Annotated in this window: 51 protein-coding genes and 3 pseudogenes (2 of these 54 running past the window's edge); 42 read left to right on the top strand and 12 right to left on the bottom strand. The window is 40.3% G+C overall.

From position 1 onward, the window contains the following. The 3 genes and pseudogenes from bglA to AT689_RS01110 form a co-directional block, all read left to right on the top strand. Positions 1-54: the end of a 6-phospho-beta-glucosidase gene (bglA, locus tag AT689_RS01120; protein WP_000943512.1), read on the top strand. It extends 1,326 nt beyond the left edge of the window; the window shows 54 of its 1,380 coding nt (coding positions 1,327-1,380); the start codon falls outside the window, past its left edge; its stop codon occupies positions 52-54. A 191-nt stretch (positions 55-245) separates the two neighbouring features. Continuing rightward, positions 246-2,054, top strand: a complete 1,809-nt coding sequence (gene glmS, locus AT689_RS01115; RefSeq protein WP_000334275.1) for a glutamine--fructose-6-phosphate transaminase (isomerizing) — start codon at positions 246-248, stop codon at positions 2,052-2,054. Between the two features lie 118 nt (positions 2,055-2,172). Beyond that, positions 2,173-3,221, top strand: a pseudogene (locus tag AT689_RS01110) (LLM class flavin-dependent oxidoreductase). Positions 3,222-3,320: 99 nt separating this feature from the next. On the opposite strand, the gene spuA reads toward AT689_RS01110, so the two are convergent. Continuing rightward, positions 3,321-7,091, bottom strand: coding sequence for an LPXTG-anchored pullulanase SpuA (gene spuA, locus AT689_RS01105; RefSeq protein ID WP_001232820.1), 3,771 nt, complete (start codon positions 7,089-7,091; stop codon positions 3,321-3,323). 416 nt (positions 7,092-7,507) lie between these two features. On the opposite strand from spuA, the gene rpsL reads away from it, so the two are divergent. The 11 genes from rpsL (at position 7,508) to pepC (ending at position 20,221) form a co-directional block, all read left to right on the top strand. Continuing rightward, a complete protein-coding gene (gene rpsL, locus AT689_RS01100; RefSeq protein ID WP_001142332.1) occupies positions 7,508-7,921 on the top strand; it encodes a 30S ribosomal protein S12 in 414 nt (137 codons plus the stop codon). Between the two features lie 19 nt (positions 7,922-7,940). After that, a complete protein-coding gene (gene rpsG / locus AT689_RS01095) occupies positions 7,941-8,411 on the top strand; it encodes a 30S ribosomal protein S7 (RefSeq protein ID WP_000087873.1) in 471 nt (156 codons plus the stop codon). 424 nt (positions 8,412-8,835) lie between these two features. After that, positions 8,836-10,917: an elongation factor G gene (gene fusA / locus AT689_RS01090; protein WP_000090347.1), complete on the top strand. Its 2,082-nt coding sequence runs from the start codon at positions 8,836-8,838 to the stop codon at positions 10,915-10,917. Between the two features lie 103 nt (positions 10,918-11,020). Beyond that, the gene (locus AT689_RS01085; RefSeq protein ID WP_000071428.1) at positions 11,021-15,412 is read left to right on the top strand and encodes a PolC-type DNA polymerase III; all 4,392 of its coding nucleotides are present in this window, start codon (positions 11,021-11,023) and stop codon (positions 15,410-15,412) included. Between the two features lie 101 nt (positions 15,413-15,513). Next, positions 15,514-15,777: a type II toxin-antitoxin system RelB/DinJ family antitoxin gene (locus tag AT689_RS01080; protein WP_000041492.1), complete on the top strand. Its 264-nt coding sequence runs from the start codon at positions 15,514-15,516 to the stop codon at positions 15,775-15,777. Beyond that, positions 15,770-16,048, top strand: a complete 279-nt coding sequence (locus tag AT689_RS01075) for a type II toxin-antitoxin system RelE/ParE family toxin (RefSeq protein ID WP_000913054.1) — start codon at positions 15,770-15,772, stop codon at positions 16,046-16,048. The genes AT689_RS01080 and AT689_RS01075 overlap by 8 nt, the downstream gene beginning before the upstream one ends. A gap of 20 nt (positions 16,049-16,068) precedes the next feature. Continuing rightward, on the top strand, positions 16,069-16,221 hold the full coding sequence (locus AT689_RS01070) for a hypothetical protein (protein ID WP_000776635.1): 153 nt from the start codon (positions 16,069-16,071) through the stop codon (positions 16,219-16,221). A 21-nt stretch (positions 16,222-16,242) separates the two neighbouring features. After that, positions 16,243-17,484: an aminopeptidase gene (locus AT689_RS01065; RefSeq protein WP_000243919.1), complete on the top strand. Its 1,242-nt coding sequence runs from the start codon at positions 16,243-16,245 to the stop codon at positions 17,482-17,484. 9 nt (positions 17,485-17,493) lie between these two features. After that, positions 17,494-17,724, top strand: a complete 231-nt coding sequence (locus AT689_RS01060) for a GlsB/YeaQ/YmgE family stress response membrane protein (protein ID WP_000901566.1) — start codon at positions 17,494-17,496, stop codon at positions 17,722-17,724. Between the two features lie 222 nt (positions 17,725-17,946). Then, entirely contained in the window at positions 17,947-18,669 is a 723-nt protein-coding gene (locus AT689_RS01055) for a pseudouridine synthase (RefSeq protein ID WP_001234897.1), read from the top strand. A 217-nt stretch (positions 18,670-18,886) separates the two neighbouring features. Further along, positions 18,887-20,221: an aminopeptidase C gene (gene pepC / locus AT689_RS01045; RefSeq protein ID WP_000991634.1), complete on the top strand. Its 1,335-nt coding sequence runs from the start codon at positions 18,887-18,889 to the stop codon at positions 20,219-20,221. Between the two features lie 55 nt (positions 20,222-20,276). On the opposite strand, the gene AT689_RS01040 is transcribed toward pepC, so the two are convergent. The 5 genes from AT689_RS01040 to AT689_RS01020 all read right to left on the bottom strand — a co-directional run bounded on the left by AT689_RS01040 (position 20,277) and on the right by AT689_RS01020 (position 25,434). Beyond that, a complete protein-coding gene (locus AT689_RS01040; RefSeq protein WP_000136861.1) occupies positions 20,277-21,188 on the bottom strand; it encodes a PTS system mannose/fructose/sorbose family transporter subunit IID in 912 nt (303 codons plus the stop codon). Positions 21,189-21,211: 23 nt separating this feature from the next. After that, positions 21,212-22,015, bottom strand: a complete 804-nt coding sequence (locus tag AT689_RS01035; protein WP_000022715.1) for a PTS mannose/fructose/sorbose transporter subunit IIC — start codon at positions 22,013-22,015, stop codon at positions 21,212-21,214. A 27-nt stretch (positions 22,016-22,042) separates the two neighbouring features. After that, complete coding sequence (locus AT689_RS01030) at positions 22,043-23,032, bottom strand: PTS sugar transporter subunit IIB (protein ID WP_000021969.1); 990 nt, start codon at positions 23,030-23,032, stop codon at positions 22,043-22,045. Positions 23,033-23,263: 231 nt separating this feature from the next. After that, a complete protein-coding gene (gene adhP, locus AT689_RS01025; RefSeq protein ID WP_000649200.1) occupies positions 23,264-24,283 on the bottom strand; it encodes an alcohol dehydrogenase AdhP in 1,020 nt (339 codons plus the stop codon). A gap of 338 nt (positions 24,284-24,621) precedes the next feature. Further along, positions 24,622-25,434 (bottom strand): Cof-type HAD-IIB family hydrolase, encoded by an 813-nt coding sequence (locus AT689_RS01020; protein WP_000162362.1) that lies wholly within the window; start codon positions 25,432-25,434, stop codon positions 24,622-24,624. A gap of 189 nt (positions 25,435-25,623) precedes the next feature. Here AT689_RS01020 and AT689_RS01015 point away from each other — a divergent pair, with 189 nt between their 5' ends. The 6 genes from AT689_RS01015 to folK all read left to right on the top strand — a co-directional run bounded on the left by AT689_RS01015 (position 25,624) and on the right by folK (position 31,585). Next, positions 25,624-27,042: an NCS2 family permease gene (locus AT689_RS01015; protein WP_000359282.1), complete on the top strand. Its 1,419-nt coding sequence runs from the start codon at positions 25,624-25,626 to the stop codon at positions 27,040-27,042. 52 nt (positions 27,043-27,094) lie between these two features. Next, positions 27,095-27,802 carry a CPBP family intramembrane glutamic endopeptidase gene (locus AT689_RS01010; protein ID WP_000660454.1) on the top strand — a complete coding sequence of 236 codons (708 nt, stop codon included), beginning with the start codon at positions 27,095-27,097 and terminating at the stop codon, positions 27,800-27,802. A gap of 94 nt (positions 27,803-27,896) precedes the next feature. Further along, positions 27,897-28,871: a dihydropteroate synthase gene (gene folP, locus AT689_RS01005; RefSeq protein ID WP_000978138.1), complete on the top strand. Its 975-nt coding sequence runs from the start codon at positions 27,897-27,899 to the stop codon at positions 28,869-28,871. Between the two features lies 1 nt (position 28,872). Beyond that, positions 28,873-30,195 (top strand): bifunctional folylpolyglutamate synthase/dihydrofolate synthase, encoded by a 1,323-nt coding sequence (locus tag AT689_RS01000; protein WP_000658405.1) that lies wholly within the window; start codon positions 28,873-28,875, stop codon positions 30,193-30,195. After that, positions 30,176-30,730 (top strand): GTP cyclohydrolase I FolE, encoded by a 555-nt coding sequence (folE, locus tag AT689_RS00995; RefSeq protein WP_000380924.1) that lies wholly within the window; start codon positions 30,176-30,178, stop codon positions 30,728-30,730. The genes AT689_RS01000 and folE overlap by 20 nt, the downstream gene beginning before the upstream one ends. A 42-nt stretch (positions 30,731-30,772) precedes the next feature. Beyond that, complete coding sequence (gene folK / locus AT689_RS00990; protein ID WP_000372544.1) at positions 30,773-31,585, top strand: 2-amino-4-hydroxy-6-hydroxymethyldihydropteridine diphosphokinase; 813 nt, start codon at positions 30,773-30,775, stop codon at positions 31,583-31,585. Positions 31,586-31,735: 150 nt separating this feature from the next. Here folK and AT689_RS00985 read toward each other — a convergent pair whose 3' ends face one another. Beyond that, positions 31,736-32,053 carry a DUF960 domain-containing protein gene (locus AT689_RS00985; protein WP_000886031.1) on the bottom strand — a complete coding sequence of 106 codons (318 nt, stop codon included), beginning with the start codon at positions 32,051-32,053 and terminating at the stop codon, positions 31,736-31,738. A 355-nt stretch (positions 32,054-32,408) separates the two neighbouring features. Between AT689_RS00985 and rplM the strand changes: the two genes are divergently transcribed. The 13 genes and pseudogenes from rplM (at position 32,409) to AT689_RS00920 (ending at position 44,137) form a co-directional block, all read left to right on the top strand. Further along, positions 32,409-32,855 (top strand): 50S ribosomal protein L13, encoded by a 447-nt coding sequence (gene rplM / locus AT689_RS00980; protein ID WP_001044624.1) that lies wholly within the window; start codon positions 32,409-32,411, stop codon positions 32,853-32,855. Positions 32,856-32,873: 18 nt separating this feature from the next. Continuing rightward, positions 32,874-33,266 (top strand): 30S ribosomal protein S9, encoded by a 393-nt coding sequence (gene rpsI, locus AT689_RS00975; RefSeq protein WP_000075973.1) that lies wholly within the window; start codon positions 32,874-32,876, stop codon positions 33,264-33,266. Between the two features lie 309 nt (positions 33,267-33,575). Continuing rightward, positions 33,576-33,728 (top strand): annotated as a pseudogene (locus AT689_RS00970) (transposase); the annotation flags it as partial. A 155-nt stretch (positions 33,729-33,883) separates the two neighbouring features. Next, positions 33,884-34,222 (top strand): antibiotic biosynthesis monooxygenase family protein, encoded by a 339-nt coding sequence (locus AT689_RS00965; RefSeq protein WP_000176410.1) that lies wholly within the window; start codon positions 33,884-33,886, stop codon positions 34,220-34,222. Positions 34,223-34,411: 189 nt separating this feature from the next. Then, the gene (locus tag AT689_RS00960; RefSeq protein WP_000206479.1) at positions 34,412-35,848 is read left to right on the top strand and encodes a 6-phospho-beta-glucosidase; all 1,437 of its coding nucleotides are present in this window, start codon (positions 34,412-34,414) and stop codon (positions 35,846-35,848) included. A 51-nt stretch (positions 35,849-35,899) separates the two neighbouring features. Beyond that, a complete protein-coding gene (locus AT689_RS00955) occupies positions 35,900-36,139 on the top strand; it encodes a SemiSWEET transporter (protein WP_000580382.1) in 240 nt (79 codons plus the stop codon). A gap of 129 nt (positions 36,140-36,268) precedes the next feature. Continuing rightward, a complete protein-coding gene (locus AT689_RS00950) occupies positions 36,269-36,583 on the top strand; it encodes a PTS cellobiose transporter subunit IIB (protein WP_001029637.1) in 315 nt (104 codons plus the stop codon). A 117-nt stretch (positions 36,584-36,700) separates the two neighbouring features. Beyond that, positions 36,701-38,680, top strand: coding sequence for a BglG family transcription antiterminator (locus AT689_RS00945; RefSeq protein ID WP_001101789.1), 1,980 nt, complete (start codon positions 36,701-36,703; stop codon positions 38,678-38,680). 9 nt (positions 38,681-38,689) lie between these two features. Next, on the top strand, positions 38,690-39,004 hold the full coding sequence (locus tag AT689_RS00940) for a PTS cellobiose transporter subunit IIA (protein ID WP_001070943.1): 315 nt from the start codon (positions 38,690-38,692) through the stop codon (positions 39,002-39,004). Positions 39,005-39,034: 30 nt separating this feature from the next. Further along, a complete protein-coding gene (locus tag AT689_RS00935; protein WP_000358304.1) occupies positions 39,035-39,541 on the top strand; it encodes a hypothetical protein in 507 nt (168 codons plus the stop codon). 79 nt (positions 39,542-39,620) lie between these two features. After that, positions 39,621-40,967: a PTS cellobiose transporter subunit IIC gene (gene celB / locus AT689_RS00930; RefSeq protein ID WP_000372720.1), complete on the top strand. Its 1,347-nt coding sequence runs from the start codon at positions 39,621-39,623 to the stop codon at positions 40,965-40,967. A gap of 379 nt (positions 40,968-41,346) precedes the next feature. Further along, positions 41,347-41,523, top strand: coding sequence for a hypothetical protein (locus AT689_RS00925; protein WP_000050751.1), 177 nt, complete (start codon positions 41,347-41,349; stop codon positions 41,521-41,523). Between the two features lie 400 nt (positions 41,524-41,923). Beyond that, positions 41,924-44,137 (top strand): glycoside hydrolase family 31 protein, encoded by a 2,214-nt coding sequence (locus AT689_RS00920; RefSeq protein ID WP_000688760.1) that lies wholly within the window; start codon positions 41,924-41,926, stop codon positions 44,135-44,137. A 221-nt stretch (positions 44,138-44,358) separates the two neighbouring features. Here the strand turns inward: AT689_RS00920 and AT689_RS00915 are convergent, their stop codons facing one another. Beyond that, complete coding sequence (locus AT689_RS00915) at positions 44,359-44,835, bottom strand: glutathione peroxidase (RefSeq protein WP_000203058.1); 477 nt, start codon at positions 44,833-44,835, stop codon at positions 44,359-44,361. Positions 44,836-45,057: 222 nt separating this feature from the next. Between AT689_RS00915 and AT689_RS00910 the strand changes: the two genes are divergently transcribed. Further along, a complete protein-coding gene (locus AT689_RS00910; protein ID WP_001193719.1) occupies positions 45,058-48,261 on the top strand; it encodes an LPXTG-anchored hyaluronate lyase in 3,204 nt (1,067 codons plus the stop codon). 380 nt (positions 48,262-48,641) lie between these two features. Beyond that, positions 48,642-49,018, top strand: a pseudogene (gene tnpA / locus AT689_RS00905) (IS200/IS605 family transposase); the annotation flags it as partial. 387 nt (positions 49,019-49,405) lie between these two features. On the opposite strand, the gene AT689_RS00900 reads toward tnpA, so the two are convergent. The 4 genes from AT689_RS00900 to AT689_RS00885 are packed head-to-tail and all read right to left on the bottom strand — an operon-like array spanning position 49,406 to position 52,552. Next, positions 49,406-50,035, bottom strand: a complete 630-nt coding sequence (locus AT689_RS00900) for a bifunctional 4-hydroxy-2-oxoglutarate aldolase/2-dehydro-3-deoxy-phosphogluconate aldolase (protein WP_000167295.1) — start codon at positions 50,033-50,035, stop codon at positions 49,406-49,408. 9 nt (positions 50,036-50,044) lie between these two features. Further along, positions 50,045-51,046: a sugar kinase gene (locus tag AT689_RS00895; RefSeq protein WP_000161482.1), complete on the bottom strand. Its 1,002-nt coding sequence runs from the start codon at positions 51,044-51,046 to the stop codon at positions 50,045-50,047. Positions 51,047-51,076: 30 nt separating this feature from the next. After that, a complete protein-coding gene (locus tag AT689_RS00890) occupies positions 51,077-51,718 on the bottom strand; it encodes an RpiB/LacA/LacB family sugar-phosphate isomerase (protein WP_000684786.1) in 642 nt (213 codons plus the stop codon). A gap of 18 nt (positions 51,719-51,736) precedes the next feature. Continuing rightward, positions 51,737-52,552, bottom strand: coding sequence for a gluconate 5-dehydrogenase (locus AT689_RS00885; protein ID WP_000185871.1), 816 nt, complete (start codon positions 52,550-52,552; stop codon positions 51,737-51,739). 270 nt (positions 52,553-52,822) lie between these two features. Between AT689_RS00885 and AT689_RS00880 the strand changes: the two genes are divergently transcribed. The 7 genes in view from AT689_RS00880 to AT689_RS00850 are tightly spaced (at most 21 nt apart) and all read left to right on the top strand, a layout consistent with a single transcriptional unit that may run on beyond the window. Next, positions 52,823-53,257 (top strand): PTS sugar transporter subunit IIA, encoded by a 435-nt coding sequence (locus AT689_RS00880; RefSeq protein ID WP_000706828.1) that lies wholly within the window; start codon positions 52,823-52,825, stop codon positions 53,255-53,257. Positions 53,258-53,268: 11 nt separating this feature from the next. Further along, complete coding sequence (locus AT689_RS00875; protein ID WP_000592948.1) at positions 53,269-54,459, top strand: glycoside hydrolase family 88 protein; 1,191 nt, start codon at positions 53,269-53,271, stop codon at positions 54,457-54,459. A gap of 10 nt (positions 54,460-54,469) precedes the next feature. Further along, complete coding sequence (locus AT689_RS00870) at positions 54,470-54,961, top strand: PTS sugar transporter subunit IIB (protein ID WP_000178623.1); 492 nt, start codon at positions 54,470-54,472, stop codon at positions 54,959-54,961. 14 nt (positions 54,962-54,975) lie between these two features. Further along, a complete protein-coding gene (locus AT689_RS00865) occupies positions 54,976-55,755 on the top strand; it encodes a PTS mannose/fructose/sorbose/N-acetylgalactosamine transporter subunit IIC (RefSeq protein WP_000026610.1) in 780 nt (259 codons plus the stop codon). Beyond that, on the top strand, positions 55,742-56,560 hold the full coding sequence (locus AT689_RS00860) for a PTS system mannose/fructose/sorbose family transporter subunit IID (protein WP_000148027.1): 819 nt from the start codon (positions 55,742-55,744) through the stop codon (positions 56,558-56,560). The genes AT689_RS00865 and AT689_RS00860 overlap by 14 nt, the downstream gene beginning before the upstream one ends. After that, positions 56,560-56,853, top strand: coding sequence for a preprotein translocase subunit YajC (locus tag AT689_RS00855; RefSeq protein ID WP_000381737.1), 294 nt, complete (start codon positions 56,560-56,562; stop codon positions 56,851-56,853). Before AT689_RS00860 ends, AT689_RS00855 begins: the two co-directional genes overlap by 1 nt. A 21-nt stretch (positions 56,854-56,874) precedes the next feature. Continuing rightward, positions 56,875-57,671 carry the 5' end (the start) of an alginate lyase family protein gene (locus AT689_RS00850; RefSeq protein WP_000657081.1) on the top strand. It continues 1,105 nt past the right edge of the window, so 797 of the gene's 1,902 nt are visible here — the first part of the coding sequence; the start codon lies at positions 56,875-56,877; its stop codon lies beyond the right edge, outside the window.

The following is a 57,671-nucleotide window of genomic DNA, read 5'->3' as shown; positions in this document are numbered from 1 at the left end:
CTGAAGAAATCAGGCCACTGGTTCAAAGAATTAAGCGATAATAATGGATTTTAAAAAGGACTCTGACTGATTATCCCAATCGGTCAGAGTTTTTTGCTTACAGGAGCTTAATTTGAACTATACCAATTTTTACTCTTGACAAGTGAAAGAAACAAGTATATACTGTTTTTGCTGATTCTATAAAAGATGAATTAGACTATACCAATTTTAAGGAGAAAGCACAGCTTGCCTGTGTCGTATATACTATGTGTGGAATTGTTGGTGTTGTTGGAAACACAAATGCAACTGATATTTTGATTCAAGGGCTTGAAAAGCTTGAATACCGTGGCTATGATTCTGCGGGAATTTTTGTCCTAGATGGTACTGATAACCATTTGGTGAAGGCTGTTGGTCGTATCGCAGAATTGTCTGCTAAGACAGCTGGTGTTGAGGGAACAACTGGTATCGGACATACTCGTTGGGCAACTCATGGGAAACCAACGGAAGACAATGCTCACCCACACCGCTCTGAGACAGAACGTTTTGTCTTGGTTCACAATGGGGTGATTGAAAACTACCTTGAAATTAAAGAAGAATACCTTGCTGGGCACCACTTCAAAGGGCAAACAGATACGGAAATCGCCGTACATTTGATTGGAAAATTTGCGGAAGAAGACGGTCTCTCAGTTCTTGAAGCCTTTAAAAAAGCTCTTCATATTATCCGTGGTTCATATGCCTTTGCCTTGATTGACTCTGAAAATCCAGATGTCATCTATGTAGCGAAAAACAAATCTCCACTTTTGATTGGTCTTGGGGAAGGCTACAATATGGTCTGCTCAGATGCTATGGCTATGATTCGTGAAACCAACCAATACATGGAAATTCATGACCAAGAGTTGGTAATCGTCAAGGCTGATAGCGTGGAAGTTCAAGACTATGATGGTAACAGTCGTGAACGTGCTAGCTATACTGCGGAACTTGACTTGTCAGATATCGGTAAGGGAACTTATCCTTACTACATGCTTAAGGAAATTGATGAGCAACCAACTGTTATGCGTAAACTCATTCAAGCCTACACGGATGATGCTGGTCAAGTAGTGGTTGATCCTGCTATCATTAAGGCTGTTCAAGACGCAGACCGCATCTACATCCTTGCAGCTGGAACATCTTACCATGCAGGATTTGCTTCTAAGAAAATGTTGGAAGAATTGACAGATACACCAGTTGAACTTGGCATCTCATCTGAGTGGGGCTACGGTATGCCACTTCTCAGCAAGAAACCACTCTTCATCTTTATCAGCCAATCTGGTGAAACAGCGGATAGTCGTCAAGTTTTGGTCAAGGCTAATGAAATGGGAATTCCAAGCTTAACAGTGACAAATGTTCCAGGCTCAACCCTCTCACGTGAAGCCAACTATACCATGCTCCTTCACGCAGGTCCTGAAATTGCCGTGGCATCAACTAAAGCCTATACAGCGCAAATCGCAGCCCTTGCCTTCCTTGCAAAAGCAGTCGGAGAAGCAAATGGTAATGCTAAAGCGCAAGCCTTTGACCTGATTCATGAATTGTCAATCGTAGCTCAGTCTATCGAATCAACTCTTTCAGAGAAAGAAACCATTGAAGCCAAGGTTCGTGAACTTCTTGAAACAACTCGTAACGCCTTTTACATCGGACGTGGTCAAGATTACTACGTAGCCATGGAAGCAAGTCTCAAACTCAAAGAGATTTCTTATATCCAGTGTGAAGGCTTTGCTGCAGGAGAACTCAAGCACGGAACCATTGCCTTGATTGAAGAAGGAACGCCTGTTTTGGCTCTCTTGTCAGATCCAGTTCTTGCCAATCATACTCGTGGAAATATCCAAGAGGTCGCAGCCCGTGGTGCCAAAGTCCTCACTATCGCAGAAGAGAATGTAGCCAAAGATACCGACGATATCGTCCTTACGACCGTACATCCATACCTCTCACCAATTTCAATGGTCGTACCAACGCAATTAGTCGCTTACTTTGCAACCCTCCACCGTGGCCTCGATGTGGACAAACCACGTAACCTTGCCAAGTCAGTAACGGTAGAATAAGCTAAAAAAGTCTAGTTATCTAGGCTTTTTCTTGTGAGCAAATTGGTTGCTTGTACTCAAGATTCGTGTTAGAATAATTTTTCAAATTGAAGGACAGAGATAGACAAGGAGAATCACAATGGTAGAATTGGGAATTTCAACATTTGGGAAATAACGGAGCTTGAAGGGACTGGACAAACTTACAGTCATGCTGAACGCATTCGCCAGTTGGTGGCAGAGATTGAGCTGGCTGACAAGGTTGGTTTGGACGTATATGGGATTGGCGAGCACCATCGGGCGGATTTTGCAGTATCAGCCCCAGAGATTGTCCTGGCCGCTGGGGCAGTCAATACCAAGAAAATCCGTTTGACCAGTGCAGTCAGCATTCTGTCAAGCATGGACCCGATTCGTTTGTTCCAACAGTATGCCACTATCGATGCTTTGTCAAATGGACGAGCGGAGATTATGGCTGGAAGGGGATCTTTCACGGAATCTTTCCCTCTGTTTGGTTATGACTTGAAAGACTACGACTCTCTTTTTGATGAGAAATTAGACTTGCTTCAGTTAGTCAATGAAAAGACCAAGTTAGACTGGCAAGGTCGATTGACTCAAACGATTGCTGGTAAAGAAGTTTATCCTCGTCCAGTTCAGGACAAATTGCCCTTGTGGATAGCTACAGGTGGTCATGTCGAATCAACAGTGAAGATTGCTCAGGCTGGTCTACCGATTGTATATGCTATTATTGGTGGTAATCCACGTTATTTTAAAAAGTTGATTCAGGCTTATCGTGAGATTGGAAGCGAAGCGGGCCATGCTGACAAAGACTTGAAAGTGGGAGCCCATTCTTGGGGGTGGATTGCGGAAGATGGTGAGCAGGCGGTGAAAGATTATTTCCATCCGACTAAGCAAGTGGTGGATGCTATTTCCAAAGACCGTCCGCACTGGCAGGAATTGCGTTATGAGCAATATTTGGAGCAGGTAGGGCCAAATGGCGCCATGTTTGTTGGCAATCCAGATCAGGTGGCCGAAAAATTGATTCGCATGATAGAGGATTTAGGATTGGACCGCTTCATGCTTCATCTACCGCTTGGTTCTATGCCTCATGACCAGGTTCTGAGAGCTATTGAACTCTTCGGAACACAAGTTGCACCCAAAGTACGAGCTTATTTTGCTATGAAAGAGGCTTAATAAAAAATCCTAATCAAGTTTATTAGGACAACAAATATTGTACAAAAATTAATCCCCCGAGCTATAATGCTTGGGGGATTTTTCTATAGGAGGGCTAGTTTAGTTCTCTTTTTTATTTTTTAGTAAGAAACCGAGACCAAGGAGCGCAAGGAGGCTGATTCCTGCAAATAGGAGTTTGTTTTCGTTTTTGATTCCTGTATTTGGAAGTTCAGCTTGTTTATCTGGGGTTGCAGGTATATTTTCCTTGCTAGAGTTTTCTACCGATTCGTTTCGAACCGCTTCTTTTACAGATGATGCTTGTGCTTCTTGTGCTGGTTGTTCAGCTTGTGAATCAGCTGTAGCTTGGCCAGGTTTATTTTCCGCATCAGCTACTTTGGCATCTGGTTTAGTAGAATCAGGTCTAGCTTCTGGAGCTGGGTCTTGATGTTCAGGCTTGGAAGGGGTTGAGTCTGGTTTCTCTTCTGCAGTTGACTCATGGCTAGTTCCATTTTGAGAGACTCGAAGAACAGTAGCTGTAAGGGCATTCAATTTCAAGCCTTTTTCAGTCCATTCAAGTCCTTTCGGGTTGGCAATTCCGACTGGTCCTGCTTGGTTTTCATCTGCCAAAACTTCCGCATTTCTTAGATGTGCAAAGGCAGTTCCCAAATTAAATTCGCGAGCTTTTTCATCCGCATTGACAAAGACTGCGTAGATATCGCCGTTTGGAGCAGTGATTTGGTAGCCAATCACTACATCCTCTTTTTCCACACCATTTTGGCCTGGGACAGTGATGAGGTGGACACGGTCTTTGATATCTTGGAGACTCTTAAGTCGGAAGGCATCTGTAGATTGACGAAGGGCAATCAAACCTTTCATATAGTCACGGCTCTTGACATTTTCAGGATAAGCTTTACCATCTGTAGCCTTAGTCCAGTCAAACTTGTTGACTGCATCACTAGAATCGTAAGAGTCATGGATGAAGTAAGGATAGTCAAATGGGTTGCCGTCCTTATCACGCAACAAGTGAGATTTGTTTGGAACCTTATCCTCTGCTACAGGAGTTCTGTAGGCTGGGTCACGGAATTGTTTGGTACGTCCATATTCCTGGCCAGAGTGGATAAACGGAGTTCCTTGAGCTGTCAAGACCATGAGATTTCCAAGTCTCAAACGACGGTGGATTTCAGCATAGTTCTCAGCCTTGCTTGGGTCTTTTTTGATAGACTGGGCAATGATGTCAAAGAGGGTCAAGTTATCATGGGCTGCGATGTATTGGATGACATCTCCAGGGCTGTCAGCTTCAAAGTTAGTTGGCTGAGCAATGAGATTTTTAAAGATAGTGTTAACATCACGCTTGCCACCTGTGATAAAGGCAGGTTGACCTTCGTTTGGATAACCAGATTTGAGGTTGTTACGGATGTCATCTGAAAAGACAGCGACAGTATCGGTATGTTTCATCCAATCTTGGTCAGCAGCTTTAGTAGGCATGTTTTCATCACCGGCATAGGTTCTCCAACCTTCGCCTAACATGATTAGATTTGGATTGAGGGCGCGTGCAGCCTTGTAAGCTTCTTCGATAGAAGCGGCGTCATGGTCTCCCATCATATCGAAACGGAATCCATCCACTTTGTAGGTATCAACTAGGTATTTGATAGAGTCAACTAGGAGGCGTTTGGTCATATGGTGGGTTGTCCCCAAGCGTCCACCACCAAAGCTAGTTCGAGGTGTGCCATCGGCATCCATAAAGTGGTAGTAGTTTGGCTCTAGGTCTTCAAAGATATCGACTTTGGCTGTGTGGTTATAAACGACATCTAGGATAGCTCCCATACCACGTTTGTGGATTTCGTTGATGAGGTTTTTAAATTCTGCGATTCGTTTTTCTGGATTCTTAGGATTGCTTGAGTACATACCAGTCAAGGAGAAGTAGTTTTGAGGGTCATATCCCCAGTTGTAGTTGCTGTTGCTTGAAGCATAGTCAGACAAGCGTTCATGGTTTTTCAATTCATTGACAAAGTAGTAAGACAAGACTGGAAGGAGCTGGATATGGGTTACACCCAAGTCTTTGAGATAGTCTAGTTTTTCAATGAAGGCTTCAAAAGTCCCAAATGGTTTGGTCAAGTCTTTTGCAATGGCAGGATCTGAAGTGAAGTCACGCACATGAGCTTCGTAGATAACGGCGTCTTCACGAGTCTTGAAATTGTGAATCTTACCATAAGTCAAGTCTTGAGGTCCGAGTTTAGCTGGATCTACAAAGGCGGCTTTAGCCACTTTATGGGCATCGTCAATCTTGGCATCGTCGCTATTCCAAGCAGCAAGAGATTTAGCGTAAGGATCGAGTGCAAGAACAGTTTTACCTTGACGCTCGATTTGGTATTGATAATAGTAGCCAGTGAAATCTGTGATTCCGAGTTTGTTTGTGCTGTCTAGAGTTTGTTTCCAAGTTCCTCTTTCCCCTTTTTCGAGAGCGACAGTTCCAACTACTTTGTCAGGGTCATTCTTGTCGTAGACAACAACAGAAACCTTATCAGCACTTGGTGACCAAAGGGTCAAATCAACTTGTTTTCCTTCTTCTTTTAGGTCAGCTCCCAGTTTGCCATCATAGCTGTATGTCTCATCTTTCAGGCGCCAGCTTGTTTTGGTAGTGAATTGGTCGGAATTGTAGCTAACAGTATAAGGATGTTTTGTGTCAGAGAAATCTCCGCTGTAGGTCACTTTCTTACCAGCTTCATCGATTGCAACATCGGTAATAGTTACCTTGTTTCCTAGGTGATTAGTGATGTTGGAGTGTTTGAGGATATCTTCTTTTTTAGCACCGACAAGTGTTGAAAAGCTACTTTCAATGCTAGAAGTGCCTACGTGTTGGGCTCCTGTCATACGGATATCATGGACATAGTATGGATTTGTGTAAATCGATTCATCATCGTCTTTTAGGAAAATTTGGCTATGATTTTTCAAATCTGTGAACTTATAATTTTCTTTACGGATTTTCACGTCGTCTCCTTGTTTGCTCTCATCTAGTAATAAAAATCCAAATTCTCTTGCGGCTTCATTAAGAGGAATGTCGATATAGCGGCCATATTTGCCTGTAGCCGTAAAGTCTGTTCCGTCAGGCCATTGAGCGCTACTTGGATTTTTTACATCTCCCCAGTACCAGAGAGATTTCTTGTCATAGTTGCCATCTGTGCGGTAGTAGTTGACGCGAACAGTTCCTGCAGGCTGTGGCTCGTAAGAGAAAACCTTGTAATCTTGGTCTAACCAAGCCTCGTTCATTTTTGGAACTAGTTTTTCTACAGATTTATCGCCGGTTAGATTTTTTCCAGCTGTATTGTTGATGAGGAAGCTAATTTTCTTGGCTTGTTCTCCCTTTAATTTGACATCTAGGTAATAGCCGTAGTCATCTTTCTTGGCATCCTTGAAGGACAAAGCTCCGTTTGGCCAGTTTTCAGATGGTTTTTCAACATCGTCCCAAGTCCATAGTCCTTGAGCATCCTTGTTTTCTTCAGGAAGTTTTTTGACATGGATACGGAAGTAGTTATCTTCGATGGGCTCTTCTGCCTTAGTTTCAGTTGTTACTGGACTAGTAGAAGTAGTTGGCTCTGTTGCAGGTTTTTCTTCTGTTTTCTCTAGGGAAGCGTTTGCATTTCTAGGTGAAGAAATATCACTTTCGTTCTTACCAGAGCCAGCTGCTGTATCAGTAAGAGGTTGGGCAAGGGTGGTTGTATTTCTGTTGTTGGGTTCGTTAGTGGTTGGTGTACTTTCGTCGGATGAGATAGTTGGTGTAGCCATGGCAAGCAAGACAAGGCTTGCGCCGATAAGGACAGAACCAGTTCCATTTTTGAGGGAACGGATGCTGTAGACCATTTTTTTCTCAGTGTGAGATGGTGTTTTTCTCATAATGATTCTCCAATCAATAAATTTCTATATCAGTATAGCATGTAGTAAAACAATATGCAAGCGTTTTCTTTGATTTGTGAAAAAAATTCCTACTTTTGAGAAGTTTTCTGTACTATTTTATATATCAGTATAAATGACGGAGATAAAAATGTCACATAAGCCAAGCCGTATTATTAGGAAGATGATGTGTTCCCAGCTATTTTTATTCAGAAATTGATCTCTAACATTACCAATAAAAATGAAAAATATCTTGACAAGCAAGGGAAAATTTTGTTACAATAATAGACGGTACTTTTTACTTTTGGTCTCTCAAGAGTGTACAGGGACGTGCTGACAAATGTTGCAAAAGTACACACAGATGATATCTGTCACCAAGTGTATCATCACCAAAAATAAAAAAACACAGGAGAATGTAGATGCCTACAATTAACCAATTGGTTCGCAAACCGCGTAAATCAAAAGTAGAAAAATCTAAATCACCAGCTTTGAACGTTGGTTACAATAGTCATAAAAAAGTTCAAACAAACGTTTCTTCACCACAAAAACGTGGTGTTGCAACTCGTGTTGGAACAATGACACCTAAAAAACCTAACTCAGCCCTTCGTAAATTCGCTCGTGTACGTTTGAGCAACCTTATCGAAGTTACTGCCTACATCCCAGGTATCGGACACAACTTGCAAGAGCACAGCGTGGTGCTTCTTCGCGGTGGACGTGTAAAAGACCTTCCAGGGGTACGTTACCATATCGTCCGTGGTGCACTTGATACTGCAGGTGTTAACGATCGTAAACAAGGCCGTTCTAAATACGGTACTAAACGTCCAAAAGCATAAGGAAAGGGGATAAAGAGAAATGAGTCGTAAAAATAGAGCTCCAAAACGTGACGTATTGCCAGATCCGCTATACAATTCACAACTAGTTACTCGTCTTATCAACCGCGTTATGCTTGATGGTAAACGTGGTACTGCTGCTTCAATCGTTTACGGTGCTTTTGAGCAAATCAAAGAAGCTACTGGCAACGATGCACTTGAAGTATTTGAAACAGCTATGGAAAACATCATGCCTGTACTTGAAGTACGTGCACGTCGTGTTGGTGGTTCTAACTACCAAGTCCCAGTTGAAGTTCGTCCAGAACGTCGTACAACACTTGGACTTCGTTGGTTGGTAACAATCGCTCGTCTTCGTGGTGAACACACAATGCAAGACCGTCTTGCAAAAGAAATCTTGGATGCTGCTAACAACACTGGTGCAGCTGTTAAGAAACGTGAAGATACTCACCGTATGGCTGAAGCTAACCGTGCATTCGCACACTTCCGTTGGTAAGATAGGATGCGAAAGCGTTAAGAAAGTCCCAGAGAAAATAGGGAATCGAAGCAGGTTGCGGTTGCAACCAATGAGATTCATCTTTTTCTCCAGACTTTTAGCTTGAGCTCAACTAAATCATGATGCTAGGCACGGTAAGGATGCAAGGTGAAAATAGGAAACTGACGCAGTATTCAACGAATACAAGGAGTTTTATCTTTTTCACGCAGCATCCCGTTCCAGCTCACATCGGCTAACTAACTTTAGCCCGGGTTCAAATTAGCTAAATCGATTAGTATTAGCTATAACTCAGCTTACCATCTCGTAAGTTGAAACCAACAATAGCATGAAAACATTGAGAACGGGTAGGTCCTGCCTATCCGTTTTTATTAAAATCGTGTTATAATAGAATAGAAATCAAAAATAAATAGGAGAAACAAACCTCATGGCACGCGAATTTTCACTTGAAAAAACTCGTAATATCGGTATCATGGCTCACGTCGATGCCGGTAAAACAACAACTACTGAGCGTATTCTTTACTACACTGGTAAAATCCACAAAATCGGTGAAACTCACGAAGGTGCGTCACAAATGGACTGGATGGAGCAAGAGCAAGAACGTGGTATCACGATCACATCTGCTGCGACAACAGCTCAATGGAACAACCACCGCGTAAACATCATCGACACACCAGGACACGTGGACTTCACAATCGAAGTACAACGTTCTCTTCGTGTATTGGATGGTGCGGTTACCGTTCTTGACTCACAATCAGGTGTTGAACCTCAAACTGAAACAGTTTGGCGTCAAGCAACTGAGTACGGAGTTCCACGTATCGTATTTGCCAACAAAATGGACAAAATCGGTGCTGACTTCCTTTACTCTGTAAGCACACTTCACGATCGTCTTCAAGCAAATGCACACCCAATCCAATTGCCAATCGGTTCTGAAGATGACTTCCGTGGTATCATTGACTTGATCAAGATGAAAGCTGAAATCTATACTAACGACCTTGGTACGGATATCCTTGAAGAAGACATCCCAGCTGAATACCTTGACCAAGCTCAAGAATACCGTGAAAAATTGATTGAAGCAGTTGCTGAAACTGACGAAGAATTGATGATGAAATACCTCGAAGGTGAAGAAATCACTAACGAAGAATTGAAAGCTGGTATCCGTAAAGCGACTATCAACGTTGAATTCTTCCCAGTATTATGTGGTTCAGCCTTCAAAAACAAAGGTGTTCAATTGATGCTTGATGCGGTTATCGACTACCTTCCAAGTCCACTTGACATCCCAGCAATCAAAGGTATTAACCCAGATACAGACGCTGAAGAAACTCGTCCAGCATCTGACGAAGAGCCATTTGCAGCTCTTGCCTTCAAGATCATGACTGACCCATTCGTAGGTCGTTTGACATTCTTCCGTGTTTACTCAGGTGTTCTTCAATCAGGTTCATACGTATTGAATACTTCTAAAGGTAAACGTGAACGTATCGGACGTATCCTTCAAATGCACGCTAACAGCCGTCAAGAAATCGACACTGTTTACTCAGGTGATATCGCTGCTGCCGTTGGTTTGAAAGATACTACAACTGGTGACTCATTGACAGATGAAAAATCTAAAATCATCCTTGAGTCAATCAACGTTCCAGAACCAGTTATCCAATTGATGGTTGAGCCAAAATCTAAAGCTGACCAAGACAAGATGGGTATCGCCCTTCAAAAATTGGCTGAAGAAGATCCAACATTCCGCGTTGAAACAAACGTTGAAACTGGTGAAACAGTTATCTCAGGTATGGGTGAACTTCACCTTGACGTCCTTGTTGATCGTATGCGTCGTGAGTTCAAAGTTGAAGCGAACGTAGGTGCGCCTCAAGTATCTTACCGTGAAACATTCCGCGCTTCTACTCAAGCACGTGGATTCTTCAAACGTCAGTCTGGTGGTAAAGGTCAATTCGGTGATGTGTGGATTGAATTTACTCCAAACGAAGAAGGTAAAGGATTCGAATTCGAAAACGCAATCGTCGGTGGTGTGGTTCCTCGTGAATTTATCCCAGCGGTTGAAAAAGGTTTGGTAGAATCTATGGCTAACGGTGTTCTTGCAGGTTACCCAATGGTTGACGTTAAAGCTAAGCTTTATGATGGTTCATATCACGATGTCGACTCATCTGAAACTGCCTTCAAGATTGCGGCTTCACTTTCCCTTAAAGAAGCTGCTAAATCAGCACAACCAGCTATCCTTGAACCAATGATGCTTGTAACAATCACTGTTCCAGAAGAAAACCTTGGTGATGTTATGGGTCACGTAACTGCTCGTCGTGGACGTGTAGATGGTATGGAAGCACACGGTAACAGCCAAATCGTTCGTGCTTACGTTCCACTTGCTGAAATGTTCGGTTACGCAACAGTTCTTCGTTCTGCATCTCAAGGACGTGGTACATTCATGATGGTATTTGACCACTACGAAGATGTACCTAAGTCAGTACAAGAAGAAATTATTAAGAAAAATAAAGGTGAAGACTAATCCGTCCTCACTCTAGAAGGAAGTCACTTAGTGGCTTCCTTTTGTCTTTAGAAAATACCTCTAAATATGGTAAAATAGTAGAAGAATAATGTGAGGAAAATGAATGTCAAATAGTTTTGAAATTTTGATGAATCAATTGGGGATGCCTGCTGAAATGAGACAGGCTCCTGCTTTAGCACAGGCCAATATTGAGCGAGTTGTGGTTCATAAAATTAGTAAGGTATGGGAGTTTCATTTCGTATTTTCTAATATTTTACCGATTGAAATCTTTTTAGAATTAAAGAAAGGTTTGAGCGAAGAATTTTCTAAGACAGGCAATAAAGCTGTTTTTGAAATTAAGGCTCGGTCTCAAGAATTTTCAAATCAGCTCTTGCAGTCCTACTATAGGGAGGCTTTCTCTGAAGGTCCATGTGCTAGTCAAGGTTTTAAGTCCCTTTATCAAAATTTGCAAGTTCGTGCTGAGGGTAATCAGCTATTTATTGAAGGATCTGAAGCGATTGATAAGGAACATTTTAAGAAGAATCATCTTCCTAATTTAGCCAAACAACTTGAAAAGTTTGGTTTTCAAACTTTTAACTGTCAAGTCGAGAAGAATGATGTCCTGACCCAAGAGCAGGAAGAGGCCTTTCATGCTGAAAATGAGCAGATTGTTCAAGCTGCCAATGAGGAAGCGCTCCGTGCTATGGAACAACTGGAGCAGATGGCACCTCCTCCAGTGGAAGAGAAACCAGTCTTTGATTTTCAAGCGAAAAAAGCTGCAGCTAAACCCAAACTGGATAAGGCGGAGATTACTCCTATGATCGAAGTGACGACAGAGGAAAATCGTCTGGTATTTGAAGGGGTTGTTTTTGATGTGGAGCAAAAAGTGACTAGAACAGGTCGTGTTTTAATCAACTTTAAAATGACGGACTATACTTCAAGTTTTTCTATGCAAAAGTGGGTTAAAAACGAGGAAGAGGCCCAGAAGTTTGACCTCATCAAGAAGAATTCTTGGCTCCGAGTTCGAGGGAATGTGGAGATGAATAACTTCACACGCGATTTGACTATGAACGTACAGGATCTGCAGGAAGTTGTTCACTATGAGCGGAAGGATTTGATGCCAGAAGGTGAGCGTCGGGTTGAGTTTCATGCTCATACTAACATGTCGACTATGGATGCTTTGCCAGAGGTCGAAGAGATTGTTGCAACAGCTGCTAAGTGGGGACACAAGGCGGTTGCTATCACAGACCATGGGAATGTCCAGTCCTTTCCACATGGCTATAAGGCGGCTAAGAAAGCGGGAATCCAGCTGATCTATGGGATGGAAGCCAATATCGTGGAGGACCGTGTCCCTATCGTCTATAACGAAGTGGAGATGGACTTATCAGAAGCAACCTACGTGGTCTTTGACGTGGAAACGACGGGACTTTCAGCTATCTATAATGACTTGATTCAGGTTGCGGCCTCTAAGATGTACAAGGGGAATGTTATTGCTGAATTTGATGAATTTATCAATCCTGGGCATCCCTTGTCAGCTTTTACTACAGAGTTAACTGGAATTACAGATGATCATGTCAAAAATGCCAAACCACTAGAACAAGTTTTGCAAGAATTCCAAGAATTTTGCAAGGATACGGTCCTAGTTGCCCACAATGCTACCTTTGACGTTGGCTTTATGAATGCTAATTATGAGCGGCATGATCTTCCAAAGATTAGTCAGCCAGTTATTGATACGCTGGAGTTTGCTAGAAACCTCTATCCTGAGTATAAACGCCATGGTTTGGGGCCTTTGACCAAGCGTTTTGGTGTGGCCTTGGAACATCACCACATGGCCAACTACGATGCGGAAGCGACTGGTCGTCTGCTTTTCATCTTTATCAAAGAGGTAGCAGAAAAACATGGTGTGACCGATTTAGCTAGACTCAACATTGATCTAATCAGTCCAGATTCTTACAAAAAAGCTCGGATCAAGCATGCGACCATCTATGTCAAGAATCAGGTAGGTCTAAAAAATATCTTTAAGCTGGTTTCCTTGTCTAATACCAAGTATTTTGAAGGAGTGCCACGGATTCCGAGAACGGTTCTAGATGCCCATCGAGAGGGCTTGATTTTAGGTTCAGCCTGTTCAGAGGGTGAAGTTTTTGACGTGGTCGTTTCTCAAGGTGTGGATGCGGCGGTTGAGGTGGCCAAGTATTATGATTTTATCGAGGTCATGCCACCGGCTATCTATGCACCCTTGATTGCCAAAGAGCAGGTCAAGGATATGGAGGAACTCCAGACCATTATCAAGAGTTTGATAGAGGTTGGAGACCGCCTTGGCAAGCCTGTTCTGGCTACGGGAAATGTTCACTATATCGAACCGGAAGAAGAGATTTATCGTGAAATTATCGTCCGTAGTTTGGGACAGGGTGCGATGATTAATCGAACTATCGGTCATGGTGAACATGCCCAACCAGCACCACTTCCAAAGGCTCATTTTCGAACGACTAATGAGATGTTGGATGAATTTGCCTTTTTGGGAGAGGAACTGGCTCGTAAACTGGTTATTGAAAACACCAATGCCTTGGCAGAAATATTTGAACCCGTTGAAGTCGTTAAGGGTGACTTGTATACGCCTTTCATCGACAAGGCTGAAGAAACAGTTGCTGAGTTGACCTATAAGAAAGCTTTTGAGATTTATGGAAATCCGCTGCCAGATATTGTTGATTTGCGGATTGAAAAAGAATTAACATCCATACTGGGGAATGGATTTGCTGTGATTTATCTGGCATCGCAGATGCTGGTGCAACGTTCTAATGAACGGGGTTATTTGGTTGGTTCTCGTGGGTCTGTCGGATCTAGTTTCGTTGCGACCATGATTGGGATTACGGAGGTCAATCCTCTCTCTCCTCACTATGTCTGTGGTCAGTGTCAGTACAGTGAGTTTATCACAGATGGTTCGTACGGTTCAGGATTTGATATGCCCCATAAGGACTGTCCAAACTGTGGTCACAAACTCAGTAAAAACGGACAGGATATTCCGTTTGAGACCTTCCTTGGTTTTGATGGGGATAAGGTTCCTGATATTGACTTGAACTTCTCGGGAGAAGATCAGCCTAGCGCCCACTTGGATGTGCGTGATATCTTTGGTGAAGAATATGCCTTCCGTGCGGGAACGGTTGGTACGGTAGCTGCCAAGACTGCCTATGGATTTGTCAAGGGTTACGAGCGAGATTATGGCAAGTTTTATCGTGATGCAGAGGTGGAACGCCTCGCTCAAGGAGCGGCGGGTGTCAAGCGGACAACAGGCCAACACCCGGGGGGAATCGTTGTTATTCCGAACTACATGGATGTCTACGATTTTACGCCTGTCCAGTATCCAGCAGATGATGTCACGGCTGAATGGCAGACCACTCACTTTAACTTCCACGATATCGATGAGAACGTCCTCAAACTCGATGTACTGGGACATGATGATCCGACCATGATTCGAAAACTTCAGGATTTGTCTGGTATTGACCCTAATGAAATTCCTATGGATGACGAAGGCGTTATGGCACTCTTTTCTGGGACTGATGTGCTAGGGGTAACACCTGAACAAATTGGAACGCCTACGGGTATGTTGGGGATTCCAGAGTTTGGAACAAATTTCGTACGTGGAATGGTAGACGAAACCCATCCGACAACCTTTGCGGAATTGCTTCAGCTGTCTGGTCTGTCACACGGTACTGACGTTTGGTTGGGGAATGCTCAGGATCTGATTAAGCAAGGAATAGCGGACCTATCGACTGTTATCGGTTGTCGGGACGACATCATGGTTTACCTCATGCATGCGGGTCTGGAACCTAAGATGGCCTTTACCATTATGGAACGGGTACGTAAGGGTTTGTGGCTAAAGATTTCAGAAGAGGAGAGAAATGACTATATCGAAGCCATGAAGGCTAATAAGGTGCCAGAGTGGTATATCGAATCCTGTGGGAAAATTAAGTACATGTTCCCTAAGGCCCATGCGGCAGCCTACGTTATGATGGCCTTGCGTGTAGCTTACTTCAAGGTTCACCATCCTATTTATTACTACTGTGCTTACTTCTCCATTCGTGCTAAGGCTTTTGATATCAAGACCATGGGTGCGGGCTTGGAGGTCATCAAGCGCAGAATGGAAGAAATCTCTGAAAAACGGAAGAACAATGAAGCCTCTAATGTGGAAATCGATCTCTATACAACTCTTGAGATTGTCAATGAGATGTGGGAACGAGGTTTCAAGTTTGGTAAATTAGATCTCTACCGTAGTCAGGCGACAGAGTTCCTCATCGACGGGGATACCCTTATCCCACCATTTGTAGCAATGGATGGTCTGGGAGAGAACGTTGCCAAGCAACTGGTGCGGGCGCGTGAAGAGGGAGAATTCCTCTCTAAAACAGAACTACGCAAGCGTGGTGGACTCTCATCAACCTTGGTTGAAAAGATGGATGAGATGGGTATTCTTGGAAATATGCCAGAGGATAACCAGTTGAGTTTGTTTGATGAGTTGTTTTAAAAAATTGCTTAATAATCTATTAAAAGAGGCTAACGTATATCCAATAGATTTACATTAGCTTTCTTTTTTGTTAAAATAGTCTATGGAAAGAGGGTGAGAGTATGTCAAAGATGAGTATAAGCATCCGTCTGGATAGTGAGGTTAAGGAGCAGGCCCAACAGGTGTTTAGTAATCTGGGAATGGATATGACAACAGCTATTAATATTTTCCTTCGTCAGGCAATTCAATATCAGGGATTACCTTTTGATGTTAGACTAGACGAAAATCGGAAGTTGCTCCAAGCGTTAACGGATTTAGACCAAAATCGTAATATGAGCCAGTCTTTTGAATCAGTCTCAGATTTGATGGAGGACTTACGTGCTTAAGATTCGTTATCATAAACAGTTTAAAAAAGATTTTAAGTTGGCTATGAAGCGTGGTTTGAAGGCAGAATTATTAGAAGAAGTTTTGAATTTTCTGGTTCAAGAAAAAGAACATCCTGCCAGATATCGTGATCATTCATTGACGGCATCCAAGCATTTTCAAGGAGTTCGTGAATGCCATACCCAGCCAGATTGGCTTTTGGTTTATAAAGTAGACAAGTCGGAATTGATTTTAAATTTGCTGAGGACAGGCAGTCACAGTGATTTATTTTAATCTATTTTAAGGGGGTTCTCATGAAACTAAGAATATTTGCGGAAGATAAGCCGGCTAAGAAGGTATTTGAATATCAATTAGAACTTGCTGATCGTACAATTCTTCTATCGACAGCACTCTTGTCAGGTGCTATTGCTTTAGCAGGAATCTTTTCTGCTTTGAGAGAAAAATAAAAATAGAAAAGAGAAAACAGAATGGTTTTACCAAATTTTAAAGAAAATCTAGAAAAATATGCGAAATTGTTGGTTGCGAACGGAATTAACGTGCAACCTGGTCACACTTTGGCTCTCTCTATTGATGTGGAGCAACGTGAATTGGCACATCTAATCGTGAAAGAAGCTTATGCCTTGGGTGCGCATGAGGTCATCGTTCAGTGGACAGATGATGTGATTAACCGTGAGAAATTCCTCCATGCCCCGATGGAGCGTTTGGACAATGTGCCAGAATACAAGATTGCTGAGATGAACTATCTCTTGGAGAACAAGGCTAGCCGTCTTGGGGTTCGTTCATCTGATCCAGGTGCCTTGAACGGAGTGGATGCTGACAAGCTTTCAGCTTCTGCTAAAGCTATGGGACTTGCCATGAAGCCTATGCGTATCGCAACTCAATCTAACAAGGTTAGCTGGACTGTAGCAGCTGCAGCAGGACTTGAGTGGGCTAAGAAAGTCTTCCCAAATGCTGCGAGCGACGAAGAAGCAGTTGATTTCCTTTGGGACCAAATTTTCAAAACTTGCCGTGTCTACGAAGCAGATCCTGTTAAGGCTTGGGAGGAACATGCAGCCATTCTCAAGAGCAAGGCCGATATGCTTAATAAGGAGCAATTTTCAGCCCTTCACTACACAGCGCCAGGAACAGATTTAACACTTGGTTTGCCAAAGAACCACGTTTGGGAATCAGCTGGTGCTGTCAATGCACAGGGCGAAGAATTCTTGCCAAATATGCCAACAGAAGAGGTCTTCACAGCGCCTGACTTCCGTCGTGCAGATGGTTATGTCACTTCTACAAAACCGCTTAGCTACAACGGAAATATCATTGAAGGCATTAAGGTGACCTTTAAGGATGGACAAATCGTAGATATCACTGCTGAGAAGGGTGATCAGGTTATGAAAGACCTTGTCTTTGAAAATGCGGGTGCGCGTGCCTTGGGTGAATGTGCCTTGGTACCAGATCCAAGTCCAATTTCTCAGTCAGGCATTACCTTCTTTAACACCCTTTTCGATGAAAATGCGTCAAACCACTTGGCTATCGGTGCAGCCTATGCGACTAGCGTTGTTGATGGAGCGGAGATGAGCGAAGAGGAGCTTGAAGCTGCAGGGCTTAACCGTTCAGATGTTCACGTAGACTTTATGATTGGTTCTAACCAAATGGATATCGATGGTATTCGTGAGGATGGAACGCGAGTACCTCTTTTCCGTAATGGGAATTGGGCAAATTAAGGAGATAATATGTTAGGAAGTATGTTCGTTGGTCTCCTAGTGGGATTTTTAGCAGGTGCTATGACCAATCGTGGAGAGCGAATGGGATGTTTTGGAAAAATGTTTCTCGGTTGGATCGGAGCCTTTCTAGGTCACTTGCTCTTTGGAACTTGGGGGCCAGTTTTATCAGGAACAGCTATTATCCCAGCGATTTTAGGAGCTATGATTGTTTTAGCTATTTTTTGGAGACGAGGAAGTTAATTTCCTAAATCTGATACTCAATAAAAATCAAAGAGCAAACTAGGAAACTAGCCGCAGGTTGCTCAAAGCAGTGCTTTGAGGTTGCAGATAGAACTGACGAAGTCAGTAACATATATACGGCAAGGCGACGTTGACGCGGTTTGAAGAGATTTTTGAAGAGTATGAAACGAAAAGGAGGTTGGTCATTGTACCAGCCTCCTTTTGATATGATATAATAGTTCTATGAGATTAGATAAATTTTTAGTTGCCTGTGCGGTGGGAAGTCGGACTGAGGTCAAAAACTTGCTCAAGGCTGGGCGCGTGACTGTAAATGGTAAAAAAGAAAAATCAGCTAAATTGCAGATTGATGAAAAAATAGATGAGATTCGCTTTGATGGGCAAGTGTTGGAGTATGAAGAGTTTGTCTACTACATGATGAACAAGCCCAAAGGAGTTATATCAGCGACTGAGGATCCCAAGCACAGAACCGTTCTGGACTTGTTGGATGACTTGGCGCGGAGTAAGGAAGTTTTCCCAGTAGGACGCTTGGATATTGACACGCATGGTCTTTTGCTCTTGACCAATGATGGTCAGCTGGCTCATGTTCTTCTTTCGCCCAAGCGTCATGTGGACAAGACTTATCTGGCACAAGTCAAGGGAATCATGACCCAAGAAGATGTGGAGATATTTGCTGAGGGTATTCCTCTCAAAGACTTTACCTGTCAACCCGCTATACTGGAGCTTGTATCCATAGATACAGAAAAGAATCAAAGCCAGATCCGTGTGACCATTGCAGAAGGGAAGTTTCATCAGATCAAGCGTATGGTGGGCTACTGTGGCAAGGAAGTGGTGGACTTGCAACGATTGACTATGGGAACTTTAGTATTAGATGAGAACCTGGAACGAGGGGAATGGCGTCTCTTGACCAAGGAAGAATTAGAAATTCTCCGCGCTAATATTATTTAATTTAGTTTAATACTCAATGAAAATCAAAGAGCAAACTAGGAAACTAGCCGCAGGCTGTACTTGAGTACGGCAAGGCGACGTTGACGTGGTTTGAATTTGATTTTCGAAGAGTATAAATTCGAAAAAGGTGAGGGACAATGTCCTCGCCTTTTATGTTTTTTAGTTGCTTCCTTTGTGAAAAGAGTTATAATAGACTGTAGAATAAAAGGAGGAATCTATGAACGCGATTCAAGAATCATTTACTGATAAACTATTTGCCAACTATGAAGCAAATGTAAAATACCAAGCGATTGAAAATGCTGCCAGCCACAACGGAATTTTTGCAGCTCTGGAATGTCGCCAAAGCCATGTAGACAACACACCTGTTTTCTCATTGGATTTAACCAAGGACAAGGTCACTAACCAGAAAGCGTCTGGTCGTTGCTGGATGTTTGCGGCTCTCAACACCTTCCGCCACAAACTCATCTCGCAATACAAATTGGAGAACTTTGAGTTGTCACAAGCCCACACTTTCTTCTGGGATAAGTATGAGAAATCAAACTGGTTCTTGGAGCAAGTCATTGCGACTTCAGACCAAGAATTGACTAGCCGCAAGGTTAGCTTCTTACTCCAAACACCTCAACAAGATGGCGGTCAATGGGATATGGTCGTTTCCCTCTTTGAAAAATACGGTGTCGTGCCTAAGTCAGTTTATCCTGAGTCTGTTTCATCTAGCAGCAGTCGTGAGCTAAATGCGATCCTTAATAAATTGCTTCGTCAAGATGCTCAAATCTTGCGTGATTTGCTTGTTTCTGGTGCAGATCAAGCGACTGTTCAAGCTAAGAAAGAAGACCTCTTGCAAGAAATCTTTAACTTTCTTGCTATGTCATTAGGACTTCCACCACGCAAGTTTGACTTTGCTTATCGCGATAAAGATAACAACTATAAAAGTGAAAAAGGAATCACACCACAAGAGTTTTACAAGAAATATGTCAATCTTCCTTTAGAAGACTACGTTTCTGTTATCAATGCTCCAACTGCTGATAAACCTTACGGAAAATCTTACACAGTTGAGATGTTGGGGAATGTGGTTGGTAGCCGTGCAGTTCGCTACATCAACGTTCCAATGGAGCGCTTGAAAGAATTGGCGATTGCCCAAATGCAAGCAGGTGAGACTGTTTGGTTTGGTTCTGATGTCGGCCAGCTCAGCAACCGTAAGGCTGGCATCCTTGCGACAGATGTTTATGACTTTGAATCAAGCATGGACATTAAACTTACTCAAGACAAGGCTGGACGTTTGGACTATAGCGAAAGCTTGATGACCCACGCCATGGTCTTGACAGGTGTTGACTTGGACGAAAATGGTAAATCAACCAAGTGGAAGGTTGAAAACTCATGGGGAGACAAGGTCGGTACAGATGGTTACTTTGTTGCCTCAGACGCTTGGATGGACGAATACACATACCAAATCGTTGTTCGTAAGGAATTGCTGACAGCAGAAGAACAAGCTGCCTATGGAGCAGAACCAATCGTACTTGCACCATGGGATCCAATGGGAGCCTTGGCTGAATAAAAGCATAGAAAAAAGGAATCAGATTTTAGAACCTGGTTCCTTTTTAGTTGCTTGATTACATGATGTGAAGAACATGTGCCACAATACCCACTGCGAAGAGGGCAAGGATAATAGTGATTGGAGATACTTTTTTCTTAAGTAAGTACATGCAAAGTAAAGTAAGGAGTAGTCCTGATAATCCAGGAATCAACATATCCAAGTTTTGTTGGAAAGTAGTAACTTTTTCAGGAGTTTGAGACAATCCTTGTCCTACTTGTGCGAATGCTTCTTGGATACCTTTAGACCCTTCTGGCAATTTATCCCAATGGATATAAGCCTTTTCATCTAGTTGAACTTTAGAAACATCGAAAGCAAATTTAATATTTACCCAGCGTTGAACAAGGACAGCAAGAATGAACATCCCAAGGATAGAAGCTCCTTTAGTGATATCTTGAAGGATACCACCAGACATATCTTTAGTGATTTCTGATCCAGCCTTGTATCCAATCTCTTGAACATACCACAAGAATGACATACGAATCAAGTTCCATGCAACAAAGAAGAGGAGTGGACCCAAGATATTGCCAGTAAGGGCAAGTGAAGCACCGAGAGATCCAAGGATTGGGCGCACTGTAAACCAGAATACTGGGTCACCGATACCAGCAAGAGGTCCCATCATACCGATTTTAACCCCTTGGATAGCAGCGTCATCGATTTCCACACCGTTAGCACGTTCTTCTTCAAGCGCAAGAGTAACCCCCATGACTGGAGCAGCTACGTATGGATGAGTGTTGAAGAACTCAAGGTGACGCTCAAGAGCAGCGATTTGATCTTCTTTTTTAGTATAGAGTTTTTTGATAGCTGGAATGAGTGTATAAGCCCAGCCCAAGTTTTGCATCCGTTCAAAGTTCCAAGACCCTTGTAAGAAGGTTGAACGCCACCAAACTTTTTTACGATCTGATTTAGTTAATTGAAGTTTTTCAGTCATGATGTTTTCAGTCCTTTCTTATCTTAGTAGTCTTCTAGGATATCGCCGATTGGGTCGTTAGAAGTTGCGGCTCCTCCGCCACCATTTCCACCAGTTTTAGAAAGGTGAAGGTAGATAAGAGCGATAGCAACACCGATAGCACCGAATCCGATTAGAGTAATATCTGACACAGCAGCGAGAACGAAACCAAGAGCGAAGAATGGCCATACTTCACGAGTTGCCATCATGTTGATAACCATGGCGTAACCAACGGCAACGACCATACCACCACCGATAGCCATACCATCTTTGAGCCAGTCTGGCATGGCACTAAGGATACTTTGTACAGTTTCAGTTGGTACCATAAGGAGAAGAGCTGCAGGAAGCGCGATACGAAGTCCTTGGAAAAGTAGCGCAATGAAATGAGCACGCTCCACAGCGCCGAAGTCACCTTTTTTAGCGGCAGCATCAGCAGTGTGAACCAATCCAACTGAAATTGTACGAACAATCATAGTTAAGAATAGACCAGCTACGGCAAGAGGGATAGCAACCGCTTGGGCAACACCGATACCAGTCTTGGTAAAGTCACCACCAAGAACCATGATAATGGCAGCAGCGACAGAAGCAAGTGCAGCATCAGGAGCGATAGCAGCACCGATATTTGACCAACCAAGGGCAATCATTTGAAGCGATCCACCGAGGATAATCCCTGCTTCCAAGTGACCTGTTACAAGCCCAATAAGGGTACAGGCTACAAGTGGTTGGTGAAATTGGAACTGGTCGAGGATGCCTTCAAGACCTGCAAAGAAGGCTACAACGACTACTAAAACCATAGAAATAATAGACATGTTTAAAATCCTTTCATAAATAATGGCTTATTTGACATTGGCTTTGTTAATCAAGTCAAACAAATCTTTTTTAGAATCATTTGGTACTTTACGGACATCAAATTCAACACCCAAGTCACGCATTTTTTCAAATGTAGCAACGTCTTCTTTGTCCATAGACAAAACGGTATTGACCAATGTTTTACCTGTTGAGTGAGCCATAGAACCAACGTTAAGAGTCTTGATTGGCACGCCGCCTTCGATGGCACGAAGGGCATCTTGAGGTGTTTCAAACAAGATAAGGGCATGTGTTTCTCCAAAACGTGGGTCTTTTGAAATCTCAATCAGTTTTTGAATTGGAACCACGTTAGCCTTGACATTACCTGGAGCTGCTTGTTTAATCAATTCTTTACGAAGGTCGTCTTTAGCCACATTATCTGAAGCAACGATGATACGATTTGCTTTTGAATCTGGAGTCCAAGCAGTTGCAACCTGACCGTGAAGTAGACGTGTGTCAAGACGGGCAAGATTGATTTTCAATTTACCGTCTCCGATAACAGTTCCTTCTGGGATAGCAGTTTGGGCACCTGGAGCAGCTGCAGCGCTTGCAACTTCTTCAACTGGATTTAGCTCTTCTGGAAGAGCTTTGATGCCATCTTTGGCTTCTTTAATGATATTAGCAGCGACTTTTTCTACACCTGCAGCAGCGTCCATGAGGCGCTCTGTGTAGGCTTGAATCAACATCGGTAAGTTAAGTCCTGTGATGATGGCAAACTTACGCTCAGGATTTTCTCCCATCACGCGACTAGCTTGGTTAAATGGAGAACCACTCCAAAGGTCAGCCAAAACTAGAACCTCATCTTCTGCGTCAAATGCAGCAACAGCGTTATTAAACTTAGCGTATAGATCATCAGGACCTTCATTTGGCATAAAGGTCACAACTTGAACCTTTTCTTGTTCACCAAAGATCATAGATCCTGACTGATGAATACCCGCAGCAAATTCGCCGTGGCTCGCAATAATGATTCCGATACTCATTATTGTCATTCCTCCTTTTTTGTTTTAGTTTTCATTTAAGAAAACTTTAAGACTGTTTAAGTATAAACCGTTTTCATAAAAAAAGCAACTATTTATCATAAAAAATTAAAAAAATTTATTTTTGTATGTTGATATGTTGAGTTTTTGAGGAGTAATCTTGAATTCTTATTTAAAATTTAATATAAAAAAGTTGGAAGAAGCTTCCAACTTTTAAAATAGGTTTCTATTAGATTAGTGGGTGAAGTCGAGTACCATACGTCCTTGGATTTGGCCTTTTTCCATTTCGTCGAAAATGGCAACAGCATCTTCTACTGGACGTTTTTGAACAACTGGGACTACCAGACCTTCTGCACCAAATTGGAAGGCTTCTTCTAAGTCTTTACGAGTTCCGACAAGAGAACCGATGACTTGGATTCCATCGAGGACTGTTTTAACGATGCTGAGTTCCATCATTTCAGAAGGAAGACCAACAGCGACGACGCGACCACCAGCACGAATGGAATCAACAGCCTGGTTGAAGGCAACTTTAGACACAGCAGTTACGACAGCTGAATGAGCTCCTCCATCAGTTTTTTCTTTAATGAGTCCAGCTACATCTTCAACTTCGAGGCCGTTAATCACAATGTCAGCGCCTACTTCTTTTGCAAGGGCAAGTTTGTCATTGTTGATATCGACTGCGATAACATGAGCATTGAATACTTTTTTAGCGTATTGAACAGCGAGGTTACCAAGTCCACCAGCACCGTAAAGAACAACCCATTGGCCTGGTTCAACTTTTGCTTCTTTGATAGCTTTATAGGTTGTTACTCCAGCACATGTGATAGAAGAAGCTTGGGCTGGATCAAGTCCGTCAGGAACTTTGACAGCATAGTCAGCAGTTACGATACATTGTTCAGCCATACCACCGTCTACTGAGTAGCCAGCATTTTTCACTGTACGGCAAAGGGTTTCGCGACCAGTTGTACAGTATTCGCAAGTGCCACATCCTTCAAAGAACCAAGCAACGCTGACGCGGTCACCGACTTTAAGGCTTTTCACATCTGGAGCAATCTCTTTAACGATACCGATACCTTCGTGCCCAAGAACACGTCCTGGGACTTGACCAAAGTCACCATGAGCAACGTGGAGGTCGGTGTGGCAAACGCCACAGTATTCAACTTCTACAAGTGCTTCCCCAGTTTCAAGTGGACGGAGTACTTTTTCTTCAATAGCAACACCAGTGCTTTCTGTATTTACAACAACAGCTTTCATAGCTATCCTCCTTGATATTGACCGAGAACAGGGACAACGGGACTGGATTGATTTTTTGTCAACAGAGTCGAGTGTGACGAGCTCTCTTGTATTTATATGTGAAGTATATCACAAAAGAAAGCCTTTTCCAAGGTTTTGGAGACAAAAAGTAGAACAATCGATTAACTGGTTGATGAGACTGTGAAAAGAGCACAAAGACCAGCTTGCAAGCTGGTCATACTCTTCGAAAATCTCTTCAAACCACGTCAGCTTCATCTACAACCTCAAAGCAGTGCTTTGAGCAACCTACGGTTAGCTTCCTAGTTTGCTCTTTGATTCTCATTGAGTATCAGTATAGGTTATAAGAATAAGTCTTGTAGGGTTTTGGCAACCCCATCTTGGTCGTTGGTAAGGGAAATTTGCTCATCTGCATGAGGGAGTAGCTCTGGATTGGCATTTTTCATGGCATAACCCTTCCCAGCAAAAGCGAGCATTTCGGTATCATTGTGTTCATCTCCAAAGGCAATCAAATCTTTTTTGTCACGATTCATTATCTTGAGCAAGTAGTCCAAAGCAAAGGCCTTGTTGACACCTTTTGGGGTACATTCAAGGATATTGAGCGGACCTCCCCAGGTATTGATAGAAAGTTGATGCTGGTAGAAGGCGTTCATGTCTTTTGCCAAGGCATATTTGTCACTGGCTCTGGTCTGCAAGAGGATACAGTTAGGGTCCTTGGTCACCAATTCAGGCTGGAATTGATCTTCAGGCTGGAAAGCTTCTACACCAAATAGTTTGGGATTGGCAATTTCTTCATTGGGATTTGTAATGTAGAATTTTTTACGATATTCTCCAGCGATAAAATCGGCTTGAATGTCCTCTGAACGTTGAACCATATCTAGCAGATATTTTTTGTCTACAGTCAAACACTTTTCAAAATCCCAAACTTGGTCTGGTAAATGAGTAAGGGATCCGTTGAAGTTAATCATAGGAGTGTCTAAGCCCAGTTCACGGTAAAAATCTTTTGACATACGGTAAGGGCGACCTGTCGTAATAATAACCTGATGGCCTTTTTCAGCAACTTTTTTGATGGTTCTTTTGGTAAAGTCAGAAATTTGACTGTCTGAGTTGAGCAGGGTTCCATCCAGGTCAACTGCAATAATTTTTTTCGTCATATGGACCTTTCTAGTGTGTTTTCAGATAAGATGTCTTCTATTATAACAGAAAGCAGGCAGAAAAGCAGATTCCAAACAAAAAATGAAATTGGATTAATTTCTTAAACAAATCAAACAAAGACATTGAAAAAGTGAATGATAAATGATATAATTATATTATTGTTCGTAAAAATTAAAAGGAGATTGATGATGGACAAATTATTTAAACTAAAAGAGAACGGTACAGACGTTCGTACAGAGGTTCTCGCTGGTTTAACAACTTTCTTTGCAATGAGCTATATTCTCTTTGTAAACCCACAAATACTTTCACAAACAGGAATGCCTGCTCAGGGCGTCTTCCTAGCGACGATTATTGGTGCAGTAGCGGGTACCTTGATGATGGCTTTTTATGCTAACTTACCTTATGCCCAAGCGCCAGGTATGGGACTCAATGCCTTCTTTACCTTTACAGTTGTATTCGGGCTTGGTTATTCTTGGCAAGAAGCCCTAGCTATGGTCTTCATCTGTGGGATTATTTCATTGATTATTACCTTGACAAATGTTCGTAAAATGATCATTGAATCGATTCCCAATGCTCTTCGCTCAGCTATTTCAGCTGGTATCGGTGTCTTCCTTGCCTATGTAGGGATTAAGAATGCTGGACTTTTGAAATTCACGATTGATCCAGGCAACTATACTGTTGTAGGAGAAGGGGCTGACAAAGCTCAAGCAACGATTGCAGCAAACTCTTCAGCAGTTCCAGGATTGGTCAGCTTTAATAATCCAGCTGTTTTAGTGGCTCTTGCAGGACTTGCCATTACTATCTTCTTTGTCATCAAAGGGATTAAAGGGGGAATTATTCTCTCTATCTTGACAACAACTGTTCTTGCTATTGCAGTTGGTTTGGTTGATTTGTCTAGTATCGATTTTGCTAATAACCATGTTGGTGCAGCTTTTGAAGATTTGAAGACAATCTTTGGTGCAGCTCTTGGTTCAGAAGGTTTGGGAGCTTTGGTTTCAGATACAGCTCGCTTGCCTGAAACTCTGATGGCCATTCTTGCCTTCTCATTGACAGATATTTTTGACACAATTGGTACCTTGATCGGTACAGGTGAAAAAGTTGGTATTGTAGCGACAAATGGTGAAAATCACCAATCAGCCAAATTGGATAAGGCTCTTTACTCTGATTTGATTGGAACGACAGTCGGTGCCATTGCAGGTACTTCAAACGTAACGACTTATGTTGAGTCTGCTGCTGGTATCGGTGCAGGTGGACGTACTGGTTTGACAGCCTTGGTTGTAGCTATCTGTTTTGCGATTTCAAGCTTCTTTAGCCCACTTCTAGCGATCGTACCAACAGCGGCTACAGCTCCAATCTTGATTATCGTTGGGATTATGATGCTTGGTAGCTTGAAAAATATCCATTGGGATGATATGTCTGAAGCAGTTCCTGCCTTCTTCACATCTATCTTTATGGGATTCAGCTACTCTATCACTCAAGGGATTGCAGTTGGTTTCTTGACTTACACTTTGACTAAGCTTGTTAAAGGTCAAGTTAAAGATGTTCATGTCATGATTTGGATTTTGGATGCCTTGTTTATCCTTAACTACATCAGCATGGCCTTATAATAGAATGACCCAGGGGGATTTCCCCCCTTTTTTAATACAAAGGAGATAGGTGATGAAAGAGAAAAATATGTGGAAAGAATTGTTGAATCGTGCAGGCTGGATTTTGGTCTTTTTACTTGCCGTCCTTTTATATCAGGTTCCCCTAGTGGTTACCTCTATTTTGACTTTAAAAGAAGTAGCCCTGCTACAGTCAGGGCTGATAGTTACTGGTATTTCTATTGTGGTTCTGGTGCTATTTATTATTGGAGCTCGTAAAACGCAATTGGCAAGTTTTAATTTTTCTTTTTTTAGAACTAAGGATTTGGCACGTTTGGGCTTGAGTTATTTAGTCATTATCTGTTCAAATATACTTGGTTCCATCTTGTTGCAACTGTCAAATGAGACGACAACAGCTAACCAGTCTCAGATTAACGATATGGTTCAGAATAGTTCTCTGATTTCTAGCTTCTTCTTGCTAGCCTTGCTTGCTCCAATTTGTGAGGAAATCTTGTGCCGTGGGCTTGTTCCTAAAAAGATTTTCCGAGGCAAGGAGAACTTGGGATTTGTAGTCGGTACGATTGTGTTTGCTTTATTGCATCAACCAAGTAATTTACCTTCTTTATTGATTTATGGAGGTATGTCGACAGTTCTATCTTGGACGGCCTACAAGACCCAACGTTTGGAAATGTCGATCTTGCTTCACATGATTGTTAATGGGATTGCTTTCTGTTTGTTGGCTCTTGTGGTGATTATGAGTCGGACATTAGGAATTTCTGTGTAAAAGTTTTTATGTAGGAACCGACCTCTTTCTACTAGGGAAAGATGAATGCAATCGTGTCCATCTTTTTCTTTTTATGGTAAAATAGAAAAATAATATGATGAAAAGCCTTGAGGGAGTGACCGATATGTCAAGTAAAGCCAATCATGCAAAAACAGCTATTTGCGGAATTATCAATGTAACCCCAGACTCCTTTTCGGACGGTGGTCAATTTTTTGCACTTGAGCAGGCGCTCCAGCAGGCTCGTAAATTGATAGCAGAAGGAGCCAGTATGCTCGATATCGGCGGAGAATCGACTCGGCCGGGAAGTAGCTATGTTGAGATAGAAGAGGAAATCCAGCGTGTTGTTCCAGTGATCAAAGCGATTCGCAAGGAAAGTGATGTCCTTATTTCTATCGATACTTGGAAAAGTCAGGTGGCAGAGGCTGCTTTGGCTGCGGGTGCCAATCTAGTTAATGATATCACTGGTCTCATGGGTGATGAAAAAATGGCCCATGTGGTTGCTAAAGCTGGAGCGAAAGTGGTCATCATGTTTAACCCAGTTATGGCTCGACCTCAGCATCCTAGTTCGCTTATCTTCCCTCATTTTGGTTTTGGTCAAACCTTTACAGAAAAAGAGTTAGCTGACTTTGAAACATTGCCAATCGAAGACTTGATGGTGGCTTTCTTTGAACGAGCACTAGCGAGAGCGGCAGAAGCTGGTATTGCACCAGAAAATATCCTGTTGGATCCAGGAATTGGCTTTGGTCTGACCAAGAAAGAAAATCTCCTCCTTTTACGGGACCTGGATAAACTACATCAGAAGGGCTATCCAATCTTTCTCGGAGTGTCGCGCAAGCGATTTGTCATCAATATCCTTGAAGAAAGTGGGTTTGAAGTCAATCCTGAGACAGAGCTTGGTTTCCGAAATCGGGACACGGCTTCGGCTCATGTAACTAGTATCGCTGCGAGACAGGGTGTAGAAGTGGTGCGCGTGCATGACGTAGCTAGTCACAGGATGGCAGTTGAAATTGCCTCTGCCATTCGTCTGGCTGATGAAGCGGAAAATTTAGATTTAAAACAATATAAATAAGATGAAAGAAATTGAAAACAATCAGTGGATTGCTAACTACCGGACGGATCAACCGCATTTTGGCTTGGAACGAATGGTGGAACTGTTAGCTTTGCGTGGCAATCCCCATCTCAAACTCAAGGTCCTCCATATCGGAGGGACTAACGGCAAGGGATCGACTATTGCTTTTTTGAAAAAGATGCTAGAAAAGCTAGGGCTGAGAGTTGGCGTGTTTAGCTCGCCCTATCTCATTCATTACACAGACCAGATTAGCATCAATGGGGAATCGATCTCAGAAGCGAGGCTAGAAGCTCTCATGGCAGACTATCAGTCTTTGCTGGAGGGAGAAGCGGTCGCCAATTTACAGGACACAACCGAGTTTGAGATTATCACAGCCCTGGCCTATGACTACTTTGCCTCAGAGCAAGTAGATGTGGCCATCATGGAAGTTGGCATGGGTGGACTTTTGGATAGTACCAATGTCTGTCAGCCCATTTTGACAGGAATTACAACTATTGGCTTGGATCATGTGGCCCTACTTGGTGACACCTTGGAGGCCATAGCAGAGCAGAAGGCAGGTATTATCAAACAAGGGATGCCCTTGGTAACAGGGCGTATTGCTCCAGAAGCCTTGACTGTGATTGACCGCATTGCGGAAGGGAAAGATGCGCCGAGACTTGCCTACGGGACAGATTATCAGGTTCGTCATCAAGAAAGTGTGGTGACAGGGGAAGTCTTTGACTATACAAGTGCTGTCAGACAAGGTCGCTTCCAGACTAGCCTGCTTGGTTTGTACCAAATAGAGAATGCTGGGATGGCCATAGCTTTACTTGATACTTTTTGTCAAGAAGATGGTCGAGAGCTAGCAAGCAATGACTTTCTTGGTCAAGCCTTGGAAGAAACAAGTTGGCCAGGGCGTTTGGAAATCGTGTCAAGAGATCCCTTGATGATTTTGGATGGAGCCCACAATCCCCATGCTATCAAGGCCTTGTTGGTAACCTTGCAAGAACGTTTTGCAGATTATCATAAGGAAATCCTCTTCACTTGTATCAAAACCAAGGCCTTGGAGGATATGTTGGACTTGTTGGGAGCCATGCCAGATACCGAGCTTACTCTAACACATTTTGCGGATAGTCGGGCGACGGATGAAAGCGTGCTGAAAGAGGCAGCTAAGTCTAGAAATCTCAGCTACCAAGATTGGCATGATTTTCTAGAGCAGAATTTGACAGATAAAAAAGAAGAGAAACAAACAGTTAGGATTGTCACAGGTTCCTTGTATTTCTTGAGCCAAGTGAGGGCCTATCTGATGGAGAGGAAGAACGAGAATGGATACACAAAAGATTGAAGCAGCTGTAAAAATGATTATCGAGGCTGTAGGAGAGAACGCTAATCGCGAGGGCTTGCAGGAAACACCTGCTCGTGTAGCCCGTATGTATCAAGAGATTTTTTCAGGTCTTGGTCAAACAGCAGAGGAACATTTGTCAAAATCCTTTGAAATTATTGACGATAATATGGTGGTAGAAAAGGATATCTTTTTCCATACCATGTGTGAACACCACTTCTTGCCATTTTATGGTAGAGCGCACATTGCCTACATTCCAGATGGTCGTGTGGCAGGCTTGTCTAAGCTAGCCCGTACGGTTGAAGTTTATTCGAAAAAACCACAAATTCAAGAACGTTTGAATATCGAAGTGGCCGATGCCTTGATGGACTATCTAGGTGCTAAAGGAGCCTTTGTTGTCATTGAGGCGGAACATATGTGTATGAGTATGCGTGGTGTTAGAAAACCAGGCACTGCAACCTTGACGACAGTAGCTCGTGGTCTATTTGAAACAGATAAGGACCTCCGCGACCAAGCTTATCGTTTAATGGGGCTATAAAAAGAATCCGCTTCAAGCGGATTTTTCTAGAAAGGAATCATTATGGATCAACTGCAGATTAAGGATTTGGAAATGTTTGCCTATCATGGTCTTTTTCCTAGTGAGAAAGAATTGGGGCAGAAATTTGTCGTTTCAGCCATCCTATCCTATGATATGACCAAGTCAGCTACAGACTTGGATTTAACAGCCTCTGTCCATTACGGAGAATTGTGTCAGCAGTGGACGACTTGGTTTCAGGAAACGAGTGAAGATTTGATTGAAACGGTAGCCTATAAACTGGTGGAACGTACCTTTGAGTCTTATCCTCTTGTCCAAGAAATGAAGTTGGAACTGAAAAAACCTTGGGCACCGGTGCATTTGTCACTAGATACTTGCTCGGTAACCATCCATCGCCGCAAGCAACGAGCCTTTATCGCCCTAGGAAGCAATATGGGAGATAAACAAGCAAACTTGAAACAAGCCATTGAGAAAATGCGAAATCGAGGTATCCATATTCTCAAAGAGTCCAGTGTCTTAGCGACGGAGCCTTGGGGTGGTGTTGAGCAGGATAGCTTTACCAATCAAGTGGTTGAAGTAGAAACATGGTTGCCTGCCCAGGTGCTATTAGAAACCTTGTTAGCCATTGAGTCAGAGCTGGGACGGGTGAGAGAAGTGCATTGGGGCCCTCGTTTGATTGATTTGGACTTGCTCTTTGTGGAGGACCAGATCCTTTATACAGACGACCTCATATTGCCTCATCCTTACATAGCGGAACGCCTTTTTGTCCTTGAGTCCTTACAGGAAATTGCGCCTCATTTTATCCATCCGATATTAAAACAACCGATCCGCAACTTGTATGATGCTTTGAAAAAATAGAAAAACTCTAGTTTTCAGTCACTTGCAACTGAAGGCTAGAGTTTTTATACTCTTCGAAAATCAAATTCAAACCACGTCAGCGTCGCCTTACCGTACTCAAGTACAGCTTGCGGCTAGCTTCCTAGTTTGCTCTTTGATTTTCATTGAGTATTAAAATAGGTCATTTTCTTCTGGGAGGAGGATAGTTTCTCTACCGTCCATGTCTAAAACCAGTACTCTTGGGGGATAACGAGGGTCGAAAGGATGGTTAAAGTCAAAATCAATGGCTGTAGGGAGGTGTTGACTTGAAAAGTGGAAGGTAATCTTTCCTTGGTTATTAAGCAATTGAAACTCGAGTTCTTCTTCCAATTCAAAGACATTTTTTAAGAAATGATCGATGATATACCAAAAAGAGTCAATGATGTCATCGGGCAAGCTGGTAACAATGCCAAAACTAGCAGATCGCATGTGGGTATTGGTAAAAGCCATATCTCTGTCCCCTTTCTTTTCCCTTATCATACAGCAAATAGGATTAAAAATCAAGAAAAGGTGATTTTTTGAAAAGGATTTTAGTTACAGGGAGAAATAGGGAAAAAATTCCTAAAAATCTACCGAAGTTAATAGGTAAATTCCCAAATTAACTTGATTATATAACTTTCAGTTACTTTGAGAAGTTACCGAAAAATATTTTTCATATCTATTGACTTTTAGGGGTAAAATTTGGTATGATAGTAGGCGGTATTGTTTACCCCATTTGAAAGGCCCCGGAACCTTCCAAATACTTTTCGATGGGAAGGAACACCCATCACCGTAAACAAAAATCGAACTATATATAGGAGAAATCATGAACAAAACAACATTTATGGCTAAACCAGGCCAAGTTGAACGTAAATGGTACGTAGTTGACGCAACTGATGTACCACTTGGACGTCTTTCTGCAGTAGTTGCTAGCGTACTTCGCGGAAAAAACAAACCAACATTTACACCACACACTGATACAGGTGACTTCGTGATTGTTATCAATGCTGAAAAAGTTAAATTGACTGGTAAAAAAGCAACTGATAAAATCTACTACACTCACTCAAACCACCCAGGTGGATTGAAACAAATCTCTGCAGGTGAACTTCGTTCTAAAAATGCAGTACGTTTGATTGAGAAATCAGTTAAAGGTATGCTTCCACACAATACACTTGGACGCGCTCAAGGTATGAAGTTGAAAGTATTTGTTGGAGCTGAGCACACTCACGCTGCACAACAACCAGAAGTTCTTGACATTTCAGGACTTATCTAAGGAAAGGAACAATAAAGTATGTCACAAGCACAATATGCAGGTACTGGACGTCGTAAAAACGCTGTTGCACGCGTTCGCCTTGTTCCAGGAACTGGTAAAATCACTGTTAACAAAAAAGATGTTGAAGAGTACATCCCACACGCTGACCTTCGTCTTGTCATCAACCAACCATTCGCAGTTACTTCAACTGTAGGTTCATACGACGTTTTCGTTAACGTTGTAGGTGGTGGATACGCTGGTCAATCAGGAGCTATCCGTCACGGTATCGCTCGTGCCCTTCTTCAAGTAGACCCAGACTTCCGCGATTCATTGAAACGCGCAGGACTTCTTACACGTGACTCACGTAAAGTTGAACGTAAGAAACCAGGTCTTAAGAAAGCTCGTAAAGCATCACAATTTAGTAAACGTTAATTCGAAAGAATTACTATACTTATACAGAGCACCTTTCGGGGTGTTCTTTTTTTATACTTTCTTACTAAATTGGTGCAATTGACACAGTTGTTGCGACTTTAGTCGCTTACAAATGTGGCTGCAACCTGACATGGTCAGTTGCCTCAAAACGTTAATCAATACGATTATATCAACGTTTCAAAGCACTCAAAAGTTTACCTTATTTTTATAGTAATGTGAAATAAGAATAGGACAAACTGAGGATAGTCAAATCGAATTCTAACAATGTTTTAGAAGTAGAGGTGTACTATTCTAGTTTCAATCTACTATATTATGGATAATGCAAGATTCCATAGAATGGGTAAGTTAGAACTCTTGTGTGAAGAGTTTGGGCATAAACTTTTACCTCTTCCTCCCTACTCACCTGAGTACAATCCTATTGAGAAAACATGGGCTCTTTTGTCCTGCTCTTGTTTCAATTGACTATAAATCGCTATAAGAAAAAATCATTTTATTGGTATAAAGAAGTGATTGAAAGTAATGGCGAAACGTTAGATAATTAGTTCATAAAAAACAAGTTTAGATCCTCATCTAAACTTGTTTTTTTAAAATTGAAGGATGATTTTGAAGGATATAAGATGACATTGACTATTAATGTATATTATAAAGGTGATGGAGATAGTGCAATAAAGTTTGCAAGAGAAATGCTTGATAGTGGCCTTGTTGAAGAAATTAGAAATCAAAAAGGTAACTTGAAATACGAATATTTTTTACCAATTGAAAAAGAGGGAACTATTCTCCTTATTGATCAGTGGATAAATCAAGAAACTTTAGATAAGCATCATCAATCAAAGACAATGCAGAAAATCTTAGATTTAAGAAAAAAATATCACTTGCAGATGCAAGTTGAACGTTATATAGAAGATGATTCTGGGATGCCAGAAAGCGATAAGTCGTTTATAGACACAGGGAATTAGAATTATTGTGAGAGTTTTTGTAGTTTGAAAGTATTGAAAATCGTAAAGATATCATTACGAGAATACAAGAAGATATTGTTCTATTTCCATTAAAAATTACTTCTTTCCTTAACAATAAGGAAAAAGAATGCGTTTTCATATTTTGGTTTGAGGTTTATAATAAGAGTATCAAAGTCAGGAGGAAAAAAGATGACTACTTTTAAAGATGGATTTTTATGGGGTGGTGCTGTTGCTGCTCATCAACTTGAAGGTGGATGGCAAGAAGGTGGCAAGGGAATTAGTGTTGCTGATGTTATGACTGCTGGTCGTCATGGAGTAGCTCGTGAAATTACTTCGGGAGTTTTAGAGGGTAAATATTATCCAAATCATGAGGCGATAGATTTTTATCATCGTTATAAAGAAGACATAGCACTTTTTGCTGAAATGGGATTCAAGTGCTTCCGTACCTCTATTGCATGGACGCGTATCTTTCCAAAAGGTGATGAGTTAGAGCCGAATGAAGAAGGATTACAGTTTTATGATAATCTTTTTGATGAATGCTTAAAGAATGGTATTGAACCTGTCATCACTCTATCTCATTTTGAAATGCCTTATCACTTAGTGACCGAATATGGTGGTTGGAAAAATAGGAAATTGATTGATTTCTTTGCTCGTTTTGCAGAAGTCGTATTTAAACGTTACAAAGATAAGGTTAAATATTGGATGACTTTCAATGAAATCAATAATCAAGCGAATTATCAGGAAGATTTTGCACCATTTACTAACTCAGGTATTGTATATGAGGAAGGTGATAATAGAGAAGCAATTATGTATCAAGCAGCACATTACGAATTAGTTGCTTCTGCACGAGCTGTAAAAATTGGTCATGAGATTAATCCAGATTTTCAAATAGGTTGTATGATTGCGATGTGTCCAATTTATCCAGCTACTTGCAATCCTAAGGATATCTTAATGGCAATGAAAGCTATGCAGAAGCGTTATTATTTTGCTGATGTGCATGTTTTAGGTAAATATCCTGAGCATATTTTCAAGTATTGGGAACGAAAAGGTATTTCAGTTGATTTTGCTGCCCAGGATAAAGAAGATTTACTTGGTGGGACTGTAGATTACATTGGTTTCAGTTACTATATGTCCTTTGCTATCGACTCTCATCGTGAAAATAATCCTTATTTTGATTATCTTGAAACAGAAGATTTAGTGAAAAATAATTATGTTAAGGCTTCTGAATGGGAGTGGCAAATTGATCCAGAAGGTTTACGTTATGCGTTAAATTGGTTTACAGACCACTATCACTTACCACTCTTTATTGTTGAAAATGGTTTTGGAGCTATAGATCAAGTTGCAGCAGATGGTATGGTACATGATGATTATAGAATTGAATATCTAGGTGCCCATATTCGTGAAATGAAAAAGGCTGTAGTTGAAGATGGTGTTGATTTAATGGGTTATACTCCATGGGGATGTATTGATTTGGTTTCAGCTGGTACCGGTGAAATGCGGAAACGTTATGGCTTTATTTATGTAGATAAAGATGACAATGGGAAGGAAAGTTATAATCGTTCCCCGAAAAAATCTTTTGGCTGGTATAAGGAAGTTATTTCATCTAACGGTGAATCAGTAGAATAGTATAAACAAACTGAGATTATTCTCAGTTTGTTTAGCATATTGAGGTGACATATGATTGGAAGTATTGCAGCAATTTTAACAACATTTGCATTTTTACCACAAGTTTTTCGTGTAGTTAAGACAAAGGACACAGGATCTATTGCTCTAGGTATGTATGTTATGCAAGTTATTGGTATTGCATTGTGGCTTGCTCATGGTATTCGTATAGGAGACTTGCCTTTGATTTTAGCAAATAGTGTTTCATTTCTACTTTCAGGAATAATTTTATTTTATAAATTGAAGTATAAATAATTTTTTTCCATATCATTTAGGAAAATGAGGGAATTGTCATTGGAAACGCTTTATTTTATAATAAAAATAGATAACAGATAAGTCAACTTAGCACAGCTTTGATTGGATTTAAGAAAAGGAGAAAATATTATGGCAAAAGCTTTAATTATTTGTGCAGCAGGAATGTCTTCATCACTTATGGCACAGAAAACAACAGAGTTTCTAAAAGGAAAAGGGAAAGATATTGTAGTTGATGCTATTAGTGCTACTGAAGGAGGGAAAGCTATCGCAGCAGCAGCTTTTGATTTGTATCTTGTCAGCCCTCAAACAAAAATGTACTTTAAGCAATTTGAAGAGGCTGGTTCTAAAGCAGGAAAACCAGTTGTACAAATACCTCCTCAAGCCTATATTCCTATTCCAATGGGAATTGAAAAAATGGCTAATTTGATTCTTGAGAATATTTGATGAACACATGAAATGTCAATAAATATTTAAGTTAAGATAAATTGTTTTGAGTTTGATATAAATTGATTTAAGTGTATAATATGCTTCAATATATGAAAACATACGTTTTAGGAGGGAATGAATGTGTTAAACATTAAAGAGAAAGACATCCTTCAATTTTTAATAAAAAATAAGGAACGTTTTGTTACAAGCAAAGAACTAGCAGAATATTTATCCTGTTCAGATAGAACTGTCCGTAATGTACTGAAATTAATTGAGAAGACAATGATTATTCAAGGAGTCCGGTTGATTTCAAAACAAGGTCAAGGGTATCAAATATTTTTTGAGAATCAAGGCGCTTACCAGGAGTTTAGACAAACTTATGAACTGGAAGAAGACTATACGAAAACTGCGGTTTCAAAAGGTGATGATCGTTTAGTATTTATCTTAAATAAATTATTATTTGAGCAAGTTCCAGTTCTTTTTGATGATTTAGCTGATGAACTTTACGTTAGTCGTTCAACATTATCTCATGATTTCAGAAAGATACGAGTGATGTTATCAGAGTATAATTTGTCCATTGAGAGTAGGGCGAATAAAGGAGTTTATGTCTCAGGCGAGGAACGTGATAAACGACGTTTTATCATAAATTATTTCCTAGAGAATCAATTTTTTAAAACAATACATTGCTATGTAAAATTTAACTTTTTTGATCAAACTGTTCCATTAGAAGAATTTGCTAGAATTGTTTTGGATGAATGCCAAGAGGCCAACCTAAAACTATCTGATTTTGTACTACAGAATTTAGTAGTTCACATAGCATTGTCTGTGATTCGTTTAAAATCCGGATTTGAAATAAAAAATATAGACTGTCAGATGACTGATGATGCAACAGAGAGAAAGGTTGCCCAAAGAATTCTTTCTAAAGTAAGAGAAGTAACAAATCAGGAATTTCCAGTTCAGGAAATAGACTACATTACTTTGCATTTGTTAGCTAAGAGTCAACAATGTCAAAAAAATCAGAAGAATATTTCTGAAGAAGTTTTAAAAAAATCTTTATTTAAAACATTTCAGAATTTAGGATTAGATGATATGTATAACTTTTCTTCAGATTTCCAACTAATTGAAGGATTGATAACTCATCTAATGACACTACAAGTACGTTTAGAAAGCCGGATTACCTTAAATAACCCTTTAGTAGATGAAATTAAACAGAATTATAGTGATATATTCTTTATGACTAGAGAAATTCTTGCAAATATGGACAAGTTCTTGGAGTGGACAATATCAGATGATGAAGTAGCATATGTAAGTCTTCACTTTTTAGCTGCTATGGAACGTAGCAAAGAGAGTACTAAGTTTAATATTCTTGCTATTTGTGCAACAGGATTTGGTGCAGCCCAAATGTTAAGAAATCGTTTGGAAACGGAGTTTGGGAAGCGAGTAGAAGTTGTTGATGTAATAGGCTATTATGAATTGAATCAAGAAAAACTTAAAGGAATAGATTTTATAGTGTCAGCTGTTGATTTATCAAATCTATATTTTCAAATCCCAGTTTTTAAAGTTAGTGTGTTTCTTAAGAGTGATGAGATGGAAATGATTAGAAAAGCTATGGTTCAGATGCAAGTTTCTAGTTATGTACAATCATCAAAGATTAACAAATTTGAAAACAACGGCTTTAGACAGTATTTTAGTAAAGAAAACTTTTTAATATGTACTGAATCAGACAAGGTAAATTTACTTGAAAAGATGGTTGAGAGTTTATCTGTTGGTGAATCAAATGAGTTTGAACAATCTTTACTTTATGGAATTAAACAGCGCGAAGAATTAAGTTCAGTTGTTTTTTCTGAAAAAATTGCAGTTCCGCATCCTATTCAGCCCTTTGGTACAGAGGGAAAGGTTTCGGTTGCAATTTGTAAAGATTCGTTACTCTGGGATAATCAAAGTTCACATGTTCAGCTAGTATTTCTTCTATCTCCATCAATATATGGGAACGAAGGTTTGGCAACTGTGACTAAAAAGATAGTCTCTCTGACAGAGAATGATGAATTGCAAAATCAGCTAATATCTTGCAATAACTTTGAAGATTTTATTAACATATTTGAGAAGATAAAATAGGAGGTTCATATGAATCAAGAGGAACTGCAGGTTGCAGCATTTGAAATTATCCTGCATTCGGGAAATGCAAGGTCAGAAATACATGAAGCATTTGCAAAAATGAGAGAAGGTAGTTTTGATGATGCAGAAAGTAAATTAAATCAATCAAATGAGATAATTCTTGAAGCGCATCATGCACAAACCAAACTCTTGCAAGAATACGCAAGTGGAGTGGAAATTAAAATTGAAATTATCATGGTACATGCTCAAGATCATTTAATGACCACTATGACATTATTAGAAGTAGCAAAGGAAATGTTAGCTCTTTATAAGAAAGTTAACTAAATATGTGTTGTTATATAAGGAGGAAATGATATGGATAAAAAAGAACGACAAAAGATTGAACAACAACGTCGAGAGATGGCTCTAACTAATACTTTTTTCAATCGATATCTTCTTCTACGTTATTCAATAGCACTCTTCTTTTTTGGGAATATTTATTGGCTTTTGAATCAGTTTATTAGTCCCTCGCCTATTATTATTTTCCCCATTATGCTCATAGTATTTTCTATTTTAGCAACTGTTGAACAATTTAAACTCTATGGAAATAGGAAAGAAAAGTTGGGAATAACACTAATGTTTGTTAGAATACAAATGCTTATTTCAATAGGATTACTTGTTTTAACTTGGACAAGTTGGTTTAAGAATCTTTTTCCGATTTTTGAAAATAACCAAGTAGCACGTTTATTTGTTTTTGTAGTTCTTCTATTAGGTTTAGTTCTGAGTTTGTTAGACATTAGAAGAATTAAAAAAATTTATAAACGAACAGATAAGGCTTATCAACAATTTGTCCAATTGGAAAAGAACTCACTTAGTTTATAATCCTGATCTAGTATAATTTGTATTTGAAACCAGTCTTTAGAAAGTAAAAATTATTATGTTTTATTAAGGAGGTCTATTTATGGATCAACAAAACGGGTTGTTTGGTTTTCTTGAAAACCATGTTATGGGACCAATGGGCAAACTTGCTCAGTTTAAAGTAGTACGTGCTATCACGGCTGCAGGTATGGCTGCTGTACCATTTACTATTGTAGGATCAATGTTTTTGGTATTCAGTATTTTGCCACAAGCTTTCTCATTTTGGCCAATTGTGGCAGATATTTTCTCTGCTTCATTTGATAAATTCACATCACTTTACATGGTTGCAAACTATGCGACTATGGGTTCTCTATCTCTTTATTTCGTTCTATCACTTGCATATGAATTGACAAAAATTTATGCAGAGGAAGAAGAACTCAATATGAATCCTCTTAATGGTGCCTTGCTTGCCTTGATGGCTTTTGTCATGACAGTACCGCAAATCATTTTTGATGGTGGAATGATGAAGACTGTGACAAGTCTAAAAGAAGGTGCAGTAATTGCAGATGGATGGGCAATGGGAAATGGAGTCGCACGTTTTGGGACAACAGGGATTTTTACCGCAATCATTATGGCAATTGTGACTGTTCTTATTTATCGTATGTGTGTTAAACATAATTGGGTTATTAAAATGCCTGAAGCTGTTCCAGAAGGAGTTTCTCGTGGATTTACCGCTTTGGTTCCGGGATTTGTTGTTGCATTTGTTGTTATCTTTATCAACGGTCTTCTTGTAGCAATGGGAACAGATATTTTTAAAGTCATTGCAATTCCATTTGGTTTTGTATCCAATCTGACTAATTCGTGGATTGGTTTAATGATTATTTATCTATTGACTCAACTACTTTGGATTGTAGGTATCCACGGTGCGAACATTGTTTTTGCATTTGTTAGTCCAATTGCTCTTGCTAACATGGCTGAAAATGCTGCTGGCGGGCACTTCGCTGTTGCAGGTGAATTTTCTAATATGTTTGTAATTGCAGGTGGTTCTGGTGCAACTTTAGGACTATGTTTATATATTGCTTTTGCCTCTAAATCTGAACAGCTTAAAGCAATAGGACGAGCATCTGTAGTTCCGGCCTTATTTAATATTAATGAACCATTAATTTTTGGATTACCTATTATCTATAATCCAGCCTTGGCTATACCATTTATTTTAGCACCAATGGTTACTGCTACTATTTATTACGTAGCGAATTCTCTAAACTTTATTAAGCCAATTATCGCACAGGTTCCATGGCCAACTCCAGTAGGGATTGGAGCTTTCTTAGGGACAGCAGATCTTCGAGCTGTATTAGTTGCTCTAGTATGTGCATTTGCAGCATTCCTAGTCTATCTTCCATTCATCCGTGTATATGATCAAAAATTGGTGAAAGAAGAGCAAGGTATCTAATAAGTAAAAAAGTATACTCGATGATAGAATCCATATAGTTTAAATAATGAGCGTTAACATTAGCAGTGAAGAGGTCTTTTTAAGATATTCTTCTCTGCTTTTTCATATTTTTTCGCTATGTAGGGTATGAAGCAAAATAGAAAGTAGTTCGAATAGTTGATAAACAGGGAATTGCTGTTATTTAAAAAAAACAATAAAGTAAAGTATGTTATCGTAGAATACGATACAATAGTAAAAAAGCAAAAAGAATGCGTTTTATATTTGGGTTTGAGGTTTATAAAATAGGATAAGCATGCTGAAAACTTAGATATGACAAACAAAATAAAATTTTTAAAAGCTACATAGAAACATGGTATAATGTATCTAAAGGAGGTAGCATATGTCCTTAGATATAGATAAAGAAAAGATGACAATCATGGGAATAGCTTTTGAAAACCGATCCGTTTTTAGGAGTGTTTGGTATGCTTTAAGTACAAATATGATTGAAGGATGGCGACCTACGGTTAGTGATGTTGAAAAATTACGAGATGAAGCTCTTGCTCTGGGGATGACTTAATGAAGCGCAACTGTTATGAGTCTTATGACTATGTTGATCCGGATAATTTATATACCGATCCGGGTTCTTCAGTTCTAAGAAATAAGCAGGAAGGAAAAAAGCACGCGAGCTTGAATATCGTATGATTGCTAGTAAGAGTTTGAAATTATTTATCAATCCTATCTTAGTTAATAGTTTAAAAGTAGTTTGTTTCACAACTGCATAAGCTTAGAAAAGTTGAAAAGTGATAACTCTTTAATAAATTCTTGGTTTGTTAAAAGATATTTTGTCCACTACATTTTTTCAATTGACTATTATTTGTCATAGATATAACAGATAGAACATTGCATTCAGAATAATGAAAAACGCATCAAAAATGGTGCGTTCTGTTTTTATGCTACCATAAAAGGAGGAAAACAAATTGAAAATTTTTAAGGGAGAGTTTTATCGAATCTCTGTATTAACAGACAAGCTAGTAAGGTTAGAATACTCTCGAACTGGAAATTTTGAGGATAGAACGACACAACTTATCTATAATAGAGATTTTGGCCAAGTTTCGTTAGATTATATCGAGACATCAAATGTACTAGATATTATGACGGACTATTTTCATCTGCACTTTAATAAAGGAGAATTTAACGCCGAAAATTTATTTATAGAATTAAAAGGAAATTTTGCCGTATATGGTAGTCGCTGGTATTTTGGTGAATCTATTGAAACGTTAAAAGGAACAGCTCGGACTCTGGATAAGGCAGATGGAGCAATCTCGTTAGAAGATGGAATTATTAGCCGAAATGGTATAGCCTTATTGGATGATTCTCAAGGATTTATTTGGGATGAACAATCTGGTTATATTGAGAGAGAAAATCAAATTGACCTGTATTTCTTTGCCTATGGGCATGATTATAGAGGAGCAATCAGAGACTTTTACCATTTGACTGGTTCAACACCCTTGTTGCCAAGATATGCTTTAGGCAATTGGTGGAGTAGATATTGGCCTTATACGTCGGATGAATACTTGGATTTAATAGACAGATTTGAAACAGAGAAAATTCCATTATCTATCGGTGTGTTAGATATGGATTGGCATACAACTGACATTCCAGCTCGTTTTGGAAGTGGCTGGACAGGATATAGTTGGAATAGAAGCTTAATACCAAATCCAGAACAGTTATTGCAACAACTTCATGATAGAAAGTTAAAACTCTCCTTAAATGTCCATCCTGCTGATGGGATACGGGCTTATGAAGAAGCTTATCCTCAAATCGCAAAACGGTTGGGGTTAAATGTAGAACTAGAAGAACCTGCTATTTTTGATTTTTTTAATCCCTCTTTTAGGGAAGCCTACTTTAAAGATGTTCATTATGAGCTAGAAAAGCAGGGAGTAGATTTTTGGTGGATTGACTGGCAACAAGGGACACAAGGTATGCTAGATCCACTTTGGCTTTTAAACCATTATCACTATCAGGATAGTTGTAAAAATGCAGAAGGTGGTTTGATTTTATCAAGATATGCAGGTCCTGGTAGTCACCGCTACCCTGTTGGTTTTTCAGGGGATACTATTATTAGTTGGAATTCCTTAAGGTTTCAACCCTATTTTACAGCGACAGCATCTAATATCGGTTATAGTTGGTGGAGTCATGATATCGGTGGACATATGTTGGGGGATTATGACGAAGAGCTACAAACTAGATGGCTACAGTTTGGTGTTTTTAGTCCGATTACTCGATTACATAGTTCTAGAAGTCCTTTTAATAGTAAAGAACCTTGGTTCTTTTCAGAAACAACATCTAAGATTATGAAGAAATACCTTCGTTTGAGACATCAGATGATTCCCTATCTATATACCATGAATGTAAAGACACATGAGGAAGGTGCCCCATTAATCAGTCCAATCTATTATTTCTATCCAGAGAATGATGAGAGCTATAATGTTCCAAACCAATACTTTTTTGGAACAGAACTGATGGTGGCTCCCATTGTAGAAAAGATGGATTTGACATTCCAATCTGCAAAAGTAGATGTATGGTTCCCTGAAGGTGAATGGTATGACTTCTTTTCAGAGAAAAAATACACAGGTGGTGTGAAGTTAAGTGTTTATAGGGACATCTCGACTACGCCTGTGTTTGCAAAAAGTGGTGCAATCATTCCCTTGGTTGGTTCTGAGATAGGTATGGGTGTTGATTTACCTGAGGTTGTAGATTGGTATGTATTCCCAGGGAAACAACATTCTTTTGAAATGCTTGAAGATCAAAATGGTCAAAGATATAAAACAAGATTATCAATCGATTGGGAAATGGGAATGGTAGAGTTAGCATTACAAGGAGATTCTAGTATCGTTCCAAGCAATAGAAAACATAGAATTCATTTTAAAGGAACGAATGTGTCTATAATTGAATTGCCAAATAAGAATGATACAGCTAAATTTGAATGGAAAGATAATAAAAGGACATCTTTAAATGACGAAGTTTTTAGACTACTAAAGACAGCTTCTCTTCCATATGAATTAAAAGATAGATTGTTAAATCAATTCATCAATGCGAAAAACTCTCATGACTTAATGAATATCTTGCATCATCAGGATAAGGAATTGAGAGGGCGTTTGTTGGAAATGATATTTACTAGCCAAAACTAATTGATATAATTAGAAAGTCATTTGTTTAGTGTATATGAAGATTCTGTATGGTATTCGTTATCACTGGTCACATTGAAAATGTGAAATAAGCACCTACAACATAGACTTTACAACACTTCATGTTTCATATCATGGGGTGTTTTTCTATTTAAGTCAAAGCCAATCAAAAAATCTCACTATTCATCAGGTTAAAGGAAACCTAATCATAGTGAGATTGTGAATTATAGTAGAGTTTGTATCGCCTCTTCAATTTGTTTTGGGTCTGTTTTTGAAGAAAAGCGTTCAAAGACTTGCCCATCACGACTAATGAGAAACTTAGCGAAATTCCATTCGATTCGTTTTCCTAGTGGGCCAGATTTATGGTCTTTTAACCAGACATAGAGAGGGTCTGCTTCCTTACCGTTGACCTTAATCTTGGCAAAACGTGGGAAGGTGGTTTGAAAATGTAGGCTACAGAAGGCGTTGATTTCCTCTGCGCTGCCGGGTGCTTGTCCCATAAACTGATTGCAAGGGAAATCCAATATTTCGAAGCCCTGATCTTGATAGCGTTCATAGAGTTCTTGAAGTCCCTGGTACTGGGGCGTTAAACCACATCCAGTAGCAGTGTTGACAATCAAGAGAACTTTGCCACGATAGCTATCCAAGGGAGTTGCTTGGTTGTTTTGGTTCAAAACGGAAAAATCATAAAGTGAAGTCATGAGGGCCTCTTTTCTTTTTCTACATTGTAACAGTTTTTACTTTTTTCGTCGAGTCGGATGGAAGATATTGTTGAAGAATAAGCCCTCAATATGATAGAAACCGTTTACAAATAACTTTAAAAATGGTATGATTTAATTAAACCGGTTTACTTTGTTGCTATAAATCTCTAATTTGAGATTTAGTTCCTATTGATTTTACAATATGTTTATTGGAGTGTATACATGCAAACAAAAACAAAGAAGCTCATTGTGAGTTTGTCTTCACTTGTTTTATCAGGATTTTTATTAAACCATTATATGACAGTTGGAGCGGAAGAAACGACTACGAATACCATTCAGCAAAGCCAGAAGGAAGTTCAGTATCAGCAAAGGGATACAAAAAATTTAGTTGAAAATGGTGATTTTGGTCAGACGGAGGACGGAAGCAGTCCGTGGACAGGAAGCAAAGCTCAGGGGTGGTCAGCTTGGGTAGACCAGAAGAATAGTTCTGCAGATGCCTCAACTCGAGTCATTGAGGCTAAGGATGGGGCTATCACTATCTCAAGCCCTGAGAAATTAAGGGCAGCGGTTCACCGTATGGTTCCTATTGAAGCTAAGAAAAAGTATAAACTGCGTTTCAAGATTAAAACAGATAATAAAGTCGGGATTGCCAAAGTTCGTATCATTGAGGAAAGTGGTAAGGACAAGCGATTGTGGAATTCTGCAACGACGTCAGGAACAAAGGACTGGCAGACCATTGAAGCAGACTATAGCCCGACTTTAGATGTTGATAAAATCAAGCTGGAGTTATTCTATGAAACAGGAACTGGGACTGTTTCCTTTAAGGATATTGAGCTGGTAGAGGTAGCAGACCAGCCTTCTGAGGATTCTCAAACAGATAAACAGCTTGAGGAAAAGATTGATTTACCAATTGGAAAAAAACATGTTTTTTCTCTTGCGGACTATACTTATAAGGTAGAAAATCCTGACGTTGCTTCAGTCAAAAATGGAATTTTAGAACCTCTTAAGGAAGGGACAACCAATGTCATTGTCAGTAAAGATGGCAAGGAAGTGAAAAAGATTCCTTTGAAGATTCTAGCCTCTGTTAAGGATGCATACACAGACCGTTTGGATGACTGGAATGGCATCATCGCTGGGAATCAATACTATGATTCTAAAAATGAACAGATGGCCAAATTAAACCAGGAATTGGAAGGAAAGGTAGCTGATAGCCTATCCAGTATTTCAAGTCAGGCGGACCGCATCTATTTGTGGGAAAAATTTTCAAATTATAAAACGTCTGCAAATCTGACTGCCACTTATCGGAAATTGGAGGAGATGGCCAAGCAAGTGACCAATCCTTCTTCTCGTTATTATCAAGATGAAACTGTCGTTCGAACAGTCAGGGATTCCATGGAATGGATGCATAAACATGTCTACAATAGTGAAAAGAGCATTGTTGGGAACTGGTGGGATTATGAAATCGGTACACCTCGTGCCATCAACAATACCTTGTCTCTGATGAAAGAATACTTCTCTGATGAGGAAATTAAAAAATATACAGATGTGATTGAAAAATTTGTACCAGATCCCGAACATTTCCGAAAGACGACTGATAACCCATTTAAGGCTCTAGGTGGAAACTTAGTTGATATGGGAAGAGTAAAAGTAATAGCTGGTTTACTGCGTAAGGATGATCAAGAAATTTCTTCTACCATTCGCTCGATTGAGCAAGTGTTCAAGTTGGTAGACCAAGGTGAAGGTTTTTATCAAGATGGATCCTATATCGACCACACCAATGTTGCCTATACGGGTGCTTATGGGAATGTTTTGATTGATGGCCTGTCTCAACTGTTGCCAGTCATTCAAAAGACCAAGAGTCCAATCGATAAAGATAAAATGCAAACCATGTACCACTGGATTGATAAATCGTTTGCTCCTTTGCTGGTGAATGGAGAGCTGATGGATATGAGTCGTGGACGCTCGATCAGTCGTGCAAATAGCGAGGGGCACGTGGCCGCAGTAGAAGTACTAAGAGGGATTCACCGAATAGCGGATATGTCTGAAGGAGAAACCAAACAACGTTTGCAGAGTCTTGTGAAGACCATTGTTCAATCGGATAGTTATTATGATGTCTTTAAGAATTTGAAGACTTATAAGGATATCAGTTTAATGCAATCCTTGTTAAGTGATGCAGGAGTCGCAAGTGTTCCAAGACCAAGTTACCTATCTGCCTTTAACAAGATGGATAAAACAGCCATGTACAATGCAGAGAAAGGGTTTGGATTTGGCTTGTCACTCTTTTCCAGTCGTACCTTGAATTACGAACACATGAACAAGGAAAATAAACGTGGTTGGTATACGAGTGATGGGATGTTCTATCTTTACAATGGCGATTTGAGTCACTATAGCGATGGCTACTGGCCAACAGTCAATCCATATAAGATGCCTGGTACAACAGAGACGGATGCTAAGAGAGCGGATAGCGATACAGGTAAAGTTCTACCGTCTGCTTTCGTTGGAACGGTCAAACTAGATGATGCCAATGCGACAGCAACCATGGATTTCACCAACTGGAATCAAACATTGACTGCTCATAAGAGCTGGTTTATGCTGAAGGATAAGATCGCCTTTTTAGGAAGCAATATCCAAAACACTTCAACAGATACTGCTGCAACTACAATTGACCAGAGAAAACTGGAATCAAGTAATCCATATAAAGTCTATGTCAATGATAAAGAAGCCTCCCTTACAGAACAAGAAAAGGATTATCCTGAAACCCAAAGTGTCTTTTTAGAATCGTCCGATTCGAAAAAGAATATTGGTTACTTTTTCTTTAAGAAGAGTTCAATCAGTATGAGTAAGGCTTTGCAAAAGGGAGCCTGGAAGGATATCAATGAAGGACAGTCAGACAAGGAAGTTGAAAATGAATTTCTTACGATTAGTCAGGCTCATAAGCAAAATGGAGATTCTTATGGCTATATGCTCATTCCTAACGTGGATCGTGCCACCTTCAATCAAATGATAAAAGAGTTAGAAAGTAGCCTCATCGAAAATAACGAAACCCTTCAGTCTGTTTATGATGCTAAACAAGGAGTTTGGGGCATTGTGAAATATGATGATTCTGTCTCTACTATTTCCAACCAATTCCAAGTTTTGAAACGTGGAGTCTATACTATTCGAAAAGAAGGGGATGAATATAAGATTGCCTACTATAATCCTGAAACTCAGGAATCAGCTCCAGATCAGGAAGTCTTTAAAAAGCTAGAGCAAGCAGCTCAGCCACAAGTACAGAATTCAAAAGAAAAGGAAAAATCTGAAGAGGAAAAGAACCATTCGGATCAAAAGAATCTCCCTCAGACAGGAGAAGGTCAGTCAATCTTGGCAAGTCTAGGGTTCTTGCTACTTGGGGCGTTTTATTTATTCCGTAGAGGAAAGAACAACTAATTTGTTCATCATCTAGATGAATTACATGAAACTGTGGAAAATAGAAAAAATCCGAAGAAGGCTAAATATCTTCGGATTTTTCTTTTAAAAAGGGATAAGTTGATACTTATCCTTTTTTACTTCATTATGTGACTATAGCGTTTTGAAACTAGAATAGGACGTCATAACTGCTAAAAGATTTCTATAAATTCATTTGATTTTCCTAATCAATTTGTTCGTATCCTATTTCGCTCCACTATATTAGTCCGTCTCGCTCCGTGAGGTGCGAGACAAAACAACCACCCGCTATGCGGGTGCGCGTCGAAGATTATACCAAAAAAACTCCAAACGCGATACAATAAAGGTGTTCAATCCAATTGTAAAGCGAAAGGAGAAAAAATATGGCACAAAAGACTCATAGTTTATCATACACAAAGTGGATGTGTTCTATCATATTGTGTTCACCCCTAAGTATAGACGAAAAGTCATCTATAATCAATATAGAAGTAGTTTAGGCGAAATATTTCATCGCTTGTGTAGTTATAAAGGTGTTGAAATGATCGAGGGTCACTTAATGCCAGACCATGTACACATGTTAGTCAGTATTCCACTAAGGCTAAGTGTTTCAAGTTTTATGGGTTATTTAAAAGGCAAAAGTGCACTCATGATGTTTGACAAACACGCCAATCTCAAGTACAAGTTTGGGAATCGGCATTTCTGGGCGGAAGGTTATTATGTAAGTACAGTAGGGCTTAATAAAGCCACAATTAAGAAATATAGTCAAGATTAAAGAAATTATCCAGTGGATGATTTCTTCACGAGTATGAAAATTTGAGAACGAGTAAAGCATGATATATAGTAAAATGAAATAAGAACAGAACAAATCGATCAGGACAGTCAAATCGATTTTTAACAATGTTTTAGAAGTAGATGTGTACTATTCCAGTTTCAATCTACTATAGCACTAGATAAATTGAGTGTAAAAGAATATGAGGATCCCTTTAGGGATAGTGGTAAGTAATACCAAAGTCTCTTAAAGAGGCAAGTGACGAGTCAAGAGCAATAAGGCTTGAACAACGTGAAAGCCAGCGTCTTTAGGCGCTTGGCTGATGATTTGGGCTTATAGCTCTGAGATAAACCACCCGTTTGACGGGTGGTTATGATTTTATCTGAGTGTAACATACTGTTGGGCAATCTCGCTGATGCGGTCAAAGTTGCCTTGGGAAGCGAGTTTATTGAGTTCGCCACCAATTCCAACGGCATCTGCACCAGCAGCGAACCATTGAGGGATGTTGTTTAGGCCGACTCCTCCGGTTACCATTACGGAAACTTGTGGGATCGGTGCCTTAACTGCAGAGATATATGCTGGACTGAGAGTACTACCTGGGAAGAGTTTGATGATTTCACTACCGGCTTCAAGTGCAGTCGTGATCTCTGTGAGGGTAATACAGCCTGGAATGTACGGTGTGCTGTAGAGATTGCACATTTTCGCAGTTTCAGCATGGAAAGATGGAGAAACAACGTAATTTGCTCCAGCTAGAATGGCATCTCTAGCAGTTACGGCATCAAGCACAGTACCTGCACCGATACAAACACTCTGATCGTCCTGATACAAGTCTACAAGTTCCTTGATGATTTGTCCTGCATACTGATTGGTATAGGCGATTTCAATAGCTTTGATACCGCCCTTGATACAAGCAATCGAGGCTTGTAGTCCTTCTTCCTTTGTATTTCCTCGAATGACAGCGACAATTTTCTGTTTTTTTAGTTCAATAATCGTATCTGATTTGGTCATGTAATTCTCCTAACGAATGATATCTTGTGCATTTGCCAGTAAATTTTCAATACTAGTTGAGGAAGTGGAGAGATGGTCTCCTGGAAGAGTGCATTTGAGAGTTGCGCTCGCAACTGCAAAGTCAATGGTAGTTTTTAGGGAGGAAAGATGGAGTAGTTGGTAAAGGGCACCAGATATAAAGGCATCCCCGCTACCAATTCGTTGATAGACTGCAGTTTTTAGTTGGACAGACTCTTCAAATCGTTCTTCCAGAGCATAGGCTTGATAGACATTTTTGTCTTGCTCATCACTAGATCGGAGGGTATGGAAAATGGCCTTGAAACCATAGGCTTCTTTTAAAAGTCGCATGCGATTTTCCACCTCTTCTAGGCTAGCACTGTCTCTTGGGAACATCTCTAGATTTTGGTCATCAATCATGAGAGGATCAATACCGAAGCAATAGTCAGTAAAACGTGCAAACTTAGAAAATTCATACTTGGCTTCTAGGACTGAAATCATCTTTGTTCTCAGATTGAGATCCATTGAAACGACAATTCCTCGGCGCTTGGCTTCTTCCAAGAGTAGGAGAAGGATCGCACGGACCTCTTGACCGATAGCTATGGTGATTCCACTAAAATGAAAATGGCTAATCCCCTGAAAGAGAGAATCCATATCTAGCATGTTTGGCCGAATCTGGCTGATACTCGTATGCTTACGATCGTAGAAAACTTCACTTTGACGACAACCAAAGCCGTTCTCCAAATAGTAGAGGCCGATTCGATCGCCAAGCCGACAGATTGAACTGGTATCGATTTGGTGCTGTTTCAAGAATGTGAGAAAACGATCTCCAATCTCGTTGGCAGGGAGTGCGGTAAAGACTTTCGTTGAGATACCCAGGGCTTGCAAATTACAAGCGATGTTAATTTCTGATCCGCCAAAATAAGTCGAACTGGCAACATGATCGCCGATACTGGTGGCATCTAATGGTGAGATTCGAATTAATGGTTCGCCAAACAGTAATATTTTCGTCATCCATTAGTTCCTTTCTGGTTTAGAATAGCTTTACTTGGCTAATACTTCTTTCAAATAAGCAGCGACTTCATCATCTTGGCAGTTTTCAAAGAAGTATTCTTGGAAGTATTTGCCAGAGATGGTGTCTTTGAGGAAGTCTTGGTCGATTGTTTTAAGGATGGTCATCAAATCATTGTGGGTGATTTGTTTCACCTCGTTTAAGATACGAGCGTTGCGTTGTTCAGGGATTACACGTTCTCTTGGGTAGCCACCGCCCATTTCTTCAGCAAATAAGCGTTCAAACATCAATTTGAGGGTCAGTTCTGCCCCCCAGCCAAATCCTTTGGCATAAGGGATAGACAAGGCGTTACCACCATTGATTTGAGAATAAAGGTAAGCGTCAGTTGGGTCCACTGCTAGACCACAGACAACACCAGGGAAGCTGTTTAAAGCAAGCATAGCCCCTACACCCGTACCACAGCCGGTAACAACAAAGTCAACTGCCTTTGTATTTAAAAGGATGGCAGCCATTAGTCCGTTCTGCACATAAGTTAATTGACTTTCTCCTTCTTCTCCACGCATACCATAGTTAAATAATTGGTAGCCTTTTTTATCTGTCGCTTCTTTTAGACTATCGTAAATAATGTGATTCTTGCTAGCTTGACTATTTTCATTGATTAATGCGATTTTCATAAGATCTTCTTTCTATTTTTACTCAGGTTGTTTTCCGATGTAGGCTAAGATACCGCCATCTACATATAGGATGTGGCCATTGACAAAATTGCTGGCATCACTAGCGAGAAAGACAGCAGGGCCCATCAAATCTTCAGGATTTCCCCAACGTGCAGCAGGTGTTTTTGCAATGATGAACTGGTCAAATGGGTGGCGAGAACCATCTTCTTGCAACTCACGAAGAGGTGCTGTTTGAGGAGTGGCAATATAACCCGGTCCAATTCCGTTACATTGGATATTGGCTTCACCGTATTCAGACGCAATGTTGCGGGTCAACATTTTCAAGCCCCCTTTAGCAGCAGCATAAGCGCTAACTGTTTCACGTCCCAGTTCGCTCATCATCGAACAAATATTGATAATCTTTCCATGCCCTTTCTTTATCATAGAAGGAATAACTGCCTTTGAAACGATAAATGGTGCGTTTAAGTCAATATCGATGACCTTACGGAAATCAGCGGCGCTCATTTCGCACATTGGAACTCGGCGGATAATACCAGCGTTATTAACGAGGATGTCAATGACACCAACCTCTTGTTCGATTTGCTTGACCATGGCTTGGATACCGTCCTCGTCTGTCACGTCACAGACATATCCATGGGCTTCGATGCCAACTTCACGATAAGCTTCAATCCCTTTATTGACCAGATCTTGATTGATATCGTTAAAGACAATAGTAGCGCCGGCTTCAGCGTAGGATTTGGCAATAGCAAATCCAATTCCATAAGAAGCGCCGGTGATGAGAGCAATTTTTCCTTTTAAAGAAAACTGCTCAATTGAGAATGATGTATTTGTCATTTGATACTTCCTTTCAAATTTGTTAAGACTTCTCTATAACCAAATTATATTCTAGTAAACCGGTTTTGTCAATAAATAAATATTTTTATTTATAAAAAGATTTATTTTCCTTAAAAATGGAATATTTTGAAATTTCTGTCTATTAGAATGATTAAAAAGATAATGAAAGCGCTAATATTTTTTTAAAAAAACTATTGACAAGATAAAAATAAAGGATTACAATGGGGAATATAAAGTAAACCGGTAAACCTAAACAAGAAAGGAGAAAAGATGAAAATTGTACTTGTAGGGCATGGACATTTTGCTACAGGGATTTATAGTTCTTTACAATTGATTGCAGGCAATCAAGAAAATGTGGAGGCGATTGACTTTGTGGAAGGAATGTCAGCAGATGAACTCAAGCAAAAAATCTTACTTGCAATTTCAAATGAAGAAGAAGTTTTAATCCTAAGTGATCTCTTGGGAGGATCGCCATTCAAGGTTTCTTCTACCATAATGGGAGAAAATCCAGCCAAAACAATGAATGTTCTCTCGGGTTTGAACTTAGCCATGTTAATGGAAGCAGTCTTTGCTAGAATGACTCATAGCTTTGATGAGGTTGTTAATAAATCAGTAGTGGCGGCCCAGGGCGGAGTCGTAAATGGTAAAGAATTGTTTTCAACGGATGCAGAGGAAGAGGAAGAAGATTTCGAATCGGGTATTTAAAGGGTAAAAGAATGATAAAAAAGGTTACGATTGAAAAAATAAAATCGCCTGAGCGCTTCTTAGAAGTACCACTTCTGACGAAAGAAGAAGTCGGCCAGGCAATCGATAAGGTTATTCGGCAGTTAGAACTCAACCTTGACTATTTCAAGGAAGATTTCCCTACGCCAGCTACCTTTGATAATGTCTATCCAATCATGGATAACACGGAATGGACCAATGGTTTCTGGACAGGAGAACTGTGGTTGGCTTATGAATACAGTCAACAGGATGCATTTAAAAACATCGCTCATAAAAATGTTCTTTCTTTCCTGGATCGTGTCAATAAGAGAGTAGAATTGGATCACCATGATCTCGGCTTCTTGTACACACCGTCTTGTATGGCTGAATATAAGATAAATGGAGATGGAGAGGCTAGAGAAGCAACCTTGAAAGCTGCAGATAAGTTGATTGAACGCTATCAAGAAAAAGGTGGTTTTATTCAAGCTTGGGGAGACTTGGGCAAGAAAGAGCATTACCGTTTGATTATCGACTGCTTGCTCAATATCCAACTCTTATTCTTTGCTTATCAAGAAACAGGCGATCAAAAATACTACGATATTGCAGAAAGTCATTTCTATGCTTCAGCTAATAATGTAATCCGTGATGACGCTTCGTCCTTCCACACCTTCTATTTTGATCCTGAGACAGGTCAACCCTTTAAAGGTGTAACGAGACAAGGGTATAGTGATGATTCATGCTGGGCACGTGGTCAATCATGGGGAGTCTATGGTATTCCTTTGACTTATCGTCACTTAAAAGACGAGTCCTGCTTTGACTTGTTTAAGGGTGTGACCAATTATTTCTTGAATCGTCTGCCAAAAGATCATGTGTCCTATTGGGATTTGATTTTTAATGATGGTAGTGATCAATCACGAGATTCTTCAGCAACAGCTATCGCCGTCTGTGGGATTCATGAAATGCTAAAACATCTTCCAGAGGTGGATGCTGACAAAGATATTTATAAACATGCTATGCATGCCATGCTTCGTTCCTTGATCGAACATTATGCAAATGATCAATTTACCCCTGGTGGGACAAGTCTCCTCCACGGTGTGTACTCATGGCATTCAGGTAAAGGAGTGGATGAAGGCAATATCTGGGGTGACTACTATTACCTAGAAGCCCTTATCCGTTTCTACAAAGACTGGAACCTATATTGGTAGGAGGAGAAATATGACAATGCCAAATATTATTATGACCCGTATCGATGAACGGTTGATTCATGGGCAAGGACAACTTTGGGTAAAATACCTAGGTTGTAATACGGTCATTGTTGCCAATGACGAAGTAAGCACAGACAAGATGCAACAAACTCTGATGAAAACAGTTGTGCCAGACTCAGTTGCCATGCGTTTCTTCCCTTTGCAAAAGGTGATTGATATCATTCACAAGGCTAATCCTGCTCAAACGATCTTTATCGTTGTAAAGGATGTGAAGGACGCTTTAACCTTGGTAGAAGGTGGTGTCCCTATCAAAGAAATCAATATTGGGAACATTCACAATGCTACTGGTAAAGAGCAAGTGACACGCTCCATCTTCCTGGGTGAAGAGGACAAGGCAGCCCTCAAGGAATTAAGCCAAACTCATCAAGTAACATTTAATACGAAAACAACTCCAACAGGAAATGATGGAGCTGTTCAAGTCAACATTATGGACTATATTTAAAAGAGGAGATCGTTATGTCGATTAATGTATTTCAAGCGATTTTAATTGGATTATGGACAGCTTTCTGTTTTAGTGGAATGCTGTTAGGAATTTACACCAATAGATGTATTGTTCTGTCATTTGGTGTCGGAATTATTCTAGGTGATCTGCCTACTGCTCTTGCAATGGGAGCTATTGGTGAATTGGCTTATATGGGATTCGGTGTTGGTGCTGGAGGTACTGTTCCACCAAACCCAATCGGACCTGGTATCTTTGGTACCTTGATGGCTATCACTAGTGCTGGTAAAGTCAGTCCAGAAGCGGCTCTTGCCCTCTCTACTCCGATTGCTGTGGCGATTCAATTCTTACAAACTTTCGCCTACACTGTACGTGCTGGTGCGCCTGAAACGGCGATGAAGCACTTGAAAAACCATAATTTGAAGAAATTCAAGTTCACTCTAAATGCAACAATTTGGTTGTTTGCCTTTATTGGATTTACCTTGGGTTGCTTGGGTGCCCTTTCAATGGATACCTTGTTGAAACTCGTAGACTACATTCCACCGGTATTGCTTACAGGTTTGACAGTTGCTGGTAAAATGCTCCCAGCTATCGGTTTTGCGATGATCTTGTCAGTGATGGCTAAGAAAGAGTTGATTCCCTTTGTCTTGTTGGGATATGTTTGTGCAGCTTATCTAAACATCCCAACAATTGGTATTGCAATTGTAGGTACTATCTTTGCTTTGATTGAATTTTATAACAAGCCAAAAACAGCGGATCATGTGGTAGAGGAGGAAGCACACGATGACTGGATCTAACAAATTAACAAAACGTGATTATCTTAAAACGTCTTTGCGGGCATTCTTTTTACAAAATGGATTTAACTATAGTAACTATCAAGGGTTGGGATATGTCAATGTAATGTATCCTGTTTTGAAAAAACACTATGGAGAGGATCAGGAAGGTTTCTACCAAGCCTTGGAAGAAAACTGTGAATTCTATAATACCAATCCACACTTCCTGCCTTTTATTACCAGCTTGCACCTTGTAATGTTGGAAAATGGCCGACCAACAAAAGAAACACGTAGCATCAAGATGGCCTTGATGGGACCATTAGCAGGTATTGGGGATTCTCTCTCTCAATTCTGTTTAGCTCCATTGTTCTCAACCATCGCAGCTTCGTTTGCTCAAGAAGGCTTGGTTGTCGGTCCAATCTTGTTCTTCCTTGCGATGAATACGATTTTAACAGCGATTAAATTGTCAACTGGTCTGTATGGATACAAACTAGGAACGACTGTGATTGATAAACTAAGCGAGCAGATGGCAACGATTTCTCGTATTGCCAATATTATTGGTGTAACCGTAATTGCTGGTTTGGCAGCGACATCTGTTAAGATTATGGTACCGATCACCTTTGCTGCAGGGGAAGTTAAAGCAGACGCTAAACAAAGTATCGTAAGTATTCAGGGAATGCTTGATAAGGTTGCTCCAGCTCTTCTACCAGCCCTATTTACACTTTTAGTTTACTACTTGATCAAAGAAAAGAAATGGACAACATATAAACTCGTTATTTTAACAGTTATCATCGGAATTATCGGAAGCTGGCTTAAGATTATAGCTTAATGGATACAACATTGTTTTATGGAATAGTGATTGTCTTGGCAGTGAGTCCCCTTTTACTGTCAAGCTTTCATTCTATTCGTCAGCAAAAGTTGCTTCGCAAACAGATGGAGCAACGACAAGAGTATTTAGCTTCTTTAACATCTGGTGATGAAGTGTTGTTATTGTCTGGAATTCATGGAAAAATCATTTCTATCAAAGATGACTTGGTCTCCTTGCAGATTGCAAAAGGTGTGGTCATCTATGTAGAAAAGGAAAGTGTAATGGGAAAGACAAAAGAACTGCTTTTTAAGTAGTTCTTTTTCTGGTAATAGATAATGAAAGAAGAAAGAAGACAATTTTTTGAAAGAGTCGATGGAAACCAATGTCGTGATTATATCTTGTCGCACTGTTCAAAAGACTATGAGAAAGTCAAGAGTTCCCTTGAACGCTTGATGGACAATCGTTTTATGTTTGATAGTCCTTGGGATATGGAGCCTTGTTCAAAAATCCATCAAATCCAGCCGATGGTATGGGATCAAGTATTTGAAGATGATCCAGAATGGGCTTATATGCTCAATCGACAAGAATATCTCTTGCAGTTTATGATAGGGTATCTGGTAGAAGGAGATAAGAGCTATATTCAAAAGTGCAAGTTCTTTCTATTTGATTGGATTGAGCAGGTGAGAGAATTTTCTCCTCAATCCTTGATGACTAGAACCTTGGATACGGGTATTCGTTCCTTTACTTGGTTGAAACTACTCTTGCTCCTCTTGAAATTTGACTTGCTAGAGGAGAAAGAACTAGAGAAAATTTTGGTCAGTCTAGAAAAGCAGATTGACTTTATGAAAAGCTACTATCGCGCCAAGTACACCCTTAGTAACTGGGGGATTTTACAAACAATTCCGATGCTTGCTATCTATCATTTCTTTGCAGATAAGATGGACCTAGAAGAAGCTTACCATTTTGCTTCAGAGGAGTTGAAACAGCAAATTGAGACACAGATTTTAGGAGATGGAAGCCAGTTTGAACAGTCGATTCTCTATCATGTAGAGGTTTATAAAGCCTTGCTGGATTTGTGTCTCTTGCTTCCAGACTTGCAAGATAGTTACCAAGAGTTGCTGGAAAAGATGGC

The organism is Streptococcus pneumoniae, from assembly GCF_001457635.1.
Lineage (GTDB): Bacteria > Bacillota > Bacilli > Lactobacillales > Streptococcaceae > Streptococcus > Streptococcus pneumoniae.
The sequence above is the reverse complement of the archived record's forward strand: the minus strand, read 5'-3'. Positions and strand labels throughout refer to the sequence as shown.

Bases quoted from the DNA above. Each gene is read 5' to 3' on its own strand.
- AT689_RS01080 (WP_000041492.1), top strand. From the start codon at position 15,514: ATGTCAAAGATGAGTATAAGCATCCGTCTGGATAGTGAGGTTAAGGAG.
- AT689_RS01030 (WP_000021969.1), bottom strand. From the start codon at position 23,032: ATGAGTATCGGAATCATTATTGCGAGCCACGGCGAATTTGCTGCGGGT.
- AT689_RS00890 (WP_000684786.1), bottom strand. From the start codon at position 51,718: ATGAAAATCGCATTAATCAATGAAAATAGTCAAGCTAGCAAGAATCAC.
- AT689_RS00895 (WP_000161482.1), bottom strand. From the start codon at position 51,046: ATGACGAAAATATTACTGTTTGGCGAACCATTAATTCGAATCTCACCA.
- AT689_RS00950 (WP_001029637.1), top strand. From the start codon at position 36,269: ATGGCAAAAGCTTTAATTATTTGTGCAGCAGGAATGTCTTCATCACTT.
- AT689_RS01000 (WP_000658405.1), top strand. From the start codon at position 28,873: ATGAAAGAAATTGAAAACAATCAGTGGATTGCTAACTACCGGACGGAT.
- spuA (WP_001232820.1), bottom strand. From the start codon at position 7,091: ATGAGAAAAACACCATCTCACACTGAGAAAAAAATGGTCTACAGCATC.
- AT689_RS00910 (WP_001193719.1), top strand. From the start codon at position 45,058: ATGCAAACAAAAACAAAGAAGCTCATTGTGAGTTTGTCTTCACTTGTT.
- AT689_RS00985 (WP_000886031.1), bottom strand. From the start codon at position 32,053: ATGGCTTTTACCAATACCCACATGCGATCTGCTAGTTTTGGCATTGTT.
- AT689_RS00965 (WP_000176410.1), top strand. From the start codon at position 33,884: ATGACATTGACTATTAATGTATATTATAAAGGTGATGGAGATAGTGCA.
- fusA (WP_000090347.1), top strand. From the start codon at position 8,836: ATGGCACGCGAATTTTCACTTGAAAAAACTCGTAATATCGGTATCATG.
- AT689_RS00860 (WP_000148027.1), top strand. From the start codon at position 55,742: ATGACTGGATCTAACAAATTAACAAAACGTGATTATCTTAAAACGTCT.
- AT689_RS00875 (WP_000592948.1), top strand. From the start codon at position 53,269: ATGATAAAAAAGGTTACGATTGAAAAAATAAAATCGCCTGAGCGCTTC.
- folP (WP_000978138.1), top strand. From the start codon at position 27,897: ATGATGAAAAGCCTTGAGGGAGTGACCGATATGTCAAGTAAAGCCAAT.
- AT689_RS00885 (WP_000185871.1), bottom strand. From the start codon at position 52,552: ATGACAAATACATCATTCTCAATTGAGCAGTTTTCTTTAAAAGGAAAA.
- AT689_RS01065 (WP_000243919.1), top strand. From the start codon at position 16,243: ATGGTTTTACCAAATTTTAAAGAAAATCTAGAAAAATATGCGAAATTG.
- pepC (WP_000991634.1), top strand. From the start codon at position 18,887: ATGAACGCGATTCAAGAATCATTTACTGATAAACTATTTGCCAACTAT.
- AT689_RS00880 (WP_000706828.1), top strand. From the start codon at position 52,823: ATGAAAATTGTACTTGTAGGGCATGGACATTTTGCTACAGGGATTTAT.
- AT689_RS00865 (WP_000026610.1), top strand. From the start codon at position 54,976: ATGTCGATTAATGTATTTCAAGCGATTTTAATTGGATTATGGACAGCT.
- AT689_RS01015 (WP_000359282.1), top strand. From the start codon at position 25,624: ATGGACAAATTATTTAAACTAAAAGAGAACGGTACAGACGTTCGTACA.
- AT689_RS00945 (WP_001101789.1), top strand. From the start codon at position 36,701: ATGAATGTGTTAAACATTAAAGAGAAAGACATCCTTCAATTTTTAATA.
- rplM (WP_001044624.1), top strand. From the start codon at position 32,409: ATGAACAAAACAACATTTATGGCTAAACCAGGCCAAGTTGAACGTAAA.
- AT689_RS01010 (WP_000660454.1), top strand. From the start codon at position 27,095: ATGAAAGAGAAAAATATGTGGAAAGAATTGTTGAATCGTGCAGGCTGG.
- celB (WP_000372720.1), top strand. From the start codon at position 39,621: ATGGATCAACAAAACGGGTTGTTTGGTTTTCTTGAAAACCATGTTATG.
- rpsL (WP_001142332.1), top strand. From the start codon at position 7,508: ATGCCTACAATTAACCAATTGGTTCGCAAACCGCGTAAATCAAAAGTA.
- AT689_RS00900 (WP_000167295.1), bottom strand. From the start codon at position 50,035: ATGACCAAATCAGATACGATTATTGAACTAAAAAAACAGAAAATTGTC.
- rpsI (WP_000075973.1), top strand. From the start codon at position 32,874: ATGTCACAAGCACAATATGCAGGTACTGGACGTCGTAAAAACGCTGTT.
- AT689_RS00870 (WP_000178623.1), top strand. From the start codon at position 54,470: ATGACAATGCCAAATATTATTATGACCCGTATCGATGAACGGTTGATT.
- AT689_RS01040 (WP_000136861.1), bottom strand. From the start codon at position 21,188: ATGACTGAAAAACTTCAATTAACTAAATCAGATCGTAAAAAAGTTTGG.
- AT689_RS01060 (WP_000901566.1), top strand. From the start codon at position 17,494: ATGTTAGGAAGTATGTTCGTTGGTCTCCTAGTGGGATTTTTAGCAGGT.
- AT689_RS01055 (WP_001234897.1), top strand. From the start codon at position 17,947: ATGAGATTAGATAAATTTTTAGTTGCCTGTGCGGTGGGAAGTCGGACT.
- adhP (WP_000649200.1), bottom strand. From the start codon at position 24,283: ATGAAAGCTGTTGTTGTAAATACAGAAAGCACTGGTGTTGCTATTGAA.
- folK (WP_000372544.1), top strand. From the start codon at position 30,773: ATGGATCAACTGCAGATTAAGGATTTGGAAATGTTTGCCTATCATGGT.
- AT689_RS01085 (WP_000071428.1), top strand. From the start codon at position 11,021: ATGTCAAATAGTTTTGAAATTTTGATGAATCAATTGGGGATGCCTGCT.
- AT689_RS00955 (WP_000580382.1), top strand. From the start codon at position 35,900: ATGATTGGAAGTATTGCAGCAATTTTAACAACATTTGCATTTTTACCA.
- AT689_RS00960 (WP_000206479.1), top strand. From the start codon at position 34,412: ATGACTACTTTTAAAGATGGATTTTTATGGGGTGGTGCTGTTGCTGCT.
- AT689_RS00915 (WP_000203058.1), bottom strand. From the start codon at position 44,835: ATGACTTCACTTTATGATTTTTCCGTTTTGAACCAAAACAACCAAGCA.
- AT689_RS01035 (WP_000022715.1), bottom strand. From the start codon at position 22,015: ATGTCTATTATTTCTATGGTTTTAGTAGTCGTTGTAGCCTTCTTTGCA.
- folE (WP_000380924.1), top strand. From the start codon at position 30,176: ATGGATACACAAAAGATTGAAGCAGCTGTAAAAATGATTATCGAGGCT.
- AT689_RS01020 (WP_000162362.1), bottom strand. From the start codon at position 25,434: ATGACGAAAAAAATTATTGCAGTTGACCTGGATGGAACCCTGCTCAAC.
- glmS (WP_000334275.1), top strand. From the start codon at position 246: ATGTGTGGAATTGTTGGTGTTGTTGGAAACACAAATGCAACTGATATT.
- rpsG (WP_000087873.1), top strand. From the start codon at position 7,941: ATGAGTCGTAAAAATAGAGCTCCAAAACGTGACGTATTGCCAGATCCG.
- AT689_RS00855 (WP_000381737.1), top strand. From the start codon at position 56,560: ATGGATACAACATTGTTTTATGGAATAGTGATTGTCTTGGCAGTGAGT.
- AT689_RS00935 (WP_000358304.1), top strand. From the start codon at position 39,035: ATGGATAAAAAAGAACGACAAAAGATTGAACAACAACGTCGAGAGATG.
- AT689_RS01070 (WP_000776635.1), top strand. From the start codon at position 16,069: ATGAAACTAAGAATATTTGCGGAAGATAAGCCGGCTAAGAAGGTATTT.
- AT689_RS00940 (WP_001070943.1), top strand. From the start codon at position 38,690: ATGAATCAAGAGGAACTGCAGGTTGCAGCATTTGAAATTATCCTGCAT.
- AT689_RS00925 (WP_000050751.1), top strand. From the start codon at position 41,347: ATGTCCTTAGATATAGATAAAGAAAAGATGACAATCATGGGAATAGCT.